This is a genomic window from Kitasatospora paranensis, from assembly GCF_039544005.1.
Taxonomy (GTDB): Bacteria; Actinomycetota; Actinomycetes; order Streptomycetales; family Streptomycetaceae; genus Kitasatospora; species Kitasatospora paranensis.
In genome coordinates this window covers 956,827-1,014,497 of record NZ_BAABKV010000001.1, presented here as the reverse complement: position 1 = coordinate 1,014,497, position 57,671 = coordinate 956,827, and the positions used below count along the sequence as shown (strand labels likewise).

The 57,671-nt window shown below is 74.8% G+C and carries 30 protein-coding genes and 9 pseudogenes (2 of these 39 only partly in view); 22 read left to right on the top strand and 17 right to left on the bottom strand.

Translation table 11 applies throughout. The features are described from left to right. The 11 genes and pseudogenes from ABEB13_RS05140 to ABEB13_RS05085 form a co-directional block, all read right to left on the bottom strand. Window positions 1–1,272, bottom strand: partial view of an MFS transporter gene (locus tag ABEB13_RS05140; protein ID WP_345704477.1) — the 5' portion only. Its footprint begins 6 nt before the window's first position; only the first 1,272 of its 1,278 coding nucleotides appear in the window; the start codon lies at window positions 1,270–1,272; its stop codon lies off the left edge, out of view. A gap of 62 nt (window positions 1,273–1,334) precedes the next feature. After that, on the bottom strand, window positions 1,335–2,561 hold the full coding sequence (locus ABEB13_RS05135; protein ID WP_345704476.1) for a cytochrome P450: 1,227 nt from the start codon (window positions 2,559–2,561) through the stop codon (window positions 1,335–1,337). 101 nt (window positions 2,562–2,662) lie between these two features. Next, window positions 2,663–9,815, bottom strand: a pseudogene (locus ABEB13_RS05130) (amino acid adenylation domain-containing protein); the annotation flags it as partial. A gap of 18 nt (window positions 9,816–9,833) precedes the next feature. Beyond that, on the bottom strand, window positions 9,834–10,487 hold the full coding sequence (locus ABEB13_RS05125) for a phosphopantetheine-binding protein (protein WP_345709544.1): 654 nt from the start codon (window positions 10,485–10,487) through the stop codon (window positions 9,834–9,836). 144 nt (window positions 10,488–10,631) lie between these two features. Then, a pseudogene (locus ABEB13_RS40285) lies at window positions 10,632–11,422 on the bottom strand (AMP-binding protein); the annotation flags it as partial. A gap of 290 nt (window positions 11,423–11,712) precedes the next feature. Further along, a pseudogene (locus tag ABEB13_RS05110) lies at window positions 11,713–16,136 on the bottom strand (amino acid adenylation domain-containing protein); the annotation flags it as partial. A 254-nt stretch (window positions 16,137–16,390) separates the two neighbouring features. Then, window positions 16,391–18,628 (bottom strand): lantibiotic dehydratase, encoded by a 2,238-nt coding sequence (locus ABEB13_RS05105; protein WP_345704475.1) that lies wholly within the window; start codon window positions 18,626–18,628, stop codon window positions 16,391–16,393. A gap of 48 nt (window positions 18,629–18,676) precedes the next feature. Continuing rightward, the gene (locus tag ABEB13_RS05100; RefSeq protein WP_345704474.1) at window positions 18,677–18,937 is read right to left on the bottom strand and encodes an acyl carrier protein; all 261 of its coding nucleotides are present in this window, start codon (window positions 18,935–18,937) and stop codon (window positions 18,677–18,679) included. Further along, a complete protein-coding gene (locus ABEB13_RS05095; RefSeq protein WP_345704473.1) occupies window positions 18,840–19,874 on the bottom strand; it encodes a threonine ammonia-lyase in 1,035 nt (344 codons plus the stop codon). Before ABEB13_RS05095 ends, ABEB13_RS05100 begins: the two co-directional genes overlap by 98 nt. Before the next feature lie 40 nt (window positions 19,875–19,914). Beyond that, window positions 19,915–21,414: an amino acid adenylation domain-containing protein gene (locus ABEB13_RS05090; protein ID WP_345704472.1), complete on the bottom strand. Its 1,500-nt coding sequence runs from the start codon at window positions 21,412–21,414 to the stop codon at window positions 19,915–19,917. Further along, window positions 21,414–23,813, bottom strand: coding sequence for a lantibiotic dehydratase (locus ABEB13_RS05085; protein ID WP_345704471.1), 2,400 nt, complete (start codon window positions 23,811–23,813; stop codon window positions 21,414–21,416). Before ABEB13_RS05085 ends, ABEB13_RS05090 begins: the two co-directional genes overlap by 1 nt. 142 nt (window positions 23,814–23,955) lie before the next feature. Here ABEB13_RS05085 and ABEB13_RS05080 point away from each other — a divergent pair, with 142 nt between their 5' ends. The 10 genes and pseudogenes from ABEB13_RS05080 to ABEB13_RS05030 all read left to right on the top strand — a co-directional run bounded on the left by ABEB13_RS05080 (window position 23,956) and on the right by ABEB13_RS05030 (window position 36,324). Beyond that, window positions 23,956–24,165, top strand: coding sequence for an MbtH family protein (locus ABEB13_RS05080; RefSeq protein ID WP_100891956.1), 210 nt, complete (start codon window positions 23,956–23,958; stop codon window positions 24,163–24,165). A gap of 226 nt (window positions 24,166–24,391) precedes the next feature. Next, on the top strand, window positions 24,392–26,005 hold the full coding sequence (locus tag ABEB13_RS05075; RefSeq protein ID WP_345704470.1) for a peptide chain release factor 3: 1,614 nt from the start codon (window positions 24,392–24,394) through the stop codon (window positions 26,003–26,005). 137 nt (window positions 26,006–26,142) lie between these two features. Then, the gene (locus tag ABEB13_RS05070) at window positions 26,143–26,424 is read left to right on the top strand and encodes a hypothetical protein (RefSeq protein ID WP_345704469.1); all 282 of its coding nucleotides are present in this window, start codon (window positions 26,143–26,145) and stop codon (window positions 26,422–26,424) included. Window positions 26,425–26,729: 305 nt separating this feature from the next. Continuing rightward, a pseudogene (locus ABEB13_RS05065) lies at window positions 26,730–28,065 on the top strand (MFS transporter). Between the two features lie 36 nt (window positions 28,066–28,101). Next, window positions 28,102–29,699 (top strand): annotated as a pseudogene (locus ABEB13_RS05055) (condensation domain-containing protein). Window positions 29,700–29,968: 269 nt separating this feature from the next. Beyond that, window positions 29,969–30,934, top strand: a complete 966-nt coding sequence (locus ABEB13_RS05050; RefSeq protein ID WP_345704468.1) for an ABC transporter substrate-binding protein — start codon at window positions 29,969–29,971, stop codon at window positions 30,932–30,934. A gap of 1 nt (window position 30,935) precedes the next feature. Further along, entirely contained in the window at window positions 30,936–31,904 is a 969-nt protein-coding gene (locus tag ABEB13_RS05045; protein ID WP_345704467.1) for an amino acid ABC transporter permease, read from the top strand. A gap of 16 nt (window positions 31,905–31,920) precedes the next feature. Then, the gene (locus ABEB13_RS05040; protein ID WP_345709541.1) at window positions 31,921–32,673 is read left to right on the top strand and encodes an amino acid ABC transporter ATP-binding protein; all 753 of its coding nucleotides are present in this window, start codon (window positions 31,921–31,923) and stop codon (window positions 32,671–32,673) included. Beyond that, window positions 32,670–33,884 carry a M20 family metallopeptidase gene (locus ABEB13_RS05035; RefSeq protein WP_345704466.1) on the top strand — a complete coding sequence of 405 codons (1,215 nt, stop codon included), beginning with the start codon at window positions 32,670–32,672 and terminating at the stop codon, window positions 33,882–33,884. The genes ABEB13_RS05040 and ABEB13_RS05035 overlap by 4 nt, the downstream gene beginning before the upstream one ends. A 1,555-nt stretch (window positions 33,885–35,439) precedes the next feature. Then, on the top strand, window positions 35,440–36,324 hold the full coding sequence (locus tag ABEB13_RS05030) for a MurR/RpiR family transcriptional regulator (RefSeq protein ID WP_345704465.1): 885 nt from the start codon (window positions 35,440–35,442) through the stop codon (window positions 36,322–36,324). Window positions 36,325–36,387: 63 nt separating this feature from the next. Here ABEB13_RS05030 and ABEB13_RS05025 read toward each other — a convergent pair whose 3' ends face one another. Further along, a complete protein-coding gene (locus tag ABEB13_RS05025; RefSeq protein WP_345704464.1) occupies window positions 36,388–36,660 on the bottom strand; it encodes a PPC domain-containing protein in 273 nt (90 codons plus the stop codon). Between the two features lie 165 nt (window positions 36,661–36,825). Then, a pseudogene (locus tag ABEB13_RS05020) lies at window positions 36,826–36,957 on the bottom strand (putative Ig domain-containing protein); the annotation flags it as partial. Between the two features lie 1,588 nt (window positions 36,958–38,545). On the opposite strand from ABEB13_RS05020, the gene ABEB13_RS05015 reads away from it, so the two are divergent. From ABEB13_RS05015 to ABEB13_RS05005, 3 genes are all read left to right on the top strand, one after another. Then, the gene (locus ABEB13_RS05015; RefSeq protein WP_345704463.1) at window positions 38,546–43,126 is read left to right on the top strand and encodes a HAMP domain-containing protein; all 4,581 of its coding nucleotides are present in this window, start codon (window positions 38,546–38,548) and stop codon (window positions 43,124–43,126) included. Window positions 43,127–43,176: 50 nt separating this feature from the next. Beyond that, on the top strand, window positions 43,177–45,633 hold the full coding sequence (locus ABEB13_RS05010; protein ID WP_345704462.1) for a SpoIIE family protein phosphatase: 2,457 nt from the start codon (window positions 43,177–43,179) through the stop codon (window positions 45,631–45,633). Between the two features lie 410 nt (window positions 45,634–46,043). After that, window positions 46,044–46,217 (top strand): CsbD family protein, encoded by a 174-nt coding sequence (locus tag ABEB13_RS05005; protein WP_345704461.1) that lies wholly within the window; start codon window positions 46,044–46,046, stop codon window positions 46,215–46,217. A 146-nt stretch (window positions 46,218–46,363) separates the two neighbouring features. Here the strand turns inward: ABEB13_RS05005 and ABEB13_RS05000 are convergent, their stop codons facing one another. Beyond that, window positions 46,364–47,176, bottom strand: coding sequence for a DUF1206 domain-containing protein (locus tag ABEB13_RS05000; protein WP_345704460.1), 813 nt, complete (start codon window positions 47,174–47,176; stop codon window positions 46,364–46,366). Between the two features lie 230 nt (window positions 47,177–47,406). Here ABEB13_RS05000 and ABEB13_RS04995 point away from each other — a divergent pair, with 230 nt between their 5' ends. The 3 genes from ABEB13_RS04995 (at window position 47,407) to ABEB13_RS04985 (ending at window position 49,641) form a co-directional block, all read left to right on the top strand. After that, window positions 47,407–47,646, top strand: coding sequence for a chaplin (locus ABEB13_RS04995; protein WP_345709540.1), 240 nt, complete (start codon window positions 47,407–47,409; stop codon window positions 47,644–47,646). A 135-nt stretch (window positions 47,647–47,781) separates the two neighbouring features. Next, on the top strand, window positions 47,782–49,038 hold the full coding sequence (locus ABEB13_RS04990) for an SLC13 family permease (RefSeq protein ID WP_345709539.1): 1,257 nt from the start codon (window positions 47,782–47,784) through the stop codon (window positions 49,036–49,038). Between the two features lie 3 nt (window positions 49,039–49,041). Further along, a complete protein-coding gene (locus tag ABEB13_RS04985) occupies window positions 49,042–49,641 on the top strand; it encodes a universal stress protein (protein ID WP_345704459.1) in 600 nt (199 codons plus the stop codon). Window position 49,642: 1 nt separating this feature from the next. On the opposite strand, the pseudogene ABEB13_RS04980 reads toward ABEB13_RS04985, so the two are convergent. Then, window positions 49,643–50,664 (bottom strand): annotated as a pseudogene (locus ABEB13_RS04980) (GlxA family transcriptional regulator). A 51-nt stretch (window positions 50,665–50,715) separates the two neighbouring features. On the opposite strand from ABEB13_RS04980, the pseudogene ABEB13_RS04975 reads away from it, so the two are divergent. Beyond that, window positions 50,716–51,149 (top strand): annotated as a pseudogene (locus tag ABEB13_RS04975) (cupin domain-containing protein). A 662-nt stretch (window positions 51,150–51,811) separates the two neighbouring features. Then, entirely contained in the window at window positions 51,812–52,069 is a 258-nt protein-coding gene (locus tag ABEB13_RS04970) for a GlsB/YeaQ/YmgE family stress response membrane protein (RefSeq protein ID WP_100891969.1), read from the top strand. A 73-nt stretch (window positions 52,070–52,142) separates the two neighbouring features. Here the strand turns inward: ABEB13_RS04970 and ABEB13_RS04965 are convergent. Further along, window positions 52,143–54,124 (bottom strand): annotated as a pseudogene (locus ABEB13_RS04965) (discoidin domain-containing protein). A gap of 196 nt (window positions 54,125–54,320) precedes the next feature. On the opposite strand from ABEB13_RS04965, the gene ABEB13_RS04960 reads away from it, so the two are divergent. The 4 genes from ABEB13_RS04960 to ABEB13_RS04945 all read left to right on the top strand — a co-directional run bounded on the left by ABEB13_RS04960 (window position 54,321) and on the right by ABEB13_RS04945 (window position 57,540). Further along, window positions 54,321–55,346 (top strand): hypothetical protein, encoded by a 1,026-nt coding sequence (locus ABEB13_RS04960; RefSeq protein WP_345704458.1) that lies wholly within the window; start codon window positions 54,321–54,323, stop codon window positions 55,344–55,346. 77 nt (window positions 55,347–55,423) lie between these two features. After that, window positions 55,424–56,290 (top strand): SDR family NAD(P)-dependent oxidoreductase, encoded by an 867-nt coding sequence (locus ABEB13_RS04955; RefSeq protein ID WP_345704457.1) that lies wholly within the window; start codon window positions 55,424–55,426, stop codon window positions 56,288–56,290. Then, window positions 56,290–56,949: a polysaccharide deacetylase family protein gene (locus ABEB13_RS04950; RefSeq protein WP_345704456.1), complete on the top strand. Its 660-nt coding sequence runs from the start codon at window positions 56,290–56,292 to the stop codon at window positions 56,947–56,949. Before ABEB13_RS04955 ends, ABEB13_RS04950 begins: the two co-directional genes overlap by 1 nt. Window positions 56,950–57,084: 135 nt before the next feature. Then, on the top strand, window positions 57,085–57,540 hold the full coding sequence (locus ABEB13_RS04945; RefSeq protein ID WP_345704455.1) for a DUF4265 domain-containing protein: 456 nt from the start codon (window positions 57,085–57,087) through the stop codon (window positions 57,538–57,540). 36 nt (window positions 57,541–57,576) lie between these two features. Here the strand turns inward: ABEB13_RS04945 and ABEB13_RS04940 are convergent, their stop codons facing one another. Next, a protein-coding gene (locus tag ABEB13_RS04940) for an MGDG synthase family glycosyltransferase (protein WP_345704454.1) crosses the window boundary here: on the bottom strand, window positions 57,577–57,671 show its 3' end. Its footprint extends 1,009 nt past the window's final position; the window shows 95 of its 1,104 coding nt (coding positions 1,010–1,104); its start codon lies off the right edge, out of view; it ends in the stop codon at window positions 57,577–57,579.

Genomic DNA, 57,671 nt, shown 5'->3' with positions numbered 1-57,671 from the left:
CATCTCGCGGACGGCCCGCGAGGACAGCACGCCGAGCGCCGTCACGGCCAGCACCAGCGCCACCCCGCCGAACATGACGCCGGTGCCGACCTGCGCCAGGGCGCCGCAGACGACCAGGGAGACGGGGGCGGCCGCGTAGCCGAGGACCATGTCCACCGAGATCACCCGGCTGAGCACCGACTGCGGGATGTTGCGCTGGATCCAGCTGAGCCCGAAGACCCCCTGGAAGCCGATCGCGAAGCCCATCATCAGCACGGTGGCGACCGCCGCCGGAGCACTGTCGAGGATGCCCAGCAGCGCCATCCCGGCGCCGAGCCAGCCCGCCAGCGCGGCGACCAGCAGGCCCACCCGCGGGCGGCCGCCGACCGCGCCGCCGGCCAGCGTGCCGAGCATCGCCCCGCCCGCCAGCGCACCGTTGAGCAGGCCCAGGGTGGCCGAACCGCCGTGCAGGGCGGCCCTGGCCAGCGTCGCGAAGCCGACGGTGAACGGCCCGGCGTAACAGAAGTTCACCGCCGTGTCGAGGACGAGCACGGTGCGCAGCCGCGGGTCGTCCCAGGTGTAGCGCAGCCCGGCCCTGATCCGCGTGGCGAGCGAGTCGCCCGGCGCGGCGGCGGGTGCGGCGGGCGACTCGGCGGGCTCCGCGGGGCTCACGGCGGGTGCCTTCGGGGCCGTCCGGATCCGGGCGACGCACAGGCCGCACAGCGCGAAGCAGACCCCGTCGACGACGAAGGCGATCGGTGCCCGGGACAGTGCCACCACCAGGCCGCCGACCGCGGGGCCGAGCACCGCGGCGACCCTGGTGCCCGTCCCGAGCAGGGCGTTGGCCGGGGTCAGCAGCTCCTTGTCCACCACCGAGGGCAGGATCGACACCCGGGCCGGTTGGAAGAAGGCGTCGACGGTGCCGAACGCGGCGGCGGCCGCGCACAGCATCCAGATCGTCAGGGTGCCGGTCAGCCCGGCCACGCCGACCGCCGCCATCAGCGCCGCCCGGGCCCAACTGGAGTACGCCATCAGGGTGCGCGCGGACAGCCGGTCGCCGAGCGAGCCACCGACCAGGGTCAGCAGCGCCCGGGGCACCGCCTGCAGGGTCAGCACCCAGCCGAGGGTGAGGGTGGAGTGGGTGAGGCTCAGCGTGATCCAGGAGAACGCGATGAAGCTGAAGCCGTCGCCGAGCAGGGAGAGGGACTGGCCCAGCCACAGCAGCCGGAAGGCGGGCAGCCGGGCGGGGGTCCACAACCGCGGGCCGGCGGGTGCCAGGGTGGTCGTCGCCATCGTCGGACCTTTCGTCGGGCGGTGCGGGGGCGGGCCGCGCGGGCCCGCCCCCGCACCGGGGGTCAGTAGCGGACGGGCAGCGTGGTGAGGCTGCGGTTGAGCAGGGACGGCTGCCAGGACAGCGGTCGTCCGGTGAGCGCCAGCCCCGGGTAGTCCCGCACCAGGACGCCGACCACCGCGCCCGCCACCAGCCGGGCCAGCGCGGCCCCGATGCAGAAGTGGGCGCCGAAACCGAAGCCGAGGTGGGTGCCGGCCTCGCGCCGGACGTCGAACACGTCCGGCTCCGGGAAGCGCCCCGGGTCGCGGTTGGCCGCCGCGGTGACCAGGAAGATCCGGTCGCCGGCGCGGACGGCGTGGCCGTCCAGGTCGAGGTCGCGGGCGGCCGTCCGGACGGACATCTTGGACGGGCCGTCGAGCCGCAGCGCCTCCTCCACGGCCGCGCCCACCAGCTGCGGTTCGGCGCGGACGGCGGCCAGCTGGTCGGGGCGGTGCAGCAGCGCGAGGACGGTGTTGACGATCAGGTTGCTGGTCGTCTCACCGCCGGCGAACGCCATCTGGGTGAGCAGGCCGACGAACTCCTCCTCGCTCACCGAGTCGCCGATCCGCCCGCCCGCCAGCACCGAGCTGATCAGGTCGTCCTGCGACTGTGCCCGGCGCTCGGCGACGAGCCCGGCCAGGTACTCCTCCAGGCTGACCAGCGACTGGAGCGAGGTGCGGTACTCGCGCTCCTCCTGGGCGGCGCCCAGGACGAGGTCGCCGACCCGGGCGTTCCAGTACCAGAAGGACGGCCCGTGCGCCTGCGGGACGCCCAGCCAGCGGGCGAACACCAGGGCCGGCAGAGGCTTGGCGATGTCGGCCGCCAGGTCGCCCGTGCGGCCGGGCGCCGCGCGGCGGGCGAGCATCGCGCCGGTGGCCCGCTCGGTGAAGGTGCGGTACCGGCCGATCGCGCGGGCGGCGAACTGCTCCTGGAACACCTGCCGCAGCCGGCGGTGCTGCGGCGGGTCGTTGAAGACCATCCAGCGGGAGAGGATCGTGAAGGCGCGCTCGGCGTCCTCACGGGCACCCTGCGGGACGGCGTCCATCAGCGGCCGGACCCGCTCCGCGGAGATGTCGGGGTCGCGCAGGCAGTGCACCACCTGCTCGTACCCGGTGACCAGCCAGGCCCGGTGCATGGCGCTCCAGTACACCGGCGCGTGGTCGCGCAGGGCGTTGAGGTAGCCGTACGGGTCGGCGTTGACGGCCGGGTCCAGCAGGTACCGCTCGGTGAAACGGGTCGTGGTGAGGGTCATCGCCGGGCCTCCGCACCGATCGTGCCGAGCACCGCCGCGAGGTCGCGGACGAGCGGCTCGGCGAGCATGGACATGTGGTCGCCCTCGCTGACGTGGACGGTCAGGCCGCCCTGCGCCAGCTCGCGCCAACGGGCCACGTAGGCCTGGAAGTCGACGTCGAGTCCGGGCATGGGTTCGCCGGCCGGGAGCCCGGCGGCGAGCGTGCCGACCACGAGGTGCACATGGCCGGGGTAGGGCCGCACCCGGTAGTCGGCCAGGGCGGTGAGCAGCGAGTGCCAGACCTCGATGGGGGCGTTCTCCACCAGGGCGGCCTCACCGGGGCTCATGCCCGCGCCAAGCAGCAGCGCGGTCAGTTCGGCCGTGGCGGTGTCGCGTTCGCGGGACGGCGGCAGGGCGCGGAGCCGGTCGCGCATCCGCAGCGCGTCCCGCATGTCGCGGCCGACGCCGGCCAGCCGGGCCTGCGCCGCCGGGTTCGGCAGGTAGGGCTCGATCAGGACGAGCGGTTCGACGGTGTGGCCGGCCTCGTGGAGCTGGGTGGCCATCTCCAGGGCGATGTTGGCACCCATCGACCAGCCGAGCAGGTCGTGCGGGCCGTGGCCGCCGTGCTCGGCGATCTCCGCGACGTAGTTGGCCGCGATGCCGGTGATCGTGCTCGGGTCGACGCCGCCGAGCAGGCCGCGGGCCTGGAAGGCGTGCACCGGCCGACCCGGCGGGAGCTCCCGGGCGAGCGGCACGAACCAGGCGGCGCTGCCCCCGGTGGGGTGCACGCACCACAGCGGGGCGCCCTCGCCGTCGCGCAGGCGCACTTCGGAGGTGACCGCGGCCGGCTCCGCGCCCTGGGCGGACTCCAGGGCACGGGTCGCGAGCTGGGCCAGCGTGGGCCGCTCGATCAGATCCCGTACGGAGACCGGCAGGCCGCGTTCGGCGGCCATCGCGGCGACCCGGACGGTGGACAGCGAGCTCCCGCCGATCCGGAAGAAGTCGTCGTGGACGCCGATCAGGGAGAGCCCGAGGACCTCCCGCCAGACCTCGGCGAGCACCTTCTCGGTGGGCGTGGCCGGGGCGACGTAGGCGGTGCCGCTGTCGGCGCGTTCGGCGGAGGGCAGCGGCAGCGCCCGCTTGTCGATCTTGCCGCTGCGGTTCACCGGCAGGTCGTCCAGCAGCACGAACCGGGCGGGCACCATGTAGGCGGGCATCGTCGCCCGCAGCGCACGGGTGAAGTGCTCCACCGTGGGCGCGGTGCCCGCGCGGGGCACCACGTAGGCGACCAGGGCCGCCTCGCCCGGCAGGTCGGTGCGGTGCAGCACCACCGCCTGGCGGACCTCCGGCAGCTGCCGCAGCGCGTGCTCGATCTCGCCGAGCTCGATCCGGAAGCCGCGCAGCTTCACCTGGGTGTCGCGGCGGCCGAGCCACTCCACCGACCCGTCCGGCCGGTGCGTGCCGAGGTCGCCGGTGCGGCAGAGCCGGTCGCCCGGCGCTCCGTACGGGTCGGGGACGAAGGTGGCGGCGGTCAGCGCGGGCCGGCCGAGGTAGCCGCGGCCGACGGCCTGCCCGCCCAGGTGGATCTCGCCCGGCACACCGACCGGGACGGGCTGCAGGTCCTCGTCCAGCACCAGCAGCGCGGTGTTGCGCATGGGCGTGCCGATCGGCGGGCGCCCCTGCCCGGGGGCGAGCTCGGCGGCGACCGACCAGACCGAGGTCTCGGTGAGCCCGTACACGTTGTGGAAGCGCCGGCCGCGCGCCCACGTCCCGGCCAGTTCGGCCGGGCAGGCCTCGCCCGCGACCTGGAGCACCCGCAGCTCGGGGAAGGTGTCCTCGCCCAGCACCGCGAGCGCGCTCGGCGGCAGCATGGCCGCGCTGATCCGGTGGTCGAGCAGGGTGCGGGCCAGGTCGGGGCCCGGACGCAGCGCGTCCTTGGGCGCGGTGACCAGCCGTCCGCCGTTCGCCAGCGACCAGGTCAGTTCCAGGATCGACGCGTCGAAGCCGAACGAGGCGAACTGCAGCACCCGGTCCTGCGGGCCCGGCTCGACCAGGTCGCGCTGGCCCTCCAGCATGTTCGTCAGGCCGCGCTGCGGGATCCCGACCCCCTTCGGCGTGCCGGTCGATCCGGAGGTGTAGATGATGTACGCCAGGGTGTCCGGGCCGGGTTCCCCGACCGGTCGGGGTGCCCGGTCGCCGACTGCGGGCGGCGCCCCGGCCGGCTCGTCCAGCAGCAGCACCGGCCCGCCGAACGGCACGGTGCCCGCCAGCGCGGTCTGGGTGAGCAGCACCCGCATCCCGCTGTCCTCGGCCATGAACGCGAGCCGCTCGGCGGGGTGCTGGGGTCCAGCGGCACGAAGGCACCGCCCGCCCGCAGCACACCCAGTGCGGCCCGCACCATGTCGGGCCCCCGGTCGACGCAGATGCCGACCACCGTCTCGGTGCCGACACCCAGCGCCCGCAGCCGCGCCGCGAGGTCCTCCGCCTCGACGTGCAGCCGGCCGTACGTCAGCTGCAGCGCGCCGTGCTCGACGGCCACCGCCTCCGGGGTGCGGACGGCGTGCGCCGCGACGTGCTCGTGGAACAGCAGCGGGGCGTTCTCCCGCACCGGCCCCCGGCCCCAGGTCTCCAGCGCCGTCGTCCGCGCCGGGCCGGTCAGCGCCGGCCGGGTCACCGGGCCGTGCGGGTCGGCGACCATCGCGGCGATCAGCGCGCACAGCACGTCCGCGAGCTGTTCGGCGGTGGCCGGGGCCACGTACTCCGGGTCGGCGTCCAGGGTGAAGCCGTTCACGCTCGCGTTGACCAGCAGCGGGAACATCGTCCGGGCGATCTCCAGCGACTCGTCCCAGGTGTCGTGCGACAGCCGGTGGAAGTTCACGTAGTTGAAGATCGCCTCCACCAGGTTCGGCTCGCCCGGCCGCAGCTGGGCCATCCGGGCCAGCGGCAGCCTGCGGTGCGGCAGCATCTCCTGCTCGGCGGTGAAGACCGCCCGCAGGTACTCCAGCCAGCTGCCGCGCGGGCGGGCCACCCCGAACGGCACCGTGTTGAGGAACAGCCCGCGCATCCGGTCCGCCCCCGCCACCTCCGGCCGCCCGTTGGTGACCAGCCCGACGGAGTGGCCGGCCGCGGCCTCGTCCCGCTCCGCGAACAGGCTCATGGTGTGGTGGAACGCCGCCACCAGCACCGTCCGTCGCGGCACCCCGGCCGCCTGCGCCAGCCGGCCGATCGGCTCCGCCAGCGCCGCGTACGAGCGCCGCACCTCGTGCACCGGGCCGCCGGCCGCGACCGCCCCGCGCCGGGCGAAGCGCACCGGCCGCAGCTCGGCCAGTGAGCCCCGCCAGAACTCGAGCGCGTCCGCGCTGTCCAGCGCGGCCCGCTCCAGGGCGACGTACTCCGCGAACGCGGGGGCCGCGGGCAGTTCCGGTGCCCGGCCGTGTGCGACGGCCTGCCGGTGCAGGTCGAGCAGGTCCGCGACCAGCGAGGTCAGGCTCCAGCCGTCCAGCACGACATGGCAGTCGGTCAGTACCAGCCGCAGCTCGTGATCGGTCAGCTGGTGCAGGTGGATGCGGACCAGGGGGCGGACGCCAGGTCGAACCGGCGGTCGAACTCCGCGTCGACGAAGCTCCGCAGCGCGCTGCGCTGCTCCTCCACCGGCAGGCCGCGCAGGTCGGTGTGGCCGACCGGCAGCCCGGCCGTGCGGTGCACCAGCTGGAGGGGCTGCCGGTACGACGTCAGGTCGATGGAGGACCGCAGGATGCTGTGGCCGCGCACCACCGCGTCCACGGCGGCCTGGAAGGCGTCCCGGTCGAAGCCCTCCGGCACGGTGATCTTGAGGTCGGTGACGTTGTGGTAGGCGCCGCGCCGCGGGTCGGCGAGCATCTCGTGCAGCATGCCGGCCTGCAGCATGGTCAGCGGGTACGCGTCGTCCAGGCCCTCAGGCAGCCGGGCCGCGTCCGCCGGGTCGAGCTGCGAGAACGGGGCCACCGGCGCGGGCGCCTCGCCGGCCTCGGTGGCCAGCCGCGCCAGGTCGGCCAGCGTGCGGGCCCGGAACAGGTCGGCCACGCTGAGCCCCAGGCCCGCCGAGCGGGCCAGCCCGATCACCCGCAGCGCCAGGATGGAGTCGCCCCCCAGGTCGAAGAAGTTCGCCGTGCGGCCGACCCGTTCGGTGCCCAGCACCTCGGCCCAGATCCGCGCCAGCACCGTCTCCGTCGCCCCGGCGGGCGGCACGTGCCCGGCGGCCGCCGGGGCGCCGTCCCCGGCCACCGCGGTCAGCGCGGCCCGGTCGACCTTGCCGTTGGCGGTGATCGGCAGCCGCGGGTGACGGACGAACAGCGCCGGCACCATGTACTCGGGCAGCGTCAGCCGCAGCCGCTCGCGCAGCGCCGCCGCATCCAGCGGCCGCCCCTCGGTCATCACCACGTGCGCCACCAGCCGGGCCCCGCCGTGCGGTTCGGGCCTGGCCACCACCGCGACGTCGGTCACCCCGGGCTGCACCCGCAGCGAGGTCTCGATCTCGCCCGGCTCGATCCGGTAGCCGCGGATCTTCACCTGGTGGTCGGCGCGCCCCACGTAGGCCAACTGCCCGTCGGGGAGCACCCGGACGAGATCCCCGGTGCGGTACATCCGGGCGCCGGGCGGACCGAACGGATCCGCGGGGAAGCGCTCCGCCGACAGTCCGGGCCGGTTCCGGTAGCCGCGGGCGACACCCCCGCCCGCCACGTACAGCTCGCCCACCGTGCCGTGCGGCACCAGCCGCTGCGCGGCGTCCAGCACGTACCCGTGCTGCCCGGCCAGCGGCCGGCCGATCGGTGAACGCACCGCCGCACCCACGTCCTCGGCCGTGATCCGACGGTACGTCACATGGACCGTGGTCTCGGTGATGCCGTACATGTTCACCAGCTCCGGCCGCCGCGGCCCCGGCCCGGCGAACCAGTCCCGGTAGTCGCGGACGTCGAAGGCGTCGCCGCCGAACACCACCGTGCGCAGCGCCAGATCCCCGAAGTCCGCCCCCTGCTGGGCGAGATGGGCCCGCAGGCCCTTGAACGCGGCAGGTGTCTGGTTCAGCACGGTGACCTGCTCGGCGCGCAGCACCGCGTGCACCGCGGCCGGGTCGCGGACCTCGTCCTCGGTCAGCACCACCACCCGCCCGCCGGTCGCCAGCGGCCCCCACAGCTCCCAGACCGAGAAGTCGAACGCGGGGGAGTGCAGCAGCGTCCACACGTCCTGCGGCCCGAAGTCGAAGTGCCGGTCGGCGGCGCCGAGCAGCCACGCCAGGTTGGCGTGCGTGATCTCCACGCCCTTGGGCCGGCCGGTGGATCCGGAGGTGTAGATGACGTACGCGAGATCGCCCGCCGCCGGCTCCGCGTCCGGCGCCTGCGGATCCGCCGCCGGCTCGGCGTCCGCCGGGTCCGCCAGCGGGATCACGCCCACCGGCAGGCCCTCCACGGCCGCCCGCCCGGTCTCGTCGGTCACGACCCACGCCACCCCGGCGTCGGTGACGGTGAACTCCCGGCGGGCCCGCGGGTGCGCCGGATCCAGCGGCAGGTAGGCGGCGCCGCTGCGCCACACCCCGAGCAGGGCCACCGCCAGGTCCACCGACCGGCCCAGGCAGACGCCGACCAGGTCCTCCCGCCCGATGCCGGCGGCGCGCAGCCGCCGGGCCAGCGCGGATGCCGCGGCGTCCAGTTGGGCATAGGTGAGGGTCCGGCCGCCGCCGCTGACGGCCACCGCGTGCGGGGTCCGGGCGATGTGCCCGGCGAGCCGCTCGGGCACCGGGCGAGGTTCGGGGCCCGGGTCCGTCGTCGGGTTGGCGGGGCCGCCGGGGCCCAGCAGCCGGGCGCGCTCCTCGGCGCCGAGCGGGTCCACACCGCTCAGCGGCTCGTCCGGGGCCTCGGTGAAGGCCTGCAGCAGCGTGACGACGTGGCCGGCGAGCCCGGCCACCGAGGCGGCCGCGAACAGGTCGGGCCGGTAGACGAAGACCAGCTCCAGCCGGTCGCCGTCCTCGCGCAGCTCCAGCGCCAGGTCGAACTTGGCGGTGGTCAGGTCCACGCGGAACGGCCGGCCGCTCGCCGCTCCCAGCTCGAACGTGCCCCGGCCCGCCGCCGCGTGCGTGAACAGCACCTGGAACAGCGGGTTGCGGGTCAGCTCCCGCTCCGGGCTCAGCGCGTCGACGACCCGTTCGAACGGCAGGCCCTGGTGGGAGAGCGCGCCCAGCACGCCCTCCCGCGTCCGGGCCAGCAGCGCCGCCGGGGTGGGGTCGTCGCCGAGATCGGCCCGCATCACCAGGGTGTTGACGAAGAACCCGGCGAGCTGCTCGGTCTCCTGCCGCTCCCGGTTGGCGACGACGGTGCCGATCGCGACGTCACCCTGGCCGCTGCGGAAGGCCAGCGCCGCCTGGAACGCCGCCATCACGGTCATGTACGGCGTGGTGTCCGTCCGCCGGCCCAGCGCGGCCAGCGCCGCCGCGAGCGTGCCGGGCAGGGCGACGGTGTGCACGGCGCCGACGGCGCTCGGCGCGGCCGGCCGCGGGTGGTCGGTGGTCAGGTCGAGCGGGGTCAGCCCGGCGAGCCGGGTGCGCCAGTAGGCGAGGTCGGCGGACTCGTCGGTGCCGCGCTGCCACACCGCGTAGTCGGTGTACTCGACCGGCAGGTCGGGCAGCCGGGGCGCGTCGCCCGCCGTCCGGGCCCGGTACAGCTCGCGCAGGTCGCGCACCAGCAGGTCCAGCGACCAGGCGTCCGAGACGATGTGGTGCATCGCCAGCACCAGCACGTGGTCCTCGTCGGCGGCGCGCAGCAGCACCGCCCGGAAGGCGGGCTCGGCCGCCAGGTCGAACGGCCGCACCGCGACCGCCCGGACGGCCCCGGCCAGCACGGTCTCCGACGCGGCCGACAGGTCGACCACGGTCAGGGCCTCGCCCCCGGCGGGGTGGACCCGCTGGGTGGGGACGCCGTCCTGCGCCGGGAAGGTCACCCGGAGCTGTTCGTGCCGGGCGACCAGGTCGCCGACGGCCGCCGCCAGGGCGGGTACATCCAGCGGACCGGTGAACCGCCAGGCCGCCGGCAGCAGGTAGGTGGCGGCGCCCGGGTCGAGCTGGTCGAGGAAGTAGAGGCGCTGCTGCGCGGCCGAGAGCGGGGCGTACTCGGGGCGCGGGTCGAGCCGCGGGATGCCCGCCGGCGCCGTGGCGGCCAGGCCGCGCAGCCGCTGCTCCAGCAGCCGCCGGGCCGCCGGGGACAGCGCCGGTCGTGCGGTCGCGGGCCGGATCTCCGAAGTGGTCATGGCGCGTTCCGTCCAATCTCAGTCTTGGTGGTCCACCGTCAGGGACAGGTCGATCTCGTCGTCGCTCATCGCGGAGATCAGTTCGACGAGCTGGCGCTCGACCTCGGCGGCGAGCAGCTCGACGGTGGGGTGCTCGAACAGGTCGCGCACCTGGATGGGGCAGTCGAAGGCGGCCCGCAGGCGGGACGCGGCGGCCACCGCGCGCAGCGAATGCCCGCCGAGGGCGAAGAAGTCCTCGTGCACGCCGACCCGGGCCACGCCGAGCACCTCGGCCCAGATCTGCGCGGTCACCGTCTCGGTGGGCGTGCGCGGCGCCACGAAGGCGGCGGCGGGCGGCAGTTCGACCTCGGGCAGGGCGGCGGTGTCGAGCTTGCCCTGCACCGTCAGCGGCAGCGCGTCGAGCAGCACGAACACGCTCGGCACGAGGTAGCCCGGCAGTTCGGTGCGGCAGTGCGCGGCCAGCTGGTCGGCGGCCAGGCCGCTGCCCGCGACATAGCCCACCAGGGCCGGCTCACCGCGCAGTTCGCGGACGAGCACGGCGGCGGCGTGCACCCCCGGGTGCCGGCGCAGGACCGCCTCGGCCTCGCCCGGCTCCACCCGGAAGCCGCGGATCTTCACCTGGCCGTCGCTGCGTCCGACGAATTCCAGGTCACCCGAGGGCAGTCGGCGCACCACGTCGCCGGTGCGGTACAGCCGGTCGCCCTCCTGCCCGTACGGATCGGGGACGAACCGCTCCGAGGTCAGACCCGGCCGGCCCAGGTAGCCGCGGGCCAGCTCCGGCCCGCCGACCAGGAGTTCGCCGGGAATGCCGACCGGGACGAGCGCCCCGTGGCCGTCCGCCACGTACGCCCGACGGGAGCCGAGCGGGCGGCCGATCGGCACCCGGCCCTCCACCGGATCGGTGAGCCGGTGCGCGGTGGCGGAGATGACCGACTCGGTCGGGCCGTAGGTGTTGACCACCGGCACGCCGGGCAGGTGGCCGAACCACCGCTCCAGCGGCCCCGCGGGCAGCACCTCGCCGCCGGTGACCAGCAGCCGCAGGCCAGCCAGCTCCCCTGCCACGCCGTCCAGCCGGGCCACCACCTCCTCCCAGTACGAGGGGGTGAGCTCCATGACGGTGACGCCCTCGGTGCGGACCTGCGCGGCGAGTTCCTCCACCGACCAGATCTCGTCGGGACGGATCACCACCGGGCCCCGGCGCCGAGCGCCGGCAGGATCTGCTCCAGCGAGGCGTCGAAGGAGAACGAGGCGAAGGTGAGCACCCGGTCCGCGGCGGTGATCGCGAACAGCTCGCGGGCGGCGGCCACATGGGCGGCCAGGGCGTGGTGCTCGACACCCACGGCCTTGGGCCGGCCGGTCGAGCCCGAGGTGAAGATGGTGTACGCCAGGTCCGACGGGTCGGGGGAGTGCCGTGGTCCGTCCTGCGCCGGCCGCACCCGCTCCACCGGGGTGAGCGGCACGCCCAGCGGCCCGAGCACGCCGACGGTCGAGGCGTCGGCGACCACCCGGCGCACCCCGGCCTCCGCCACCATGAAGCGCAGCCGCTCGACCGGCAGCTGCGGGTCCACCGGCACGTACACCCCGCCCGCCCGCCAGATCGCCGCCATCGCCGCCACCGACCAGATCCCGCGGTGCACGCAGACGCCCACGGCGTCCCCGGACGCACCCCGGAGGCGGCCAGCTCGGCCGCCAACCCGCCGGTGAGGGCGTGCAGTTCGTCGTAGCTCACGCTCCGGCCCGCGCAGACCAGCGCCACTGCGTCGCCCGCGTCCGCCACCGTGAACGGCTCCGGCAGCCCGACGGCCGGCTCCGCGCCCGCCGCCGCGCCCGCCGTCGCGACCAGTTCCGCGCGCTCCGCGGGTGACATCAGGTCCACCCGGTCCACGGCGGTGTCCGGGTCGGCCAGGACGGCCGCCAGTACCCGGCCCACGTGCTCGGCGAACCGCAGTGCGGTCGCGGCGTCGAACAGGTCGGCGGCGTACTCGACGTTGAGCGCGAAGCGGTCCGGGTACAGCAGGAACGCCGCCGTCAGGTCGAACTTCGCCGAGCCCCAGGGCAGCGTGAAGTCCACCACGTCGAGACCCTCGATCCGGGGCCCGCCCGCCGCGCTCTCCTGCACGTCGACCATCACCTGGAACAGCGGATTGCGCGACAGGTCCCGCTCGGGCCGCAGCCGCTCCACGACCCGTTCGAACGGCACCTCCTGGTGGTCGAAGGCGCTCAGCACCGTCCCGCGGACCCGCCCCAGCAGCTCGGCGAAGGTCGGCCCGCCGGACAGGTCCGCCCGCAGCACCACGGTGTTGACGAAGAAGCCGACCAGCCGCTCCAGCTCCACCCGGCCGCGGCCGGCCACCGGGGTGCCGACCGCCACGTCCTGCTGCCCCGACCAGCGGGCCAGCACGGTCTGCACTGCGGCCAGCAGCACCATGAACCGGGTGGCGCCGTGCTCCCTGGCGAAGACGTCCAGCCGGTCGCCGAGCGCGGCCGGGAGGGCCACCTCCACCGCGCCGCCGCGCCCCGTCCAGGCCGCGGGGCGCGGCCGGTCGGCGGGCAGCTCCAGCACCGGCACCCCGGCCAGTGCCTCGGCCCAGTAGTCCAGCTGGCGCTCCAGCTCGCCGCCCTCGGCCCGCTCGCGCTGCCACACCGCGAAGTCGCCGTACTGCACCGGCACCGGCGGCAGTGCGGCCCGCCGCCCGGCCAGCCGGGCCCGGTAGAACTCCGCCAGCTCGGCGACGAACACGTCCTTGGACCAGCCGTCGGTGGCCACGTGGTGGAAGACCACCACCGCGACGTGGTCGGCCGGCCCCAGCTCCCACACCCCGGCGCGCAGCATCGGCGGGTACTCCAGGTCGAACCGCCGGGTGGCCAGCGCCGCGGCCTGCCGGCGGACGGCGTCCAGCCGGGCCGCCTCGTCGGCACCCGCCGGGGCCGGCTGCCACTCCAGCGGGACGGCCATCGGGTCGCACACCTGCTGCGCGGGCCGGCCGTCGACCTCGACCAGCGCCGTCCGCAGCACCTCGTGGCGGCGGGCCATGTCGTCCAGGGCGCCCTGCCAGGCGGCCCGGTCGAGCCCGCCGGCGATCCGCCAGGAGAACCACAGCACGTACTCGTCGCCGACGTCGGAGGTGCGGTCCAGGAACCACAGCCGCTCCTGGGCGAAGGAGAGCGGCAGCGGCCCGGACCGGTCGACCGGGACGACCGCTGCGCCGGCGGCCGGCCGGGCCGCCGCCACCAGCGGGCCGAACTCGCGGATCCGCGGGTTCTCGAACAGCGTGCGCAGCTCGACGTCGCGGCCCAGCCGCTCGGCGACCCGGGACACCGCCATGGTGGCGAGCAGCGAGTGCCCGCCCAGGTCGAAGAAGCCGTCGTCGATGCCGACCCGGTCGACCCCCAGCACGTCGGCCCAGACCGAGGCGATGACGCGCTCGTCGTCGGTGCGCGGCTCGACGTACGCGGCGCCGCCCGCGGCCCGGTCGGGGCGGGGATCGGGCAGGGCGGCCCGGTCCAGCTTGCCGGAGCTGGTGACCGGCAGCGCGTCCAGGGCCGTGAAGTCCGAGGGGACGGCGTACTGCGGCAGCCGTTCGGCGCACCAGGCGCGCAGCGCGGCGGGGTCGAAGGACGGGGCGACCACGTACCCGGCCAGGCTCCGTCCGGTGGCCGGGTCCGGCCGGACGGCCGCGGCGACCACGCCCGGGAAGTCCCGCAGCACGGCCTCCACCTCGCCCAGTTCGATCCGGAAGCCGCGGATCTTGACCTGGTCGTCGCGCCGGCCGAGGAACTCCAGATCCCCGGTGGGCAGCCACCGCACGACGTCGCCGGTGCGGTAGAGCCGGGCGCCCGGCGGCCCGAACGGGTCGGGGACGAACCGCTCCGCGGTCAGCGCGGGCCGCCCGAGATAGCCGCGGGCCACCTCGGGGCCGCCGATCAGCAGCTCGCCCGGCACGCCGACCGGGACGGGCTCGTCGTGCCCGTCCACCACGTGGACCCGGCGGCCGCCCAGCGGACGCCCGATCGGCACCGGCCCGGCCACCGGTCCGCCCACCTCGTAGGTGGTGGAGGTGACGGTGGTCTCGGTCGGGCCGTAGGCGTTGACCACCCGGGCCCCGGGCACCGCGGCCCGCCACGCCTCCAGGGCGCCGACCGGCACGGACTCGCCGCCCAGGATCAGCAGCCGCAGTGAGGAGAGGGCCGCCGCGGCCCGGCGGTCGAGCGAGAACGCCAGCTCCGTCCAGTAGGTGGGCGGCACGTTGACGACGGTGACGCCGTGCCGTTCGACCACCTCGGGCACCTGGGTGGGCAGCCACGGCTCGTCCGGACGGACGATGACCCGGGCGCCGCAGGTGAGCGCCGGCAGCAGCTGGTCGAGCGACGCGTCGAAGGAGAACGAGGCGAACGCCAGCACCGCGTCCTCGGCGGTGATGCCGAACCGGTCGCGGGCGGCGGCGACATGGGAGGCCAGCGCGTGGTGCTCGACGCCGACCGCCTTGGGCCGGCCGGTCGAGCCGGAGGTGAAGATGACGTGCGCGAGGTCCTGCGGGTCGGGTCGGTGCCGGGGCCCGTCCGCGTCCGGCCGCACGGTGTCGACATGCACGGTCCGCACGCCGAGCCCGGCCGCGAGCCCGGCCGTCATCCGGTCGGCCACCACGGTCTCGACCCCGGCCTCCCGCAGCATGAACTCCAGCCGCTGCACCGGCAGATCGGGATCGAGCGGGACGTACGCGCCGCCCGCCCGCCAGATCGCGGCCATGGCCGCCACCGGCCAGATCCCGCGCCGGAGCAGGACACCGACCGGGCTGCCCGGGCGGACGCCGGCCGCCACCAGCGAGGCGGCCAACCCGCCGGTCAGGCCGTCGAGTTCGGCATAGGTGACGGTCCGGTCCGCGCAGACCAGCGCGACCGCGTCCGGGGCGTCGGCCACCGCGACCGGCGGCAGGTCGGCCGCCGCGGGCTCGGGCGCGGTGGTCCACTCCTCGGCCGGGCGGGCGCCGCCGGCGCCGGGCAGGCCGGCCAGCCGCCCGGCGAGCTCGCGCACCGGCGTCCGCGGCTCGTCCAGGCAGGCCCGCAGCAGCGCGACGTACCCGGCGCCGAAGGCCTGCGCGGTCTCCGGGTCGAACAGGGCGGTCGCGTACTGGAGGCGGGCGGCGATGCTGCCGTCCGGGCAGAGGTTGAGGTCGAGGAAGAAGTCCATCGCGGTGCCGGTGAGCGGCGGCGGCACCAGCTCCACGTCCAGGCCGGGCAGCCGGACGGGCTCGTGGGCGGCGTTCAGCAGGGTGAACGAGGCCTGGGCCAGCGGGTGGCGGGACAGGTCGCGCTCGCCGCCGACCGCGCCCACCACCCGGTCGAACGGGGCGTCGGCGTGCGACAGGTCCTTCAGCGCGCCCGCCCGGACCTTGTCCAGCAGGTCGCCGAAGGCCGGCCCGCCGGACAGGTCGGTGCGCAGCACCACGGTGTTGACGAACGGACCGATCAGGCCCGCCGTGCCGGGGCTGCCGCGGTCGGCCATCGTGGTGCACACCGCGATGTCGGTGCGGTCCGAGCAACGGGCCAGCAGGGCTTGGTAGACGGCGAGCAGCAGCATGTACCTGGTCGCCCGGTGCGCACGGGCCACCCGGTCGACACCGGCCACCAGGTCGGGCGGCAGCGTGAACCGGACGACGTCACCGGTGCCGTCCCAGAACCGCGGCCGGGGCCGGTCGGTGGGCAGTTCGAGCGGGGCGACCCCGGCCAGGCGCTCCCGCCAGTACCCGAGCAGTCGGTCCATCCGCGGGCCGGCGAGGCGGGTGTGCTGGGCGCGGGCGAAGTCGGCGTACTGCAGCGCGGGCGGCTCGACGCTCTCCCCCGGTAGCCGGCGGTCAGTTCGCGGAGCAGGATGTCCCAGGACCAGCCGTCGACGGCGATGTGGTGGACGACCACCAGCAGCAGGTGCTCGTCCGGGGCCAGCCGGGCCAGCGTCATCCGCAGCGGGTGCCGGGTGGCCAGATCCATCGGCCGGGCCAGCTCGGTGGCGAACACCTCCTCGGCGCTGCCCGCCTCCATCCGCTCCAGGACAGCGCTGCCGGGCGGGTCCACCCGCGGCACCGGCTCGCCGTCGACCGCGGTGAAGCGGGTCCGGAGCACCTCGTGGCGGTCCACCACGCCCTTCAGCGAGCGCTCCAGCGCCGGCACGTCGAGCGGGCCGCGCAGACGCAGCGCCAGCGGCAGCAGGGAGCCGGAGGAGTCGCGGGCGAGCTGGTCGAGGAACCACAGCCGCCGCTGAGCGAAGGATGCCGTGCGGGTGTCGTCGCCTTGCCTCGCCCCGTCGGGGGCTGCTCCTGCTGTCACTGTGGGCCTCCATGCCGGTGTTTTCCAGCAGACTGCCGTCCGGGGAGACCCGTCACCAGGGAAGAAGACGCAGCCCCGCGCGCAGCCCCGGGTGCGGGAGTTTCTTCGCGTCGGGGCATGCGGGCCCAGCGGGGCACGTGGGTGCGGCGGGGCACGCGGGCGAGTCGGGGCATGCGGGCGCGGCGGGCCGGCCCGGGTGTCCGGGCGGGCCCGCCGCGTTCGCCGCACGTGCGGGAGGGACGGGAGGCCGGGCGCTACGCCTCGTCGACCGCGACCAGCCGCAGTTCGGAGGTATAGGTTCCGCCCTGGTCGTCGGTCAGCCAGGTCTGTTCCGGCGTGGGCAGCATCTCCGTGACGGTGATCCGCCCGTCCGGGTCCTTGCGGGCCAGCCGGCGCATCGCCTTGGCGAGGACGGTGACGTAGACCGGGCTGTCGAAGTCGACGTAGAAGGGCCGGGACTCGGTGGGCGAGACCACGAACACGAAGCGGGGCAGCCCGTGTTCCTCCCGCCAGTGCCGGGCCCGGACGAACCGGCGGCCCTCGTCCTTCTCGGTCGCGAAGGCGGGTCCGGCGGCGGGCAGCCGCCAGGTCTCCCGGGCCACCACGAGCCGGTCCACGGTGACCCGCGGTGCGCGGTCGGCCTCCGGAAGGATCTTGAACAGGTCCATCGCCAGGGTGGTGAGGACGTGCGCGAACACGTCCACGGCAGGGAACTCGGCGCCGTCCGGCAGCACCACGACGAGCTCGCCGTCGCGTTCGGTCACCGCCACGTCCGCACTCATCGCCGTGTGCTCCCGGCCCGGTTCGGCCGTGAAGTCGACCAGCGCGACCTGGTGGTCCACCGGCCGGACGAGCGCGTGCCGCACCCGCGTGGAGAGCCGGGAGCGGTGCTCCTTGGGCAGCAGCGGCATGAGCCGGGGGCCGGGGTGGTCGCGGTCGGTGAGGGCGAGGAGTTCGCCCGGGTCGGGGTGCTGGTGGACGAAGAGCGAGGCGCCCAGGGTGTTGGCCGCCAGGTGGAGTTCGCCGAGCACCAGGTCGACGTCGCCGCGGGCGGCGGCCTCCGGGGAGTCCGCGGCCACCATCACGTCCGGGCTGAGGTAGTGCGCCGCCGTCCAGCCGCCGCCGCTCTCCCCGAAGCGTTCGCGGACGGGGCCGGCCACGTCGTCGAGCGTCAGCCGCACCCGCCGGGCACCCGGCGGCGCGGCCACGATCGCCGCCCAGTGCGCCTGGAACTCGTCCTGGAGCCGCGCCGCCGCCACCCGGGCGTCGCCGTGCAGGACGGGCATGCAGGCGAACCAGAACGCGGCCAGGTCCACCGGCCCCCGGGCGGCGAGCCCGGCGTACACCTCGCGGGCCCGGGACATGACCTCGGCGGCGAGCCGCGCCGTCAGCCATCCGGCACTGGCCAGCAGGGGCGCCAGCGGGGCCAGTGCGTCCCGGACGGCCGGGCCGAGCCGGGCGGTCGCGGACCGGCGGCAGTCGGCGTACACGACCGACCGGCAGGGTGCCGTGCCGGCCGCCTTCTCCCGCACCGCGGCGGTCTCGGTGAGGGCGACGAACACCCCCTCCAGCGCGGTGAGGGCGGCCACCACGGCGTCCGCGCCCTCGGCGGCCCGCACCCGGGCCCGGGCGAGTTCCAGGACGTCCAGGGCGGCCAGCCCGCGCTGCCGGGGAGCCGGGTCGCCCACCCCCTCCAGCCAGGCCCGCAGGGCGCGTTCGGGCCGTGCGCCGGCCGGGACCTCCAGCCGGTGGACCACCCACCGGCGGGCCACCAGGTCGGCCAGGACGGCGGGCACGTCGGTGTCCGGCAGCGCGGTGGCGATCGCGCGGGCCGGCCGGGTGCCGTCGCAGAGCGCCAGCACGGCCGCGGCCTGCGGGTCGACGGGCTGCGGCGGCCGGCCCGGGACCACGACCCGGTCGCCGTCCAGCCGGACGAACGGCACCCGCCGGGGCGCCACCCACGGCCGGAGCGCCGGGTCGGCGCCGATCGTGGCGGCCAGCGCGTCGATCGCCCAACTGGCGAAGTACACCTCGGTTCCGGCGACCAGCCCGCGGCCCGGATCGACGGCCAGGCCTTCGGTACCGGGGTCCCAGCGGCCCCAGCCGACGGGGCCGAAGAAGCCGATGGTGTCGTTCTTGACGCAGAACCGCTGCCAGTAGTGGGCGACCAACTCCTCGCGCTGGCGCGGCATGCTGGTGCGTCCGGCCGCGGTGGGCGTCCAGTCGAGGAACGGCCTGATGCCCGAGTCGAGCACCGGCCGGTTCTGCCACGCCACCGCCTCCCGGAAGGCGGGCGTGCGGGCGATGTCCTGGAGGGCGCGCGAGGTCTCCACGGCGGCCTCGGCGAACCCGGCGGCGAAGCCGTCCCACCGCTCGCCCGCGAGCTGCTCCCGTGGCCCGAACTTGTCGGCGGCCTCGGCGAGTCCGGCCGGTGCCAGCCGCAGCACGCCGTCGGCCGGGAACCCGGCCCGCGCAGCGCGAACTGCTCCCACAGCCGCCAGCGCCCGCCGGGCAGATACATGTCGCTCACGGCCGGCCCCTCACGCCTGGGCGAAGTCGGCGTCGACGACGGCGGCGAGGTCGGCCGGGGTCGGGTAGGCGAACACCAGGGCGACCGGCACCTCCACCCCGAGCGCCTCCTGCAGCCGGCTGGTGATCTGGAACGCGGTGAGCGAGTCGCCGCCGGCCTCGTAGAAGTCGCTGTCACGGTCGAGGCCGGGCGCGCCGAGGGACTCCCGGAAGACGGTGACCAGCAGGTCCTCGGTCGTGGCGGTCAGGACGGTGGTGTCGACGGTGGTCATGCGAGCTCCTTGAGGGGGAACGGACGGTCGCGGCCCGCAGGGCCGCGGTGGTGTTGCCGCCGGAGACGACGGCAACGGCGCGGTCGCCGCGACGGCCGGCGCGCAGCGCCCCGGCCAGGGCGACGGCTCCGCTGGGCTCGGCCTCGACCCCGCACCGGCCCAGCAGAGCGGTGGCGGCGAGGATCTCGGAGTCGGCGACCGCGACGAGGTCGTCGACCCGGTCGCGGATGATCGGGTAGGGCACGAGGCCCGGCTGCTGGCCGCGGAGCCCGTCGGCGACGGTTGCGCTCGGCGGCAGCCGCAGCGGCCGGCCGGCGGCCAGCGAGCGGGCGTAGCGGGGCGTGGCGGCGGGTTCGACGCCCACCACCCGGACGGGCCTGCCGTACGCCGCGAGGCAGACCCCGGCGAGCAGTCCGCCGCCCCCGGTGGGGACGTAGACGGTGTCGATGTCTGGCACGTCGGCGAGGATCTCGCTGCCGACCGTGCCCTGGCCCGCCACGATCAGCGGGTGGTCGGAGGACGGGACGAACGCGGCGCCCGTCTCCTGCGCCAGGTCGCGCGCCCTGACCTCGCGTTCGGCCACGCCGCCCGGCACCGTCAGGGTGCGTGCGCCGAGCGCCTGGATGAGCGCCGCCTTGGCCGGGTTGGCGCCGGCCGCGAGGACGACCGTCAGCCGGAACCCGAGGGTGCCGGCCAGCCGCGCCAGCGCGATGCCGTGGTTGCCGGAGGAACCGGTGACGATCCGGTCGGCGCCGAGCGCGAGAACGGCGTTGGCGGCACCGCGCAGCTTGAACGAGCCGCTGTGCTGGCGGTTCTCGGCCTTGATCAGCACACCGGGCAGCAGCGGGAGCACCGGGGTGCGCCGGACGTGTCCGGCGATCCGCCCGGCGGCCGAGTGCACGTCGGAGGGGCCCAGTTGGGTGACGGCGGTGGTCATGCCCGGATCTCCTTCCAGGGGCGCGGCCGTGCCCGCCCGCTCACCGTGCGCCGCCGCTTCCGGACAGCGCCCGGCGGTCGGTCTTGCCGCTGCGCGTGGTGGGCAGGTGCGTGTGCCGGACGAACCGGCGGGGCATCAGGTGCGGCGGCAGGGCGCTGCCGAGGTGGGTGCGGAGCGCCGCGTCGGTGGTGCCGGCGAGCGCACCGGCGACGTGCGCGACCAGGAACACACGGCCCTGGTCGTCGCTCTCGGCCGCGACCACCGCGCCGGCCACCTGCGGGTGGGCCAGCAGGACGCCCTCCACCTCGGCGGGGTCGGCCCGGTGGCCGCGGATCTTGACCTGGCGGTCGGTGCGGCCCAGGTAGCGGAGCCCGTCGGGCCCGGCCGCGGCCAGGTCGCCGGTGCGGTAGAGCCGGCTGCCGGGCGGGCCGAGCGGGTCGGGGACGAAGAGTTCGGCGGTGCGGCCGGGCCGTCCGCGGTAGCCGCGGGCCACCCCGTTCCCGCCGATGCACACCTCGCCGACGGCGCCCTCGGCGACCGGCGCGAGGGCGTCGTCGAGCAGCCGGACGACGACCCCGTCGATCGGCGTGCCGACGAGGTCGGCGCCGGTGTCCGGGACGGCCGGCACCCGGTACCGGGTGGAGGTCATCGTGCACTCCGTGGGGCCGTACTGGTTGACCAGCTCGCCCGCGATCAGGGACCGTCCGCCGGCGGTCAGGAAGGGCCGCAGCGACTCGCCGCTGGAGAGCACCAGCCGGACACCCGCCAGCAGCCCGGCCGCGTCCGGCTGTCCGGCCAGGAAGGAGAGGAAGGAGGGGGTGGTGCTCAGCAGGGTGTTCACGCCGTGGCTGCGCACCGCGGCGCCGAACGGGCCGGGGCGCAGCACGTCCGCGCGGGGCAGGACGACCACTCGCCCGCCCGCCAGCAGCGGGGCGAAGGTGTCCCGGATCGACGCGTCGTAGCCGAGCGGTGCGACCTGGAGTGCCACGGTCTCCGGGCCGAGGCCGAACTCGCGGGCGGTGAAGCGCAGGTAGGAGTCCAGGCCGCGGTGCTCGACCAGGACGGCGCTGGGTTCGCCGGTCGAGCCGGAGGTGTGGCTGACGTACGCGAGGGTGTCCGGATCGGGCCCGGCGGGCGGTGCGGCGGCCGCGTCCGGTGCCGGCCGGTCGACGAGCACCGGCGGTCCGGGGACGGGCAGTTCGAGCCGGGCGGCGAGGGCGGACGTGGTGAGCAGCAGGTCGGCGCCGCCGCTGCGGACGAGTGCCGCCAGCCGGGCCGGCGGCTGGTCCACGTCCAGGGTGAGGAAGGCCGCGCCCGTGCGCACCACGGCGGCCACCGCCGCGACCGCGTCGGCGCCGCGGTCCAGGGCCACTGCGCAGACCGTCTCGGGCCGGGCGCCGCGGGCGTGCAGGGCGCCGGCCAGCGTCTCGACGCGGGCGGCGAGTTCGGCGTACCGGAGGTCGCCGTCGGGGGTGCTGAGCGCCACCCGGCCGGGGTGCCGGGCGGCGTGCCCGGCGATGTCGTCGACGAAGGTGCGCATCACGGTGCCCCGTTCCCGGCGGGCTCGGTCACCGACCGGTCGACGGCGACGAAGCGCAGTTCGGAGGTGTAGGTGCGGCCCTCGTCGTCGGTCAGCCAGGCCTGCTCGGGAGTGGGCAGCATCTCGCTGACGGTGAGCCGGGCGTCCGGGTCCTTGCGGGCCAGCCGGCGGATCGCCTTGGCGAGGATGGTGACGTAGAGCGGGCTCTCGAAGTCCACGTAGAACGGACGGGGTTCGGCCGGGGAGACGACGAAGACGAAGCGCGGCAGATCGTGGACGCGCTGCCAGTGGCGGGCCCGGACGAAGCGCTCGGCCTCGCCCTTCTCCTCGGCGAACGCCGCCTCGGCGACCGGGAAGACCCAGGTCTCGCGGGCCACGACCACCTTGTCGATGGTGATCCGGGGCGTGTGCTCGCCCTCGGGGCGCAGCGTGAAGCGGTCCATCACCCGCTGGGTGAGGGTGTTGGCGTAGGCGTCCAGCAGGCCGAACTCGGTGCCGTCGGGGAGCACGGCGACCAGTCGGCCGGCGCGGTCCTCCACCGTGACGTCGGCGCTCAGTACGGTGCGCGGCCGGTGCGGGTCGCCGGTCTGGTCGACCAGTGCGACGTAGTAGTCCTCGGGCCGGTCCAGCGAGGGGCGGCTGCGGGCGGACCACTTGAGCGGGAGCTCCTTGGCCAGCATCGGCAGCAGCCGCGGGCCGGGGAAGTCGCGGGTGGTCTCGGCCACCAGCGCGGCCCGGTCGGGGTGCTGGTGGACGAAGAGTGAGGCGCCCATGGTGTTGAGCGCGCAGTGCATCTCACCGAGCACCAGCTCGAACTCGCCGCGTTCCACGGCCTGCCGGTCCTCGGCGAGGACGAGCACGTCCGGGCTGACGTAGCGGGCCAGCGACCAGCCGGCACCGGGCTCGGCGAACTCCTCCCGGACGAGGTCGGCGAGTTCGGCGGCCGTGCGCCGCACCCGGCGGGCGCCCTCGGGCACCTGCAGGATGCGCGCCCACCGGGTCCGCAGCTCGGCCTGGACGGCGGCCATGTCGCCGGCCGCCTCCGGGTGCGGGGAGGGCAGGCACTCCAGCCACAGCGAGCCGAGGTCGACCGGCCCGCCGGCCGCGCTCAGCCGCTGGTGGACGGCGCGGATGCGGGCGCCGACCGCTTCGGCGAAGCGGTTGGTCATCCACCGGGCCGCGGTCAGGCACAGTTCCAGCGGGGCGAGTTCGTCCAGGACGGCGGTGCCCACGGTGGCGGTGGCCGCGCGGCGGGCGTCGGAGTAGACCAGGCCGCGGCAGGGGGCGGTGCGCTCGCCCTTGGCGCGCTGGGCGTCGGTCGCGGTCAGCCGGGCGAAGTCCGCCTCCAGCGCGCCGAGGGCGGTGGTCAGCGCGTCGGCGTCCAGCGCCGCGTCGCGGACGGCGTCGCGTCCGCGCTCCAGTACCGCGAGCTTGGCCAGGGCGGGTTCGCGCACCGCGGGATCGGCGATCCGGTCGAGGACGGCGCGCAGGGCGCGCTCCGGGTGGGTGCCGGCCGGCACGTCGAGCCGCCAGTGCGCCCAGCGCCTGGTGGCGAGCCGGCGGACGGCGTCGGCGGTGTCGGCCGGGTCGGTGCCGAGCGACGCGGCGATCGCGGCGACCGTGCGGGTGCCGTCGCAGAGCTCCAGGACGGCGCGGTCGGCGTCGGAGATCTCCTGCGGCGGGCGGCCCGGCAGCCGTACGGCGCCGTCCGCGACCCGGACGAAGGAGACCCGGGAGGGCGGGATCCAGGCCATCAGGGCGGGATCCTCGGCGAGTGCCTTTGCCAGCGCGTCGATCGCCCAACTGGCGAAGTACACCTGCGAGTCGGCGAGGAACCCGGTGCCGGGGTCGACCGTGACGCCGCGCGTCGCGAGGTCCCAGCGGCCCCAGCCGACGGGGCCGAAGAAGCCGATGGTGTCGTTCTTGACGCAGAACCGCTGCCAGTAGTGGGCGACCAACTCCTCGCGCTGGCGCGGCATGCTGGTGCGTCCGGCCGCGGTGGGCGTCCAGTCCAGGAACGGCTTGATCCCGGTGCGCAGCACCGCCGGGTTCTGCCAGGCCACCGCCGCCCGGAAGCGCGGCATGGCGGCGATCTCCTGGAGCAGCTCGGCGCTGTGGACGGCCGCGGTGGCGAAGGTGTCCCGGAAGGCGTCCCACTCGGGGCCGGCCAGGGCCTCCTGCGGGCCGAACTTGTCGGCCTCCAGGGCGAGTCCGGGCGGGGCCAGGCGCAGGACCCCTTCGGCGGGGAAACCGGGGCCGCGCAGTGCGAAGTGCTCCCACAGCCGCCACCCCCGGCGGGCAGATGCACGTTCTCGGGGATGTCCGACATGGCGGAACTCCTTCCACGGGGTTCGGCGGGGCTCGGGTGAGGCGATCGGCCCTGTCCGGCCGTTCAGCACACTGCCGTCCGCGGCGGCACCCCCACCAGAGAAGAACCGGCAGCGACGGACGCCGCGCGCGCCGCGCGTTTGCCCCTGGGTCCGGCGGACGGGCCCGGGCAGGCTGGGCCCGTCGACCGAGAGAAACGGGAGGGACCAGACGATGAGCGACAGTGACGGGATCGGCTACCTGGTGGTGCACAACGAGGAGGAGCAGTTCTCCATCTGGCGGGCGGACCGCGAGCTGCCCGCCGGATGGCAGGCCGAGGGCACCGCAGGCTCCCGGCAGGAGTGCCTGGACCACATCGGCCTGATCTGGACGGACATGCGGCCGCTCAGCCTGCGCCGGCGGATGGCCGAGGCCGGCGCCTGACCGGCGTCGGGGCGGGCGCGCCGGCGCCTGCCCCGGCGTCCCCGGCGGGGCCGGGCCCCGGGAACGGGCCCTGCCCCGCCGCTCCGTCCGCACCGCTTCACGGTGCGTGCTCACCGACCTTGGAGCCGATCAACTAGAATCGGCGGGGGCACCGGAGCAGACACGGGGCCCAGCAGGTACGGAGAGGCGTCACCGGCCTGATGCCGAGCCGTACCCGAGGAATCGCGTGAGCAACGAGCAGTCCGTCCCGGTCGTCCAGATCCTCAACGAGGCCGGCCGCCGCCGCACCTTCGCGGTGATCAGCCACCCCGACGCGGGCAAGTCCACCCTCACCGAGGCGCTGGCGCTGCACGCCCGGGCGATCACCTCGGCGGGCGCGGTGCACGCCAAGGGCGGCCGTCGTGGCGTGACCAGCGACTGGATGGAACTGGAGCGCGAGCGCGGCATCTCGGTGACGTCGGCGGCGCTCCAGTTCGACCACCGCGGCCACGTGATGAACCTGGTCGACACCCCCGGCCACGCCGACTTCTCCGAGGACACCTACCGGGTGCTCTCCGCGGTCGACTGCGCGATCATGCTGGTCGACGCGGCGAAGGGCCTGGAGGAGCAGACCCGCAAGCTCTTCGCGGTCTGCCGCCACCGCGGTGTGCCGGTGATCACCTTCATCAACAAGTGGGACCGCCGCGGCCGCGACGCGCTCACCCTGCTCGAGGACATCGAGACCCACCTGGGCATCACGCCGGTGCCGGTGGTCTGGCCGGTCGGCGTCGCGGGCAACCTGCGGGGCCTGGTCGAGGCGGCGAACACCGAGGAGATGCTCCGCTACACCAAGGTGCCCGCCGGTACGCACGCCGCGCTGGAGGAGCGCCTGACCTCCGACCAGGCCGCCGAGCAGGAGGGCGAGGACTGGGAGACCGCCCTGGAGGAGCTGGAGCTGGTGCTCTCCTCCGGCCCCGGGTACGACCAGGAGGCGTTCGAGAGCGGCAAGATCAGCCCGGTGTTCTTCGGTGCCGCGCTGACCAACATCGGTGTGAAGCTGCTGCTGGACGCCGTGGTGGACCTGGCCCCGTCGCCCGCGCCCCGTCCGCTGGCCAACGGCGGCAGCCGTGAGGTCGGCGAGGAGTTCTCCGGCCTGGTGTTCAAGATCCAGGCGAACATGGACCCGGCGCACCGCGACCGGATCGCGTTCGTCCGGGTCTGCTCCGGCATGTTCGAGCGCGGCATGAACGTGACCCGTGCGGCCAGCGGCCGGTCGTTCGCGACGAAGTACGCGTCCACCGTCTTCGGTGCCGAGCGCACGGTCGTCGACCGGGCCTTCCCCGGCGACGTGGTCGGCCTGATCAACGCGGGCGCGCTGCGGGTCGGCGACACGCTCTACACCGGCCGGAAGGCCGAGTTCCCGCCGCTGCCGGCGTTCGCCCCGGAGTACTTCGGGGTGGCCCGGCCGAAGGACATCAGCCGGTCCAAGCAGTTCCGCAAGGGCGTCTCCCAGCTGGACGAGGAGGGCGTGATCCAGGTGCTGGTCTCCGACCGCCGCGGCGACCAGGCGCCGGTGATGGCCGCGGTCGGTCCGATGCAGTTCGATGTCGTGCTGCACCGCATGGAGCACGAGTTCTCCTGCCCGATCACCCTCGACCGGCTCTCCTACCAGCTTGCCCGGGTCACCGACCCGCAGGGCGCGGAGGAGCTGGCCAAGGCCCGTCTCACCGACGCCGAGGTGCTCACCCGCCGCTCGGACGAGGCGCTGCTGGCGCTGTTCGCCGACAAGTGGCACCTGAGCGCCTTCCAGCGCGCCAAGCCCGACATCATGCTCCGGCCGCTCATCGCCACCGCGGACTGACCTGAGGCCCCCGGCCCGGCGCTCGCGCGGCGTGCCCGATTCGCTGCGCGAGCGGTGCAAGGCGCAGGCGTCCTGCCGGCCGCCGACTCTGGAGGGACCGCGACCGCACCTGCGGTCCGTCCGGAGGAGTCCCTGCCATGGCGATCGTTCGGAAGATGCACGAAGCCGGTCTGACCAGCGAGCACGCGTACGCCGCGGCCTTCGGGTCGATCGGCCTGTCGTTGCTGAGCTGGCTGACCTCCATGAAGGCCGAGCAGGCGGGCGTGGAGCGCGCCGACCGCTGGGGGATCTTCGTCGGGGAGTGGGCGCCGACCTTCTTCGGGCTCGGCCTCGCTCTCGCCCGCTACGAGCAGGCGGCGCCCGCGGCGGTACCGTCCCGCAGCGCGTGGTTCGACCAGCGGGACGAGCAGGAGGCCTGAGCCACCCGGCCCGGCGGCCTGCCCCTCCCGGCAGCAGTTCCCGTCCTACAGCTCCAACCCCACGGCCCCGTCGCACCCGCGGCGGGGCCGCTCGCGTGACGGCTCCGCCGGTTTCGGCAGGCCGATCTGTGCAGCATCAGCTGGACAGTTTCAGCTGAAGGTTTTACCGTGGGGGCATGGACGAGATCACCGCGGGCACGTCGGAGCCCGCCCCGCTGACGCGGTTGGGACGGCTGCTCCGTCCCCGCCGCGCCGCCGAGGGCGCCGGCCCGCAGGCTGCCTTCGACCGCAGGCTGCTGGCCCCGATGATCCTGGGCTCCGTCCTGAACCCGGTGAACTCCTCGATCATCTCGGTGTCCCTGGTGCCGATCGGCGCCGCGTTCGGCGCCGCGCCCGCCCGCACCGCCTGGCTGATCTCCGCCCTCTACCTGGCCACCGCGATCGGCCAGCCCGTCGTCGGCCGGCTGGTCGACCTGTACGGTCCGCGCCGCCTCTACCTCGTCGGCACGGCCCTCACCGGCGTCGCCGGGCTGGCCGGCGTCCTCGCCCCCGGCCTCGGCGTGCTGATCGCCGCGCGCGTCCTGCTCGGCCTCGGCACCTGCGCCGGCTACCCGGCCTCGATGCACCTCATCCGCAGCGAGGCCCGCCGCACCGGGCACGACAGCCCGGCCGGGGTGCTCACCGCGCTCTCCGTCGCCAACCAGACCATCGCCGTCATCGGCCCCACCCTGGGCGGCCTGCTGATCGGCGTCGGCGGCTGGCGCGCCACCCTCGCCGTCAACATCCCGCTCTCCCTCGCCTGCCTGGTCCTCGGCCGGCGGCGGCTGCCGAGAACCCCGGTGCCCCGGGCCGCGGACGGCGTCCGTCTCACCACCCGGGTGGACCTCGCGGGCATGCTGCTGTTCGCCACCATGCTGGTCAGCCTGCTGCTGTTCCTGATGCACCCGCAGACCTCCCACTGGTACCTGCCGGTGACCACGGCCGCCGCCGCGACCGCCCTGACGCTCCGGGAGCTGCGCGCCGCGCACCCCTTCATCGACCTGCGCGTGCTCGCCGGCAACCGCCCGCTGATCGCGACCTACGCCCGGGCGCTGCTGAGCTACGTCGTCTCCTACGCCTTCCTGTACGGCGTCACCCAGTGGATGCAACAGGGGCGCGGACTCACCCTCGCAGGCCGGGCTCGCCCAGCTGCCGCTGTTCGCGACGGCGATCCTGGTCTCCACCGCCACCGGACGCCGCAACGCGATCCGCGGCAAGCTGCTGGTCGGCGGCGTCGGGCAGGTCGCCGCCTGCGCCCTGCTGCTGACCCTCGGCGCCGGCAGCCCCGTCTGGCTGCTGCTCGCGGTCTCCCTGGTCTTCGGCATCCCCCAGGGCCTCACCGGCCTCGCCCTGCAGAACTCGGTCTACCACCAGGCCGACCCGCAGCGGCTGGGCACCTCGGCCGGACTGCTGCGCACCTTCGGGTACCTCGGCGCGATCGTCGCCGCCGCGGCCGGCGCCGCCTGCTACCCGCACCGGGCCGACACCGCGGGCCTGCACGAGCTGGCGTGGTTCATGCTCGGCTGCGCCGTGCTCTTCCTGGCGCTGACGCTGGCCGACCGCGCGCTGCGGCTGACGGGAGCCGTGAAGGACGCCGTCTGACCGGGCCGCCGCGTCCGTCGAACACGCGGACGCCGGGTGGCGTACACCGTGACGTCGTCACCTCGTCGCCGCGCGGTCGTTATCGCTGGGACATCGTTTCTCCCGGTAAAAGAGGCCCGGCATGCGGCAGTTCCCCTCGAAGCCCTCGACCTGCGCCCCGGGCACGTGGTCGAGTGGCGACTGACCGCCCGCGGGGCGGCCGACGGGCGGCGGCCGGACGACCCCGAGCGGCGTGCCTCCTTCAACCAGGACAAGCACTTCACCGTCGCCGAGGAGGGCCGCCGGGCCAGCGAGCCGGTGGCCTCCTGGCTGGCCGTCACCTTCGAGATCGCGGGTCCGCTGGACCGCCCCGCGCTGGAGGCCGCCCTGCTCTCCTTCGCGCGCCGCCACGAGGTGCTGCGCTGCGAGTTCCGGCGGCTCGCGGGCGAGCTCTCCTGCGAGGCCGTGCGCCCCGCTGACCTCGTGCTGGACGCCGTGGACGTGGGCCGGTTCGACGACCCGGGCGCGCTGCGGGCCCACCTGGCCGACAGTTTCGAACGGAGCATCGACACGCTCGCCTGGCCACTGTTCACCATGGGGGCCGTCGTCCGCGAGGACGCCTCCACCGTGTACCTGGCCTTCGACCACATCGTCTGCGACGGCATGTCGATGCCCAACGTGGTCAACGACGTGCAGCGCGCGTACGCCGCCCACGCGCAGGGCGGGAGCCCGGACTGCCCGCCGCGGCGAGCTACCTGGACTTCGCCCACGAGCAGCGCAGCCGCTACCTCGCGATCGCCGCGGACGACGACCGGCTGGCCTACTGGCGGGAGTTCATCGGGCGCAACGGCGGCTTCTTCCCGCCGTTCCCGATCGACCTCGGCGTCGAGCCGGGCCGGATGTACCCGATCGTGAACGAGGCGGGCCTGCTGCTCGACCCGGCGGAGACCGAGGAGTTCGACCGGCGCTGCCGGGCGGCGGGCGGCCGGGCGTTCATGGGGGTGCTGGCGGCGGTGGCCACCACCCTGCGGGAGGCCGGCGGTCCCGCCGTCTACCGCGGGCTCATGCCGGTCAGCGAGCGCGGCCGCGGCCCGTGGGAGCAGTCGGTCGGCTGGTTCGTGAACACCATGCCGATCGAGTTCCCGGTCGCCCCGGGCCAGGACTTCGCCGAGGTGCTGGCCGGGGTGCGGGCCGGCTTCACCGAGATGATGGCCCACCTCGACGTGCCGTTCGTCCGCGCCTGGGAGCTGCTGGCGCCGGAGGAGTTCGCCGCCCGGTCCTGGCCGTTCCCGGTGAACTTCTTCTCCTACATCGACATGCGCAGGTGCCCCGGCGCGGAGCACCACGACGTGTGGCGGCCGACCACGCACGTCTGGTCGTCGCGGGCCAACGGCGTCTGCTCGTGGTTCCAGCGCGACACCGACGGCCTCCACATGAACTCGATCTTCGTGGACACTCCGCAGGCCCGCCGCACGATGGCCGCGTTCGAGCAGGTGCTGCGGCGGACCTTGCACAAGGTGGTCCGCACCGGCGTCCTGGGCACCGTCCCCGCCCAGCGGCCGGCCGCCGTCCCCACCGCTGTGCCGCCCCTGCCGGGGCCGCGCAGCGGGGCCGTCCACGCGGCCGCGGGAGCCGTCGGCCGAGGGCGGCGTTGACGGGGCCCTCGGGGTAGGAGCGGGTCCACCGGCGCGAGGGTCGGGCAGTTCCGGGACATACAGAGCGACTATCGGCTGCACCAGATGTAACGGCGGCGCCGAGCGATCGCGCCCACTGGGCTGTCTGAAGTGCGGGTGGCCGATGCAAGGTGCCGGCGTTACGTATTTGTAGCCTGCGTTACATCTAGAGATGAAAACGAATTAGCTGTAACGTCCTGCCTTGTGGCGTCGCCCCGCTCGCGCCGCCCACGCTCCTGAAAGGTTGCGACGTGAACACCACCGTCTCCCGCAGACCGGCCCTGGCGGCCGCCCTCGTCCTGTCCGGCTCCCTCGTCCTTGCCGCGTGCGGCTCCGGAGGCTCCGGGGGCAACGACTCCGACGGCTCCCCGGCCGCCGCCCCGGTGATCGTCGCCGGCGTGTCCGTCACCCGCGACGCGGCACTGCACGACGCCCTGCCCGATGCCGTGAAGAAGGCCGGCCGGGTCCGGGTCGCCACCGACATCCCGTACCCGCCGTTCGAGATGTACGTCGCCGAGGGCAAGACGGAGATGACCGGCCTCGACTACGACCTCGGGCAGGCCCTGGGAGCGAAGCTCGGGGTGAAGTTCACCTTCACCGCCCAGAAGTTCGACGGCATCGTCCCGGCCATCCAGGCCGGCAAGTACGACGCGGCGATCTCCGCCATCACCGACAACCGGGAGCGCGAACAGGTCGTCGACTTCGTCGACTACTCCGTCTCCGGGACGGGCGTCCTGGTGGCGAAGGGCAATCCGGAGAAGGTCGCCACCCTGGACGACCTGTGCGGCCGCAGCGCTGCCGTGCAGACCGGAACCAACCAGCAGAAGCTGCTGGAGAAGCACCAGGACGCGTGCCGGGCCGCCGGCCGCGGCCCGATCCACATCCAGGCCTTCCCCAAGGACTCCGACGCGCAGCTCGCCCTGCGCTCCGGCAAGGTCGTCGCGGACGTGCTGACCAAGCCCGCGGCCGGCTGGACGGCCAAGACCGCCGACGGCGGCGCCTCGTTCGAGGTCGTCGACGACCCGGCCGCGGCCGGCGGGTACAACGCGTCCCCGAACGGGATCGCGATCTCCAAGAACCTCCCGCAGTTGACCGCCGCGGTGCAGAAGGCCCTGCAGCAGATGATCGACGACGGGTCGCTCGCCGCCATCTACGGCACGTACGGCGCCGCCTCCATCGCTGTCCGGCAGGCCACCAGGAACGGCGCGGTGGACTGACGTGGCCGCCTCCCTCCCGTCGGCCCGTGCCGTCGCGCCGGGCCCCGCCGAGCCCGTCCCCGCCCAGCAGCTGACCGCCGTCCCGGTGCGCCACTGGGGTCGCTGGATCGCCGCCGCCCTGGCGGTGCTCGCCCTGATCGGCACGGTCGGCTCGCTCGCCAAGAACCCCAACCTGCACTGGGACGTCGTCGGCCACTACCTGTTCGCCGACCTGATATTCGAGGGCCTGGCCACCACCCTGTGGCTGACCGCCGCCGCGATGGCCGTCGGCCTGGCGCTCGGCACCCTCGTCGCGGTCATGCGGTTGTCCGCCAGCCCCGTGCTGTACGGCCTGTCCTCGCTCTTCGTCTGGGCGTTCCGCGGCACCCCGTTGCTGATCCAGATCATCTTCTGGGCCTACGCGGCCGCGCTCTACAAGCACGTGATGATCGGCATCCCGTTCACCACGGTCACCTTCGTCAGCTTCGACACCAACGCGCTGCTCTCGCCGGCCGTCGCCGCCCTCCTCGCGCTCGGGCTCAACGAGGCGGCCTACGCCTCGGAGATCGTCCGGGCCGGCATCCAGTCGGTCGACCCGGGGCAGGCCGAGGCCGCCCAGTCACTGGGCATGAAACCCGCCCTGACGATGCGTCGGATCGTGCTGCCGCAGGCGATGCGGGTCATCATCCCGCCGATGGGCAACGAGACCATCAACATGCTGAAGACCACCGCCTACGTGTCGGTGATCGGCGCGCACGACCTGATGTCCAACATCCAGGACGTGTACGCCCAGAACTACCAGGTCATCCCGATGCTCGTGGTGGCCGCCCTCTGGTACCTGTCCCTGACCTCCCTGCTCGGTGTCCCGCAGGCCTGGCTGGAGCGCCGGTACGGCCGCGGCACCGCCCGGGCCGGCCACGTCTCCCCGCTGCGGCGGATGTTCGTCGGCGTCACGGGCCGCCTGCTGCCCACTCGCGAACGGAAGGGCTGAACCGATGGCCCGGCCCATGGTGCACGCCGAGGGCGTGCGCAAGCACTACGACAGGCTCGAAGTCCTCAAGGGCATCGACCTCACCGTCGAACGCGGCCAGGTCTGCTGCCTGCTCGGCCCCTCCGGCTCGGGCAAGTCGACCTTCCTGCGCTGCATCAACCACCTGGAGCGGGTCGACGGCGGCCGGCTGGCCGTCGACGGCGATCTCGTCGGCTACCGCCGGTCCGGCACCCGGCTGTACGAGCTCCGCGAGGCGGAGGTCGCCGAGCGGCGCCGCGAGATCGGCATGGTCTTCCAGCGCTTCAACCTCTTCCCGCACTTCACCGCCCTGGAGAACGTGATGGAGGCCCCCGTCCGGGTCGCCGGGGTCAACCGGGCCGACGCCCGCGCCGAGGCGCTGCGCCTGCTGGAGCGCGTCGGGCTCGCGGACCGGGCCGGCCACTACCCGGCGCAGTTGTCCGGCGGCCAGCAGCAGCGGGTCGCCATCGCCCGGGCGCTGGCGATGAAGCCCAAGCTGATGCTCTTCGACGAGCCCACCTCGGCGCTCGATCCGGAACTCGTCGGCGACGTGCTGGACGTGATGCGTGGCCTGGCCTCCGACGGCATGACGATGGTCGTGGTCACCCACGAGATCGGCTTCGCCCGCGAGGTCGCCGACACCGCCGTCTTCATGGACGCCGGCGTCGTGGTGGAGGCGGGCGACCCCCGGCAGGTTCTCGGACGTCCGGAGCAGGAGCGCACCAAGGCGTTCCTGTCCAAGGTCCTGTGAGCGCCCCCGCGCGCCCGACGCGGCCGGCCCCCGCCGGTGCCGACCTGCTGCCGCTCGCCCGGAGCCGGATGCCGTCCTACCTCGCCGACCTCGCCGAGCTCGTCGCCGTCGACTCCGGCTCCTACAGCCCCGACGGCGTGAACCGGGTCGCCGACTGGTTCGAGCACCGCCTGGGACGGATCGGCTTCACCACCGAGCGGGTCCCGGTCGGGCCGGTCGAGGGGCGGCCCTGCGGCGACGTGCTGGTCGGCCGCCTGGCCGGCACCCTGCCCGCGGACCGGGGCGGCGCCCGGATCCTGCTGGTCGGCCACATGGACACCGTCTTCGAGGACGGCACCGCCGCCGCACGGCCGTTCACCCTGGACGGCGCCCTCGCCCACGGGCCGGGCGTCAGCGACGACAAGGGCGGACTCCTCGCCGGGCTCACCGCGGCCGAGCTCCTGGTCGACCAGGGCCTCACCGGGTTCGCCGAACTCGTCGTCCTCGCCACCCCCGACGAGGAGATCGGCTCCCCGGCCAGCCGTCCGGTCACCGAACGGATCGCCGCCGGTGCGGACTTCGCCCTGGGCCTGGAGTGCGCCCGGGAGAACGGCGACCTGGTGGTCGAGCGCAAGGGCGTCGCCGACCTGCGGATCACCGTCACCGGCCGGGCCGCGCACGCCGGCATCGAGCCCGAGCGCGGCGCCAACGCCGCGCTCGCCGCCGCCCACCTCGTCGTCGAACTCCAGGCGCTGAACGGCCGCTGGCCCGGGGTCACGCTGAACGTCGGCGTCGTGCGGGCCGGCACCCGGGTCAACATCGTCTGCCCGGAGGCCGAGCTGCGGGTCGAGGTCCGGGCCACCACCACCGCCGGGCTGGGCACGGCGGTGGACGCCATCGCCGCGGTCGCCGCCCGCACCGCAGTCGACGGCACCACCGCCCAGGTCGAGCAGGTCGACCTCTGCCCGCCGATGGAGTTCACCCCGGCTGCGCGGGAGATGCTGCGGCTCGCCCGCACGGTCGCCGCCGAACTCGCCATCGACCTCGACGGCGCCTCGACCGGCGGGGTCGGCGACGCCAACCTCACCTCCGGCCTGGGCATCCCCACCCTGGACGGCCTGGGCCCGGTCGGCGGCGCCGACCACAGCCCCGAGGAGTGGCTGGACACGGCCGGCGCGCCGGGCCGGATCGCTCTGCTGGCCGGGCTCGTCGCCCGCCTGCGGCGCGGCTGACCGCCGCCGCCCGCCACCACGGTCACGGCCGCCGCGCCCGTCCGCCGCGGCCGGCACCACCACCGGGGGCGTCCCCGTCCCGGCGTGACGCCCCCGGTGCCCCACCGAGCCCGACACCCCCCACCTCCGACAGGAGCGCACCGATGAACCGATCCCTGCCCGCGCGCACCGGGCGCGCGGCCGTCGCCGTGACCGCCGCCCTTGCCGTGGTCACGGCCGCCGCACCCGCCGCGTCGGCACATCCCGCCCGTCCCGCCGGCGGCACGCTGATCCTCGTCGGCGGCGGGCTCAAGGACGACAACGCCGAGATCTACCGGGAGATCGTCGCCCGCGCCGGCGGCGCGGGCAGCGCCCGGATCGGCGTCCTGACCGCCGCCTCCGTCCCACCCAGCCAGGATCCGAACGCCGCCGACCCCGCCACCTGCTCCAACTCGGCCTGCAACGGCGCGTACTACGCCGACCTGTTCGAGCGGTACGGTGCCGCGGACGCCCAGTGGATCCCGATCGACATCGAGCACGTGGCCGCGGCCGACTCCGACGCCGTGGTCGCCCAGGTCGACGCGATGACGGGATTCTTCTTCGGCGGCGGCGACCAGTACCGCTACGTCACCAGCCTCCTGCACGGGGACGCCCACACCGATTCGAAGGTCCTCGCCGCGATCCGCGCCAAGCTGGCGGCGGGCGCCGTCGTCTCCGGGTCCAGCGCGGGTGCCCAGATCGCCTCCGGCCCGGACATGGTGACCGGCGGCGACAGCTACCAGGCGCTGCGGGACGGCTCCGCTCCCGGCTACTTCGAGGACCCGACCCGGCTCGGCTACCTGCCCGGCGGGGGCTTCGGGTTCTTCGGACCCGGCCTGCTCGACACCCACACCGGCACCTACGGCCGCGAGGGCCGGGCCGTCCGGCTGGCCGCCGACACCGGCCACGACCGGGTCTTCGCGATGGACGAGGACACCGCCGTCGAGGTCGAGCACGCCGGCACCCGCGCCGAGTCCGTCCGCGTTCTCGGCTCGCACGGCGTCGGCGTCCTCGACCTGCGGCACGCCCGCAGCCGCACCGACCCGGCCGGCTGGTCCGTCACCGGCGTCGCCTACAGCTACCTCACCGACGGCGACGGCTACGACCCGCGCACCTGGCAGGTGATCCCGGCGGACGGCAAGCGACGGCTGCGGCCCACCGGCACCGAGCCCGTCCCCACCGACCACGATGCCTTCTACGCGGTCGACGACCCGGACGGCGTGCCGTACGCCTTCTCCGGCACCGCCCGGGCGCTCGCCGCCACCCGGGTGCAGCGCACCGCCACGGCCGACACCTACGAGAGCGCCCCGCGTTCCGGATCACCTTCACCAAGCGCGGGGACTTCCGTGCCTGGACGGCGGACGGTTCCACCGCCGCCTCGTTCGCCGACCTGGACCTGGCGATCGCCCCGGTCGCTCCCTGACACCGAACCCTCCGAGACGGTCTCCGCAGCCCGGCACGGCACTAGGCTGCGGAGATCACGTCTGTTCCCGCCCGACCGGGCGGCAGCCGCCGCCCCGCGAAAGGACCGCGCACCATGGCCTCCGTCACGCTCGCCGAGGACATCCGGCAAAGGCTCGGCGAGTGCAGCCCCGCCGAGCGCAAGGTCGGCCGGGTGCTGCTCGCCGGCTGGCCGGCGGCGGGGTTCGAGACCATCGCGACGCTCGCCGAGCGGGCGGACGTGAGCGCGCCGACCGTGATCCGCTTCGTGAACCGGCTGGGCTACCGCGGCTTCCCCGACTTCCAGACGGCGCTGCGTGCCGAGCTCGACGAGCGGCATGCCTCGCCGCTGACCCTCTACACCTCCGGCGGCTACGGCGCGGCCACCGACGGCGACCCGGACACCCGGGGCGGACCGGCCGGGCTGCTCGGCCGCGGCCGGGAGGTGTTCACCGCCGCCGTGGACCGCACGCTGGCCGAGGTGCCGCCGCACGACCTGGAGCGCGCGGTGCAGCTGCTGGCCGACCCGAAGCGCCACATCACCCTGGTCGGCGGGCGGTTCACCAACTTGCTCGCGCAGTACCTCGGCCTGCACCTGATGCAGCTGCGCGACGACGTGCGCCTCCTGCCGGACCGGGCGGTGGAGCGGACGGCCCACCTCGCCGCCCTCGGGCGCCGGGACGTGCTGGTCGTCTTCGACTACCGCCGCTACGAGGACGACAAGGTCACCATGGCCGAGCTGGCGCGGGACGCCGGCGGCCGGGTGATCCTCTTCACCGACACCTGGCTGTCGCCGGTCAGCACACAGGCGGAGGTCGTGCTCTCCAGCCAGGTCGGTGCCCCGTCGCCGTACGACAGTCTGGTGCCGACGCTGGCCGTGGTGGAGACGGTGGTCGCGGGCATCATCGCCACGCTGGGGGACACCGCCCACCGGCACATGCAGCGTGGTGAGGAGACCGCCCGCCGGGCCGGGCTCACCTGACGTGCTGTCGCGCACGCGGTGCCCCGGTCCGCCGCCGCGGACCGGGGCACCTCGGTTCGGGGGTCAGCTCTTGCTGATCAGGCAGGAGTAGGCCGCGCTGCCGGAGCCGCTGTAGGCCTCCAGGTCGACGTAGTAGGTGCCGGCCGAGGCGGCCGTCCAACTCAGCGACTCGTCGGCGCCCTTGCCGTTGTTGACCGAGCGGGTCTGGGTGCTGCCACCGGAGTTGAGCAGGTAGAGGTCGGCGTCGTAGGCGGACGGGATGCTGCAGGAGACGTCCACCCGCTGGCCGGCGGTGAGGGTGAACCTGAAGTAGTCGCGGTCGGAGGAGCTCTTCATGCCGCCGGTGACGGTCAGCGGGAAGGTGAGGCCACCGACGTTGTTCGCGGCGCCGGTGGAGTCGTTCGACTCGACCTCGGCGTATGTCGAGCCGCCGCCGCTGTTGGTGACCGTCCAGGTGAACGTGGTGGAGCCGCTCGCGCCGGTGGTGTCGGTGGCGGTGACGGTGACGGCGGAGGTCCCGGCTGTGGTCGGGGTGCCGGTGACGAGGCCACTGCCGCTGATGGACAGTCCGGCGGGCAGGCCGGTCGCGGTGTACGAAAGGGTCTGGCCCGCCGCCGAGTCGGTGGCCGCGATCTGCAGGCCGACCGCCGTTCCGGTGGCGGTGCTCGGCGAACCGGGGAGGTGACCGTGACGGTGTTGCCGCCGCTCTGGCAGGTGGTGACCGGCGTGCCGCTGTAGAGGTTGGCGTCGGCGACGCCGTTGGTGACGCTCCTGAGGTAGTAGCCGCAGGTGGGCCGGTTCTTGAAGTCGAAGGTGCTGCCGTCGGTGAGGTGCCAGATCTTGTAGCCGGAGTAGGTGAGCGGGCTGCCGGAGACGGCCTTCTCGGGCTGGTGGTCGCCGAGCACGATGTAGGCGTCGGCGCCGGAGAGCGTGCCGAGGCCGTTCCTGTCGAGGAAGAGCGACCCGCCGCCCTGCTCGATGCCGACCCCCAGGCCTTGCCGGAGGTGGTCAGGCCGTCCTTGACCGCCCGGGCGACGAACGCCATCGTGCGGCCCATCCGGTCGCGGGTGACGAAGTGCGAGTCGTCGATGGTGTCCGCGTAGTTGGGCCAGGAGAACATGCCCGTGGTGAAGGTGACGGTGCTGTCGTACGGGTTGGCGAGCGCGGTGGGGGAGTCGGTGCCGCCGCCGCAGGCGTCGTAGACGATCGCGCTGTTGATGTGGGTGCCTGCGCTGCCGCCGCCGGAACCGCCGCCCTTGGCGACGACGGACTGCACGGACGCCTGGAGCGCGGTGCCCTTCCAGGACGCGTAGACGCACTGGTTGCCGCCGGCGAAGTAGACGAACTCGGCGTTGCGGACATCGGTGTTGACCTGGCTGCTGTTGCCGTCGGCGGCGGAGGTGACGACGTCGGTGGTGCAGGAGTTGATGCCGCTCAGGCCCATGATGACGTCGCACTCCGGGGTGGCGCTTCCGGAGCTCGGGGCGGAGTCGGCGAGGACGGTGACGTCGATGCTGCCCGTCCCGCCGGTGATGGCGTTGATCGCCTTGGTCATGGTGGCGGGGACGACGGCCCCGTCGCCGTTCATGGTGAAGGCCGGGCCGCTCCAACTGCTCCGGCTGACATCGGTGGAGCTGCCGAGGCGCACCCGGCTGACGGAGGCGTGGGCGGGCTGGGGGACGGTGACCGCACCCACCCCGGCGAGCAGGGCGACGGTTAGGACGGCAGCAGGACGGGCGGATCCGGATCTGGGCAGGACTGAGCGCACGGATGGTCTCCCGCGAGGGTGTGTGGGGGTGTGCGGCGATGGGGGTGCCGCTGAACAGGAAGTTACAGCATCCTGTAATCGATTGGTATATGTAATTCCCGTATCGGAGGCAAAGCTTGCGCCGCGGCAGTGTCCGGGGTCGCTCCATGCGGCGCCGCAGGCCTCCTCGACCGGGTCGAGCGCCGGAACACCGTGCCCGCACCGGTCGGTTCTAGGCTGTCCGGTCCCGAGTGCGGCCGTGCCGGCGGCCGCGGTGCATTCGCACCGGTCGGAGGGTCTGCGCGGCCGTTCCGGAGGTGACGGCAGCGACGCATACCGGAGCGGCGTTGGGGTAGTGTCGCCGACGGTCCGCCATCGGCGCAGGGCCAGGCTTCGACGGGGAGCGCTCTCCGCTCCCGAACCAGCGGGTCGGTCCCACCGGTCCGCTCACGACGAGGGGAACGTGGGTCGGGCATGGCAGAAACGAAGCCGGGCGGGCCGCTGCCGAACACGCGGCGGGCGGACGAGGGCGGCGCGGTCGCGGAGCCGGAGCTGCGCCGTCTGCTGGCCGGCCTGACCGCCGTGCGCGACGGCGACTTCGGCACCAGGCTGCCGGACGAGGCCGACGGGCTGCTCGGCGAGATCGCCACCGTCTTCAACGGCATGGTCGACCAACTGTCGCTGTTCACCTCCGAGGTGACCCGGGTGGCCCGGGAGGTCGGCACCGACGGCCGGCTCGGCGGTCAGGCGGACGTGCCGGGCGTGTCCGGCACCTGGAAGGACCTCACCGACTCCGTCAACGCGATGGCGGGCAACCTCACCACCCAGGTCCGGGACATCGCCCAGGTCGCCACGGCGGTGGCCAAGGGCGACCTGTCGCAGAAGATCGACGTCGCGGCGCGCGGCGAGATCCTGGAGCTCAAGAACACCGTCAACACGATGGTCGACCAGCTGTCCGCGTTCGCGGACGAGGTGACCCGGGTGGCCCGCGAGGTCGGCAGCGAGGGGCGGCTCGGCGGCCAGGCGCAGGTGCCGGGCGTCGCCGGCACGTGGCGGGACCTGACCGACTCCGTCAACTTCATGGCGGGCAACCTCACCGACCAGGTCCGCAACATCGCCCAGGTGACCACGGCGGTGGCCAGGGGCGACCTGTCGCAGAAGATCACCGTCGACGCGCGCGGCGAGATCCTGGAGCTCAAGAACACCGTCAACACGATGGTCGACCAGCTGTCCGCGTTCGCGGACGAGGTGACCCGGATGGCCCGTGACGTCGGCACCGAGGGCATCCTCGGCGGCCAGGCGGACGTCAAGGGCGTCTCGGGCACCTGGCGCGACCTGACCGACTCCGTCAACTTCATGGCGGGCAACCTGACCGCGCAGGTCCGCTCGATCGCCCAGGTCGCCACGGCGGTCGCCGACGGCGACCTGTCGCAGAAGATCACTGTCACGGCCAAGGGCGAGATCCTGGAGCTGAAGGAGACCATCAACACGATGGTCGACCAGCTGTCCTCGTTCGCCGGCGAGGTGACCCGGGTGGCCCGGGAGGTCGGCACCGAGGGGCGGCTCGGCGGCCAGGCCGACGTGCGCGACGTCTCCGGCACCTGGCGGGACCTCACCGAGTCGGTCAACGTGATGGCCGACAACCTGACCGCGCAGGTCCGCTCGATCGCCGAGGTCACCACGGCGGTGGCCAAGGGCGACCTGTCGCAGAAGATCCGGGTCGACGCCCGGGGCGAGATCCTGGAGCTGAAGGAGACCATCAACACGATGGTCGACCAGCTCTCGGCGTTCGCGGACGAGGTGACCCGGGTGGCCCGCGAGGTCGGCACCGAGGGGAACCTCGGCGGCCAGGCCACCGTCCGCGGTGTCTCCGGGACGTGGAAGGACCTCACCGACAATGTCAACGTGATGGCCTCCAACCTGACCGGCCAGGTCCGTTCGATCGCCCAGGTCGCCACCGCGGTGGCCCGCGGCGACCTGTCGCAGAAGATCATCGTGGAGGCCAAGGGCGAGGTCGCCGCGCTCGCCGGTGTCATCAACACGATGGTGGACACGCTGTCCGCGTTCGCGGACGAGGTGACCCGGGTGGCCCGCGAGGTCGGCACCGAGGGCACCCTCGGCGGGCAGGCGCGGGTGCCGAACGTCGCCGGCACCTGGAAGGACCTGACCGACAACGTCAACTTCATGGCGCACAACCTGACCAGCCAGGTCCGCAACATCGCCCAGGTGACCACGGCGGTGGCGCAGGGCGACCTGACCCGCAAGATCGACGTGGACGCCCGGGGCGAGATCCTGGAGCTCAAGACCACCATCAACACCATGGTCGACCAGCTGTCCTCGTTCGCCGCCGAGGTCACCCGGGTCGCCCGGGAGGTCGGCAGCGAGGGCCGGCTCGGCGGCCAGGCCGAGGTCGAGGGCGTCTCCGGCACCTGGAAGCGGCTCACCGAGAACGTCAACGAGCTCGCCGGCAACCTCACCCGGCAGGTCCGGGCGATCGCCGAGGTCACCGGCGCCGTCGCCGAGGGCGACCTCACCCGCTCCATCACCGTCGACGCCTCCGGCGAGGTCGCCGACCTCAAGGACAACATCAACCTCATGGTGGAATCCCTGCGCGAGACCACCCGCGCCAACGAGGACCAGGACTGGCTGAAGTCCAACCTCGCCCGCATCTCCACGCTGATGCAGGGCCGCCGCGACCTCGCCGTCGTCGCCGAGCTGGTCATGGACGAACTCACCCCGCTCGTCCAGGCCCAGTACGGCGCCTTCTACCTCGCCGAGGAGGCCGCGGACCGCACCGAGCTCAACCTCATCGGCTCCTACGCCTACCCCGCCGACTCGCGCCGCCCCACCCGCTTCCACCTCGGCCAGTCGTTCGTCGGCCAGGCCGCCCGCAGCAAGCGGACCATCGCCGTCGACGACCTGCCGCCCGGCTACGTCACCGTCTCCTCCGGCCTCGGCAGCGCGGCCCCGCTCTCCCTCGTGGTGCTGCCGATCGTCGTCGAGGACCAGGTGCTCGGCGTCATCGAACTCGCCACCGTGCACGCCTTCACCCCCGTGCACCGCGATTTCCTCGACCAGTTGATGGAGACCATCGGCGTCAACGTCAACACCATCGTCGCCAACGCCCGCACCGACGAACTGCTCGGTGAGTCCCAGCGCCTCACCGCCGAACTCCGGGTACGGTCCGAGGAGTTGCAGGCCCGACAGGAGGAGCTCCAGTCCTCCAACGCCGAACTCGAGGAGAAGGCGGCCCTGCTGGCCGCGCAGAACCGCGACATCGAGACCAAGAACCTGGAGATCGAGCAGGCCCGCCAGGAGTTGGAGGACCGCGCCCACCAGCTCTCGCTGGCGTCCAAGTACAAGTCCGAGTTCCTCGCCAACATGAGCCACGAGCTGCGCACCCCGCTCAACAGCCTGCTCATCCTCGCCCAGTTGCTCGCCCAGAACCCGGGCCGCAACCTGACGGCCAAGCAGGTCGAGTACGCGGGCATCATCCACTCCGCGGGCTCGGACCTGCTCCAGCTGATCAACGACATCCTCGACCTGTCGAAGGTCGAGGCCGGCAAGATGGACGTCAACCCCGAGCTCATCCCGCTGCCCCAGCTGCTCGACTACGTCGAGGCCACCTTCCGGCCGCTGACCGGGCAGAAGAGCCTCGACTTCCTGATCACCACCGCCCCCGACGTCCCGGCCGAGCTCCTCACCGACGACTACCGGCTCCGCCAGGTCCTGCGCAACCTGCTCTCCAACGCCGTCAAGTTCACCGAGCGCGGCCGGGTGGAACTGCGCATCGAACGGGCCGACGGGACCCGGATCCCCGAAGTCGCCCGCCGCGGCGGCCCGGTGGTCGCCTTCCACGTCGTCGACACCGGCATCGGCATCGCCCAGCAGCACCTGGAGACCGTCTTCGGCGCCTTCCAGCAGGCCGACGGCACCACCAGCCGCAAGTACGGCGGCACCGGCCTCGGACTCTCCATCAGCCGGGAGATCGCCTACCTGCTCGGCGGCGCCATCACCGCCGACAGCACGCTCGGCCAGGGCAGCACCTTCACGCTCTACCTGCCCGTCGCCCGCCCGGAGTTCGAGGACGGCACGCAGCGCGCCGAGCAGTCCGCGGACATCGCCCGGCGGGCCGGCGGTGCCACCGGCCCCGCCCCGGCGCAGCCGGCCGTCGCCCCGGCCCCGGTGCCGCAGCGCAAGCGGCTGCTGGTGATCGAGGAGCGCCCCCGCGGGCTGCTGTCCCTCGTCGCCGAGAGCGCCGTCGCCGACCTCGCCGACCACCGGGACCTCGTCGACCACCGCGGACGGGTCGAGGTCGTCACCACCGTCGGCGCCCAGGAGGCGGCGGCCGTGCTCGCCGCCCACGCCTGCCACTGCGTCGTCCTCGACCTGGACCTGCCGGACGGCGCCGCCCTCCGCTTCCTCGACGAGATGGCCCGCGACCCCGCCCTCCAGCAGGTCCCCGTGCTGGCGCACAGCAGCCGGCGGCCCACCGCCGACCAGGAACGCGCCCTGAACGCCCGGCCGCAGGTCCCGCCGCTCGAACAGCTCTCCAGCCTGGACGAGCTCCGCGAGCGGATCGCCCTCCATCTGACCGCCGACCAGCCCGGCGACGTCCTGCCGCTCGTCCGCGCCGACGACCCGGCCGCCGCCGTCACCCACGACGTCGACGGCACCCTCGCCGGCCGCACCGTCCTGGTCGTCGACGACGACGACCGCAACCTCTACGCCATCACCGGCATCCTCGAACTGCACGGCATGCACGTCCTGCAGGCCGAGCACGGCCGGGCCGGCATCGAGGCGCTCACCCGCACCCCCGGCATCGACATCATCCTGATGGACGTGATGATGCCCGAGATGGACGGCTACACCGCCACCGCCGCCATCCGCGCCATGCCCGAGCACGCCGGGCTGCCGATCATCGCCGTCACCGCCAAGGCCATGCCCGGCGACCGGGACAAGAGCCTCGCCTCCGGCGCCAGCGACTACGTCACCAAGCCCGTCGACGCCCGCGACCTGATCGCCTGCATCCAGCGCTGGCTCCAGGTCCACTGACCCGGCACCGGACAGCCCGCCACGACCCCCAGCCACCCGAGGAGCGCCCGGTGCAGCACCCGCAACACCCCCGCGACGGGGCGCAGTCGGACCCGGGGACCGCCCTGCCGCGACAGGCCGGCCCCGGGGCCGCCGACGCCGACCCGGCAGGCCCGGGGGCCGGGGAGCACCCCGGGGCCGGGGTCGTCGGCCGGCTCGCCGCCACCGTCGAACGGCTGCGCCGCGAGGTCCGGGAGGCCCACGCCGCGGCCGACGGCCGGGCCCTGGTCGAACTCGCCAAGGGCATCCTGGTCGAGCGCCTCGGCTGCGGCCCCGCGCAGGCCGCCCTCCAGCTCGACAGCCTCGCCGAACGCGCCGGGGTGTCCACCCTGGAGCTCGCCGCCGACGTCATCAACCAGGCCTCCCACGACCGGATCGCCGACAGCGCCCGGGACTTCGTGGCCGCCGCGGGCGCCGGCACCGAGCCCGCCTCCACCGCCCTGCGGCTCCGCAGCGCCGAGACCGGCGCCCTCGCCGCCGACGACGTGCAGGCCGTCGCCCGGTCCGTCCTCGACCACGCCCTCGCCCCGCTGGGCGCCGCGGCCGTCGCGATCTGGGCGGCCCACCCCGACGGCTCGCTCTCGCTGGCCGGCAGCGCCGGCATCGCCGCCGCGGAGGCCGCCCGCTGGCACCACGTGCCGCCCGGCGTGCCGACCGCCGCCCGCAGCGCTCTCACCGAGCGCCGCACCGTCTGGTTCGACACCCTGGCCCAGGCGGCCCTGCCCTCGGTCGGCCAGGGCCAGCTCACCGGCGTCCGGGTCGCCGTCCCGGCCGGCACCGGCGGCCGGGTCACCGGCGCCCTGGAGATCTGCTGGCCGGGCCCGCTGGAGCCCCAGCCGCCCGCCGTCCAACGGCAGTTCGAAGCGCTCGCCGAACTCTGCGCGCATGCCCTGGAGACCCAGCCCGCCGCACCCGGCGGTCCGCTCGCCGCCGCGACCGACCAGCGGCTCACCGAACTCCTCGACCTGGTCGACGGGCTGAACGACCCCTGCCTGCTGCTGCGCCTGGTGTTCGGCCCGCAGGGCCTCACCGACTTCCTGATCAGCCACGTCAACACCCGGTTCGTCGACTTCGCGGGGCGCCCGCCGGCCGCCGTCGCCTGCACCCGGCTGCTGGAGGCGTACCCGCTCGCCGCCGAACCCGGCGGCCTGTTCCAGGCCGTCGAGCACGTGCACGCCACCGGCGAGCCCTTCCGGGCCGCCGGGATGGGTCTCACTGCCCTGGTGGACGACGTCCCGCTCACCGCGCACGCCGACGTCTCCGTCAGCCGGCACGGCGACCACGTGGTCGTGGTGTGGCGGCTGGAGGACCAGGCCGAGCGCGTCGCCAGCCTGCTCCAGCACGCCCAGCGCCTGGGGCGGATCGGCGGCTTCGACGAGAACCTCCGGTCCGGCGCGATCACCTGGAACGAGACCGTCTTCGATCTGTACGGGCTGCCCGCCGATGCCGCCCCCATCCCGCTGGAACAGCTCGGCCTGCACGCGCACCGGGACGACGGGCACGCCATCGGGCGGTTCCTGCGCACCGTGCTGCACCACCAGCGGCCCTCGTCGACGGCCTTCCGGCTGCAGCGGCCCGACGGCATCGCCCGGCACATCCGGGTGGTCGCCGAACCGGTCCTGGACGTCCACGGCCGGATCGTCGCCGTCCGCGGCGCCTACCAGGACGTCTCCGCCCAGCACTGGACGGAGGTCGCGCTCGCCGCCACCCGGGACCGGCTCGCCCACAGCGAGCAGGAGACGGCCGCCCGCAACCGCCTCGCGCTCCAGCTCCAGCACGCCATCATGCCGGTCGGCCGCGGACCGCTGGACCTCGGCGGCCTGCGGGTCGCCGTGCGCTACCGCCCGGCGGAGAAGGACCACATGGTCGGCGGCGACTGGTACGACGCCGTGAAGCTGCCGAGCGGCCGGATCCTGCTCTGCGTGGGCGACGTCGCCGGGCACGGCATCGACGCGGCCACGGGGATGGTCGCCCTGCGCAACGCGCTGCGCGGACTCGCCGCCACCGGCTCCGGCCCGGCCCAACTCCTCGGCTGGCTCAACACCGTGACGCACCATCTGACGGACAGCGTCACCGCCACCGCCGTCTGCGCGCTGTACGACCCGGACACCCGGCTGCTGCGCTGGGCCCGGGCCGGCCACCTGCCGCCCGTCCTGCTGCGCGGCGGGCGGGCCGGCACCGTGCCCCGGGTGGACGGGATCCTGCTCGGCGCGATCGCCGACGCCTCCTACCAGGAGGGCTCGCTGACCCTCGAACCCGGCGACACCCTGATGATGTACACGGACGGCCTGATCGAGCGCAGGGACCGCCCGCTGCAGGAGTCCCTGGACGCCCTGCTGGCGACCGCCGAACGCGCCCAGGGGGACGCGGGGCGTGCCGAGTTGGAGAAGCGCCTCGACCACCTGCTCACCTACAGCAGTGCCGACACCGACGACGACACCTGCCTGATCGGCATCCAGGTCTGCTGACCGGGCGGTGGGGTCGGGCGAACGGCCGGGGCGTCAGCCGCGCCCGGACGGACTTGCTGCCCGGGGCGGTGTCGACCCCCCAGGCGTCGCTCAGCCGGGCGACCAGGTGCAGCCCGAACCCGCCCGGCCGGGCCCGGTTCGCGCAGCACCGGTGGAGCCGTCGAGGCGTCCTCGACAACGAGCAGGATCCCCGCCGCGGCCGGGGTGAGGTCGAGTTCGGCTGCGCCTCGTCCCTGCTGGCGCGCCTGCCCCGTGGAGCCGTCCCCCACCCCGTCGGACGCGGTCGGTCACCCGGTGCGGAATCCGCCCGAAGCCGGAGGATTGGACCTCCGGCCGCCGGGCAGGCGCTCCACCGTGCCGGACCGCGGGGGCGGCCCGGAGGACGTGAGGGACCGACCGAGGAGGAAGCCGTGAGCAAGGGCAACAAGATCGACAATGCTGCGGAGAAGGCCAAGGGCAAGGTCAAGGAGGCGACCGGCCGTGCGGTGGGCAACGAGCGGCTGGAGGCCGAGGGGCGCGCCGACCAGGCCAAGGGCGACCTCAAGCAGGCGGGCGAGCACGTCAAGGACGCGTTCAAGCGCTGACCCCGTTGGCCCGGGCCGTGGGGCCGGGGCGTGCCACGACGGCGGCGGGCCGGATCACGATGATCCGGCCCGCCGCCGTCGTGGCACGCCCGCCGTCCGCGCGTGCCCGCAGCCGACGCTCCGGGGTGACGGTCCGGTGCCAGGTCCTAGAGCCGGCGCCAGCGGGCCGAGGCGAAGGAGAACGCACCGAACAGCACCAGCCCGGCGGCCACGGCCACCAGCAGCCAGGGCCCGGCGGCGCTGCCGGCGAAGGAGCGCAGGGTGTCGTCCATGCCCTTGGCCCGGCCGGGGTCGAAGCGTACGGCCGCCACCACCACGAAGACGCCCGCTCCGGCGAACACCGTCCCCCGGGCGAGGTTGCCGGCCAGCCCGGCGGCGGTGACCGTGCTGCGGGTGCGCCTCCCCATGGCCCCGGTGTCCAGCTTCCGCAGGAACCGGCGCTGCACGGCGCGTACGGCGACGCCGACGCCCACACCCAGCAGCACCAGCCCGGCCGCTCCCACCAGCAGGCGCCCGGCCGGCAGCTTCATGGCCGTGGCCGTCCAGTCCTGGGAGGCGGCGTCACCGCCGGAGCCGCCACCGGCGCCCGCGGCGTAGGCCGCCGTCCCCCAGCAGACCGACCCGTAGAAGACGGCGCGGCACGCGCACAGCAACCGGTTGCCGGGCTTCTTCCGGCCCGCCTCGCCGAAGACCGCCGTAGCGGCCCGCCAGAGGGTCATCCCGGCGAAGCCCGCCGCCAGCACCCAGAGCAGCACCGAACCGTACGGCTGCGCGGCGATCCGGTGCAGTGCGCCCTGGCGGTCGGCCTCCTCGCCGCCGTCACCGAACGCGATGCGCAGGGCCAGGACCCCGACCAGCACGTAGACCACCCCGCGGGCCGTGAACCCCGCCCGGCCCGCCACCCGCAGCACCCGGCCGCCCGTGCGGCCCGGGGCCAGATCGTGGACGTAGGACGCCATTGCACCCACCCTTCCTCGGTGGAACCTCGAATTCCTGCCCCGCCCGTCTGCCCGGTCGATGGGGAGGCACTCCCACCGGCCCGGACCGCACTCGGGCCGCCGCGGCATCGTCCGATCGGGTGGATCGGCGCCCTGTGGGCAACCCGGCCCCGGCCGGCGGGCGAACGCAGGATGTCGGCCGGGCCCGGTCGGCAGTCCTTCCGTCCTTTCCTTCCGTGGGAGTCGTCGTGATCTCTGTCCGCAAGCCGCTCGCCGTCGCCGGTGCCGTCGTCGGCGCCGTCCTGCTCACCGCCGGCTCCGCGAGCGCGAGCGCGGGCGCCGAGGGTGTCGCCGCCGGTTCGCCCGGCGTGCTGTCCGGCAACCTGATCCAGGTGCCGGTGCACGTCCCGGTGAACGTGTGCGGCAACACCGTGGGCGTGGTCGGCCTGCTCAACCCGGCCTTCGGCAACGCCTGCGCCAACCTGGGCTGACCCGTCGTCGGGTGCCGCGGCCGGTGGAGGGAACCGGCCGCGGTTCCCGCATGTCCCGGCCCGGTGCAGCCCTGCGGCCCGGCCGTCTGGTTCGATCGGGTCCGTGAGCCGTCGTCGCACCCGGAGGAGCAGATCCTGAACACGTCCCTGGCCGAGGCCCTGTCGGCCGGCCTGCTCCTGCTCGTCCTGGTCTGTGCGGTCGTCCGGCCGTTCGGCTGGCCGGAGGCGGTCGTGGCCGTGCCGGCGGCGGGTGTGGCGATCGGCACCGGCGCCATTTCGCTCGCGCACGCCCGGGAGGAGGCTGCGCAGCTCGGGCCCGTGATCGGCTTCCTGGCCGCGGTGCTGGTGCTGGCCCAGATGTGCGACGACGAGGGGCTCTTCCAGGCCTGCGGCGCGTGGATGGCGCGCTCCGCGGCCGGGCGCCCCCGCCGGCTGCTGGTCCAGGTGTTCGTGCTCGCCTCGGTGATCACCGCGGTGCTGAGCCTGGACGCGACCGTGGTGCTGCTGACCCCCGTGGTGTTCGCGACCGCGGCCCGGCTGGGAGCGCGCCCCAAACCGCACGTCTACGCCTGCACCCACCTGTCGAACACGGCGTCCCTGCTGCTGCCGGTCTCCAACCTGACCAACCTGCTGGCGTTCGCGGCCAGCGGGCTGGGCTTCACCCGGTTCGCCGCCCTGATGGCGCTGCCCTGGCTGGTGGCCATCGGTGTCGAGTACGCGGTCTTCCGGCGCTTCTTCGCGGGCGACCTCGACGCCGGGGCGGACGCCCCGCCGGATGCCGCCGCGCCGCGGATGCCGCTGTTCGCGCTGGTCACGGTCGGCTGCACGCTGGCGGGCTTCGTACTGGCCTCGGCCGTCGGGCTGGACCCGGCGTGGGCGGCGTTCGCCGGCGCCCTCGTCCTCGCCGTCCGTGCCCTGGCCCGGCGGCGCACCACCCCGGTGGCCGTGCTGCGTTCGGCGAGCGTGCCGTTCCTCGCCTTCGTCCTGGCGCTCGGCATCGTGGTGCGGGCGGTGGTGGACAACGGACTGGCCGACGCGCTCGGGCGCCTCGTGCCGGGCGGCAGCGGCCTGGGGGCGCTGCTGGGCGTCGCCGTGCTGGCCGCCGTCCTGGCCAACGTCATCAACAACCTGCCCGCGGTGCTGGTGCTGCTGCCGCTCACCGCGCCGTCCGGGGCGGGGGCGGTGCTCGCCGTGCTGCTCGGCGTCAACATCGGCCCGAACCTGACCTACGCCGGCTCGCTGGCGACCCTGCTGTGGCGGCGCATCGTCCGGGAGCACCGGGCGGAGGTGGGCCTGGGCGAGTTCACCCGGCTGGGGCTGCTCACCGTGCCTGCTTCCCTGGTCCTGTCCGTGGTGGCACTGTGGGGGTCCCTGCAGATCGTCGGAGGGTGAGCCGTGGCCGTCGTCGTGTGGATCACCGAGGGCACCTGGCGGGCCTGCGTCGACGCGGCCCGCCGGCACACCCCGTCGGACACCCCGGTCGTCCTGCTGCACGTCAGCGGTGCGGACGTGCCGGGTGCCGCGCACGGGGCGTTCGCCGGGCTGCTCGGCCGGGGACACCCCCGCGGCCACCGTCCGGCCGAGGGCTGGGGGAGCGACCCCGGCACCCGGGTGGAGGAGCTCGCCGACGCGGCCGCCCGGCAGTTGCTGGACGCGGCGGCGGACCGGCTGGGACGGCCCTGCTCGCGGGTCGAGCGGACGGGCCGGATCGAACGCGAGGTGGTGGCCGCCGCGGACGGTGCCGATCTGCTGGTGCTCGCCCGCGACGGCGACCGCAGCGGCCTCGGACCGCGCAGCCTCGCCCCGGCCACCCGCTTCGCGGTCGACCACGCACCCTGCCCCGTCCTGCTGGTCTGGCCCGAGCCCGCCCCCGGCACGGCAACCCTGCCGCCGCCCCCGGAGCCGGGTCGGCCGCAGCCCCCGCACCCGCCGCACGCCGACCCGCATCCGCCGCACGCGGACCCGCCCCACCCGCCGCACCCGGGCCCGGGGTAGCTCAGCCGCCCGACGGTCCGAAGCGGCGCCGGTACTCCAGCGGGCCGAGCCCCGTCTCACGGCGCATCAGTGCGCGGAGGTTGGCGGTGCTGCCGAGCCCGCTGCGCCGGGCCACCACGTCGAAGCGGGACTCCCCGCGCTCGATCAGCCGGCAGGCCAGCGCCAGGCGTTCGCCGGTGAGCCAGGCCAGCGGGGTCGTGCCGAGCTCCGCCCGGAAGCGGCGGTGCAGGGTGGCCGGGCTGACCGCCGCGCGCCCCGCCAGGTCGGGCACCGTGAGCGGGGTGTCCAGCCGCTCCTGGGCCCAGGCCAGCACCGGTCCGAGGGACTCGTCGGGCACGGCGGGCAGCGGCCGCTCCACGAACTGCCGCTGCCCGCCGTCCCGGTGGGCGGCGAACACCAGCCGGCGGCTGACCGCGTTGGCGACCTCCGCACCGTGGTCGCGGCGGACGACGTGCAGCCCCAGGTCGAGCGCGGCGGCACTGCCCGCCGCGGTGAGGATGTCGCCGTCGTCGACGAACAGCACGTCCGACTCCAGCCGGACGGCGGGGAAGCGGGCCCGGAAGGAGTCGGCCCACTGCCAGTGCGCCGTGGCCCGGCGGCCGTCGAGCACGCCCGCCTCCGCGAGCGTGAAGGCCCCGCTGCAGAAGCCGACCAGCCGGGCGCCGCGCGCATGCGCCCGCCGGACGGCGTCCAGCACGGCCGGGCGGCGGGGCACCTCGGTGTCGGGCCGGTTGGGGACGATCAGGGTGTCCGCGGTGTCGGCGGCCGTCAGGTCCGCGACGCCGGTGAGGGTGAAGAACCCGTCCCGCATCAGGGTGCGGGGCTCGGGCGAGCAGAGCCGGAAGTCGTAGAGGTCGGCGCCGATCTCGGGCCTGCGCAGGCCGAAGATCTCGGTGGCGCACCCCAGTTCGAAGGGTTGGAGTTCTCGTCCACGATCACCACGACGCGGTGCGGCGGCCGGGCCGCCCGGCGGTGGGGGAGGGCCGGAGCGGGCCGCGCGGCCTGCGAGGATTCTTGCGCCATGTGCTGTTTCTAGCACTCCCGTCGATGATTCGGCACAGCGAGGATGGGGCTGTGAGCAACGAACCCCTCTCCCTCGCCCGGGCCCTGGACTCCTTCGACGCCCTGTGGAGCCCCCGCATCGTCACCCGCGTGAACGACTACGACGTCCGGGTGGCCAAGGTGCACGGCGACCACCTCTGGCACGCCCACGACGACACCGACGAGTTCTTCCTCGTCCTGGAGGGCGAACTGCACATCGCGCTGCGCGAGCCGGCGGGCGAGCGCACCGTCGTGCTGCCGAAGGGGCGGTCTTCACCGTCCCCCGGGGCACGGAGCACCGGCCGTCGGCACCGTCCGGGGCCGCCATCCTCATGTTCGAGCCCACGGGTACGGCGACGGTCGGTGACCGGCACGACGAGATCCCCGCCCATGTGGACGCGACGACCGGCCACGCCCTCGACGCGGACACCCTCGCCGACGCTGGTCCGTCCGAGGGACGCCCCTGACGGCGGTCGCCCCTGACGGCGGTCGCCCGGAGTGGGCGCGGGCCCACGGGGCAGACGGGCCGGGTCGGACCGGGTGGGTGCCCGGTCCCGTCCCCCTGGAGGTCGGACCATGGCGATAGCGGGCGTGTTCGCAACGACGGTGATCCTGTTCGGCGCAGGTCTGGGGCTGGCGGTGGCGGCGGTGGGCCTGACCGGCCGCCTCGGTGACCCGCCCCGTCGTCGGCGCTGACCGCCGGCCCGTCCGTCCGGAAGGCGCACGATGGAGGGACGCGGTGTCCTGGCGCCCCAGCCCCGGGGCGGGAACGGCGACGGGCCGACCGGTCCGGGTGCGGTGGCCCGGTGGGCCGGTCGGGCCCCTCCGGCCAGGGTCAGCGGCTCGCCATGATGTCCTGATCGATCCATTTATCGGACGATGTGTCCCCTGCTTCGCGGCTGTCCGTTTCGACGCACTGTCCCCACCGCAACCCCGTGGTCGCCGGCGTGTCCCGGTGGCCCGGGGCGGCTGTTCGGACCTGTTGTCCCGGGCGCCGACGGCCACGGGCCGGTATGTCCCCCGCCACCCGCTGCCGGGCCCGCCGAACGGCCAGGTGTGACGGGCCCGCCGGAGGGCATACGAGTCGTCAGGTCCCGGACGGTCCGGGCGTCCTGTGGGAGGAGATGCCATGTCGTTGGTGTGGGCCATCATCGCCGGTCTCGTCATCGGTCTGCTCGCGAAGCTCGTACTGCCCGGTCGGCAGCCCATTCCGCTCTGGCTGACCATCGTCCTGGGCATCATCGGCGGTCTGGTCGGCAACGGCCTGGCCTCGGCGTTCGGGGTCCGGGACACCTCGGGGATCGACTGGATCCGCCACCTCTTCCAGATCGGCGTCGCCGCCGTGCTGATCGCCTTCGTCACCCCCTTGTGGAGCCGGCGCGCCTGACGGCGCCGTCTCCACGACGGGCGTCCGCCTCCCGGCCCGGCCGGGAGGCGGACGCCCGTTTTCCAGGCGACGATCAGGCGGCGTACACCCGGAACTCGGAGACCTGCCCGGCCGGCCAGCCGGTGTTGGCGGTGAAGACGAGCCGGACGTACCGGGTGGTCGCGGTGGCGGGCAGGGTGAGGGTGGCGGTGTTCCCGGTGGCCGGGTCGAACGTGCAGCCCGAGGCCCCGAGCAACTGGGCGAAGGCGGCGCCGTCGGTGCTGCCCTGGACGGCGACGGTCTGCGTCCGGGTGGCCCAGGCGGTGGCCGGCGGCAGCGCGAGGACGATCCGGCGGACGCCGGTGGCCGCGCCCAGGTCGACCTGGAGCCACTGCGGGAAGGCGTTGTTGGCGCTCTCCCAGTAGGTGTTCGGATCGCCGTCCACGGCGTTGCCCGACCCGTAGACCTGGGTGTGGCTGCTCTCGGAGGCCGGGCGGTGCAGGGCGAGGTTGACGGTGGGCGAGCCTTCGGCCGCCGTGGTGGCGGCGGCCTGGTTGGACGGCTGCGAGACGCCCCCGCCGCGTCGAGCGCCTGCACATCGAAAGTGTAGGACGTCGAGGCGGTGAGCCCGGACACGGTGAAGACGGTGGCGGTTCCGGCGGCGGTGCCGACCGGGGTGGCGGTGCCTCCGATGATCTGCCGGATCCGGTAGCCGGTCACCCCGACGTTGTCGGTGGACGCCGTCCAGGCCAGCGCCACGGTGGTGTCGGTCTGCGCGGTGACGTGAAGGCTGCCGGGGGCGGTCGGCGGCACCGTGTCGCCACCGCCGCCGACGACCGGCTGGGTGGGACGGACGGCCGTGAGGGCGAGCTGCCCTTTCAGCATCCGGCCGCCGTCGCCGGTCAGCCGCAGGTAGTAGTCGGACGAGCAGGCGGTGCCGTCCTCGTCGAGTGCCAGGAAGCCGGATCCCGCCGGCACCCAGGCCTGGGACTCGGCGGTCTTGGCGATCTGGTTGCCCTCGTTGTACTCGTCGAACATCGAGATGTAGACGCTCGGCACCCCGGCCCGGCCCATGTTGTAGAACTGCCGCCACATGAAGTCGCCGTGGGCGCGCTGCCGGCCGGACACGCCGCCGGGCAGCACGCACGGCTGGTAGTCGATGCCGTGCGCGGCGCACTCGGCGAGGTCGGGCACGGTAGCGACGTTGTAGAAGTTGTCGGCGTCCGCGACGTTGCCGATCCGGCCGACCATCCACGGCGAGAGCATGTCGAAGGCGTGGTAGACGTCGCCGAACCCGGGCCGGGAGTCCCGGTCGCCCGTCCGCCACCAGGTCGGAACCCCGCCTATCACGTAACAGCCCTGGGCCTTGAACCAGTTCACCACGTCGAGGCAGGCGTCCGGCGCGAACGGCCGCTGGTTGTCGTTGAAGCCGAATCCCCAGATGCAGACCACGGGCTTGCCGTTCTGCCGCGCGTAGGCGGAGGACGCGGTGTGCGCCCGCATCTTGTTCGTCCAGTCGGTCTTGATGTCCGCCTGCATGGTCGTCCAATCGGAGACGTCGTACATCACGTAGAACTTGACGCCCTGGGACTCGGCCGCGCTGCGCACCCGGCCCGCCATCGCGTCGCGGGTCGGTCCCTCGCCGCCGGTCGGGTTGAACCGCTGCAGGGCGGCCGCGTCGATGCCGTACTGCTTCATCCAGCGGAAGTGCACGTCGACGGTGGACTGGTCGTAGGAGGAGAACAGCGAGGCCGGCTGCCCGTTGCCGAGGGCGCCGTAGGCGGTGCGGTAGGTCGTCGGGTAGTCGCGGACGTCGGGCCAGGCCACCACGGCGGTGTTGGACGGGGACGGCGCCTGGCCCCAGTTCTGCGCCCAGTGCCACCAGCCGTTGATCGGCGCGCCGTCACCCGCGCAGGCGAACCAGCCCTGGTAGCCCACCGTCACCTTGCCGACCACGTCGCCGGGCGCGCTCGCCGCCGCCGCGGAGCCGGCGACCGCGGTCTCGCCGAGGCCCATCGCTCCGGCGACCCCTGCCGCGGCTGCGGCCTGCAGAAACGCGCGACGCGTGACACCCATCTGGATCTCCTCCGATTGGTCGTCAACTCCTCTGCTGCGAGGACTGGTTGAGAAAAGGCGGCAGCAGGGAGCCCGATGCGGGGGATCGTAACGAGGCAGACATGCGGGCGCAATAGATCGCTCAGACAATGCAAAAACTCGGCGCGCATGGCGAAAGTTTGCGTCACCAGGTCGGCCGGGGTGCTGCGCAGGGGGTGTGCCGCCCGAAGGCGTGCCGGACCGGGCGGTCGAGGACGCCCCGCCCGCCCGGCCGACTCCGGTGCTGCAGCGCACCCCGCCCGGGCACAGACTGGTGGCCAAGGCACCGCCCGACCCCTGGGGAACGATGCTGCTGGGACTCACCACCGCACTGGTCGCGACCGTCTGCTTCGGCTTCGCGTGCATCTTCCAGGCGCGCGGCGCCCGGGCGGCGCCGCGCGCCGACCGGGTACGCGTCGGACTGCTGGCCGCCCTGCTCCGTTCCTGGCCCTTCCTGCTCGGGACACTCCTGGACATCGCCGGGTTCGCGCTCAGCATCGTCGCGCTGCGCACCCTGCCGCTGTTCCTCGTGCAGGCCGTGACCAACGCCAGCCTGGCGGTGACCGCGCTCGCCGCCGTCCGGCTGCTCGGCGCCCGGCTGCGGCGCACCGACGTCGCCGCGGTCGCGGCCGTCGTCGCGGGCCTCGTCCTGCTCGCCGCGGCGGCCGGCCACGAGGGCACCCGGCACGCCGGGCCCGGCTTCCACGCGGCGCTGCTCGGCACCGCCCTGGTGACCCTGCTGCTCACCGCGCTGACGGCCCGCCGGGACGGCAACGGCGCGGCCGCCGTCCTCGGGCTCCTCGCCGGGGTGGGCTTCGGCGTCACCAGCCTCGCCGTCCGGGTGATCGACCCGGCCGGCCCGGCCGACCTGCTCACCGACCCGGCGACGTACGCACTCTGCCTCGGCGGGCTCGGCGGCTACCTGGCCTACGCGCTGGCACTCCAGCGCGGCACGGTGACCGCCGCGACGGCGGCCGGCACCGTGGCCGAGACGTTCGGCCCCGCGCTCGTCGGTGTGCTGGCCCTCGGCGACGCCGCCCGCCCCGGCTGGGCCTGGCCGGCCCTGGCGGGCTTCGCGATCGCGGTCGGCGGCACCGTGGTGCTGTCGCGCTTCGGCGAGGTGGAGGCCCGGACGGACGAACCGGCCGCCCCCGCCGAGGCCCGGCCGCCCGTCCCGCCCTCCCGCACGGCCGGGCCCCGGTAGCCCGCCCGCCGCAACCGTGTGATGGTGACGTGGCGGGCAGACCGCCCCGGCACAAGCGCACACGTGGGCAGGTGGAGATGGGCGACGACGCGCCGCAGTGGAGGGGCACCGCCGATCGGGCGGCGGCCCCGACCGTGTCCGCCCCCGCCGGGCCGGTGCCGATCGCGTCCGCCGCGGCCGTGCCGCACCGGCCCGGCGCCCGGCAGCCCGTCGTCCTGGTCACCGGCGCCTCCTCCGGCATCGGCGCGGCGACCGCGGCCCGGCTGGGCGCGGCCGGCTGGCACCTCCTGCTGTCCGGCACCGACCACGGCCGCCTCGGCGCCGTGGCCGCCCGCACCGGCGGCCACGTCCTGGCACAGGACCTCGCCGACCCGGACGGCCCGGAGCGGCTCGCCGACCGCGCGCTGGCCGCGGCCGGCCGGGTCGACGCCGTGGTCGCCAGCGCCGGGCTCGGCTGGCGCGGGCCGTTCGCCGACATGCCGCCCGACCTCCTCGACCTGATGATCGACGTGAACCTTGCCGCACCGCTGCGCCTCGTCCGCCGACTGCTCCCCGGCATGCTGGAACGCGGCCGCGGGCGGATCGTCCTGATCGGCTCGATGGCCGGCCAGGTCGGCGTCCGCGACGAGGCCGCCTACGCCGCCACCAAGGCCGGGCTGGCGATGTTCGCGGAGAGCCTCTGGTACGAGCTGCGCGGCAGCGGCGTGGGTGTCCGGCTCGTCCTGCCCGGGCCGGTCGACACGCCGTTCTTCGCCCGCCGCGGCAGCCCGTACCAGCGGGAGCGCCCGCGGCCGGTCTCCGCCGAGCAGGTGGCCGAGACGGTCGTCGCCACCCTCACCACCGGCCGCGACCGGCTGTTCGTGCCGCAATGGCTCGGTATGCCGGCCCGGATCCACGGCGCCGTGCCGGGGCTCTTCCGGCGCCTGGCGTCCCGGTTCGGCTGATGGTGGTGCTGCGCGCGGCGGGCTGGGCCTGCGCGGCCGCGGCCGGCGCCGAACTGCTGCACCTGGCGCCCGCGGCCGTCCGGGTGGCGGGCGTCCGGCGGACGGCCGCCCGGCGCACCGCGGGTTACGGCGACCCCGGCCACCTCGCCCTGACCTTCGACGACGGACCCGACCCGCGCAGCACCCCGTACGTCCTGGACGCGCTCGACGCGCTGGGCGTACGGGCCACCTTCTTCCTGCTCGGCTCGATGCTGGAGCGCTCCCCGCTGCTCGGCCGGGAGCTGGTCGCGCGCGGCCACGAGGCCGCCGTGCACGGTTGGTACCACCGCCCGCAGTGGTACCCGACGCCCGGCCGGGACCTGCGGGAACTGCGCCGGGCCGCCGAGGCCGTGACCGACCTGTGCGGTGCCCGGCCCACCTGGTACCGGCCGCCCTACGGGGTGCCGACCACCGGCCTCGCCCTCGCCGCGCACCGCCTCGGCCTGCGCACGGTGCTCTGGACGGCCTGGGGCCGGGACTGGACGGCCTCGGCCACCGCCACCTCGGTCTACCGCACCGCCCGCCCCGGCCTCACCGGCGGGGCGACCCTCCTGCTGCACGACTCCGACTGCACCTCCGCCACCGGCTCCTGGCGCGCCACCGTCGGCGCCCTCCCCTGATCGCCGACCGCTGCCGCCGCCTCGGCCTCACCCCGGGCCCCCTCCGCGACCACGGGATCGGTCACTGACGGTGCCTGCCCGGCCTGCGCCGCCGCCCCGGCGGAGCCATGGGGGCGGTAGGGGACGATCGCCCGCATGACGCATGATCCCGAAGCGCCCGTCACCGTCCACGTCGGGCTCCCGGCCGGGCACGACGCGTCGGGGCAGCCGGTCTTCGAGGTCCTCCCCGCCCGTCCGTTGCCGTCGACCCACGTCCGGCTCCTGGGCAGTCCCGGCCCGGTTCTCGGCTGCGCCATGGGGGACGTGATCCGGGTGGGCGACGACGGAGGTTTCGAGGTCGTCCGGCATGGCGGGAACCTCTGCGTGCAGGCCTACCGGCCCGGCGCCTTCACCCCCGAGTCCTATGCCCCGCTCGGCGAGGCCGCCGAGGAGCTGGACGCCCTGGTGGAGGCTCCCAGGGACCTGCGCTTCATCGTGCTGACGGTGGGTCGTGCCGGCGGCCCGGCCGCGGTGGGGCGGGTCATGGACGCCTGGGCCGAGGGGGTCGACGGGGCCGCGTGGTCGTTCGGCAACGGCGAATCCCCGGCCTGAGCCGCGAGGGCACGGCAGTGCGCCCGGCGGCAGCCGTCATGCCCCGGCCGGGACGCCTTCCAGGCCGACCCGGCGCAGGGCGGCCGTGAAGCCGGTGCGCCAGGCGTCCGGGGAGGCGCCCGGGGACGGTG

What these genes read in the sequence shown, in the direction of transcription:
- ABEB13_RS04945 (WP_345704455.1), top strand. Translation starts at nt 57,085, where the DNA reads ATGACGCATGATCCCGAAGCGCCCGTCACCGTCCACGTCGGGCTCCCG.
- ABEB13_RS05040 (WP_345709541.1), top strand. Translation starts at nt 31,921, where the DNA reads ATGGTGCACGCCGAGGGCGTGCGCAAGCACTACGACAGGCTCGAAGTC.
- ABEB13_RS05095 (WP_345704473.1), bottom strand. Translation starts at nt 19,874, where the DNA reads ATGACCACCGCCGTCACCCAACTGGGCCCCTCCGACGTGCACTCGGCC.
- ABEB13_RS05135 (WP_345704476.1), bottom strand. Translation starts at nt 2,561, where the DNA reads ATGACCCTCACCACGACCCGTTTCACCGAGCGGTACCTGCTGGACCCG.
- ABEB13_RS04970 (WP_100891969.1), top strand. Translation starts at nt 51,812, where the DNA reads ATGTCGTTGGTGTGGGCCATCATCGCCGGTCTCGTCATCGGTCTGCTC.
- ABEB13_RS05080 (WP_100891956.1), top strand. Translation starts at nt 23,956, where the DNA reads ATGAGCGACAGTGACGGGATCGGCTACCTGGTGGTGCACAACGAGGAG.
- ABEB13_RS05070 (WP_345704469.1), top strand. Translation starts at nt 26,143, where the DNA reads ATGGCGATCGTTCGGAAGATGCACGAAGCCGGTCTGACCAGCGAGCAC.
- ABEB13_RS05000 (WP_345704460.1), bottom strand. Translation starts at nt 47,176, where the DNA reads ATGGCGTCCTACGTCCACGATCTGGCCCCGGGCCGCACGGGCGGCCGG.
- ABEB13_RS05090 (WP_345704472.1), bottom strand. Translation starts at nt 21,414, where the DNA reads ATGCGCACCTTCGTCGACGACATCGCCGGGCACGCCGCCCGGCACCCC.
- ABEB13_RS05030 (WP_345704465.1), top strand. Translation starts at nt 35,440, where the DNA reads ATGGCCTCCGTCACGCTCGCCGAGGACATCCGGCAAAGGCTCGGCGAG.
- ABEB13_RS04950 (WP_345704456.1), top strand. Translation starts at nt 56,290, where the DNA reads ATGGTGGTGCTGCGCGCGGCGGGCTGGGCCTGCGCGGCCGCGGCCGGC.
- ABEB13_RS04955 (WP_345704457.1), top strand. Translation starts at nt 55,424, where the DNA reads ATGGGCGACGACGCGCCGCAGTGGAGGGGCACCGCCGATCGGGCGGCG.
- ABEB13_RS05025 (WP_345704464.1), bottom strand. Translation starts at nt 36,660, where the DNA reads ATGAAGAGCTCCTCCGACCGCGACTACTTCAGGTTCACCCTCACCGCC.
- ABEB13_RS05015 (WP_345704463.1), top strand. Translation starts at nt 38,546, where the DNA reads ATGGCAGAAACGAAGCCGGGCGGGCCGCTGCCGAACACGCGGCGGGCG.
- ABEB13_RS05100 (WP_345704474.1), bottom strand. Translation starts at nt 18,937, where the DNA reads ATGACCACCGTCGACACCACCGTCCTGACCGCCACGACCGAGGACCTG.